Here is a 57,671-nt window from a genome sequence, read left to right as displayed (position 1 = left end):
CGCTTTGCATTACTGTCAAATGGAGAAATACGCACTAAACGATGCACCCCATTTTCACCTTTAAGCCAGCCGAAAGCGAAGTCGCCTTCGATTTCTAATGTTACGGTTTTTATCCCTGCAACATCACCTTCCTGAAAGTTTAATTCTTTAACCTTGAAGCCGCTTTTTTCGGCGTACATTAAGTACATGCGCATTAGCATACTTGCCCAGTCGCAACTTTCGGTACCGCCGGCACCAGCGGTAATTTGAAGTACGGCACTTAGGCTATCACCTTCATCAGAAAGCATGTTTTTAAACTCAGTATCTTCTAAAAGCACAGAAGCTTTATCGTACTGGTTTTGTACATCTTCTTCGGTAGATTCACCTTCTTTATAAAACTCATAAAGAACATCTAAATCTTCAATAAGTGTTTTTATGGTGTTGTAATCTTCAACCCATTTTTTTTTCACACGAAGCGATTTCATAATAGCTTCGGCAGCTTTTGGATCGTTCCAGAAATCGGGGTCAAAGGTTTTTTCTTCTTCGTTTTGTATTTCAATAAGTTTTCTATCTAAGTCAAAGATAGTGCCTTAGTTTATCAAGGCGGGTGTTAAGATCTTTAATTTGATCGGAAGTTATCATATGTCAATTTTATAGTATTCGCCAAGTATTGGCTTTTATTTTCAACAAAAATAAAATTTAAAGGAAGAGCAGAAAAGTATTGTTGAGATAATTTTATAGTTTTACTCGACAATTGAGCTTTTAATTTCTTTTTTAGATGAAAATAGATTTACGCAGTGATACCGTTACAAAACCAAGTACAGACATGCTTGAGGCCATGATGCAAGCACAAGTTGGGGATGATGTCTTCCGCGAGGATGAAACCATGAATATTCTTGAAAAACGAATTGCAGACATGTTCGGAAAAGAGCAAGCCTTGTTTTTTCCGAGTGGTACGATGGCCAATCAAACGGCTATAAAATTACATACCAATCCGGGAGAACAGGTGATTTGTGATAAGTATGCTCACATCTATAATTATGAATCGGGCGGAGCGTCTTTTAATAGTGGCGTGTCCTGTAAATTGATAGATGGCGATCGAGGTATGTTTACTGCAGATCAGGTTGTAGAAGCTATAAATCCGGATGCTTATTACTATGCGAAAACCAGTTTGGTAGAAGTTGAAAACACGACTAACAAGGGCGGTGGTGCGTGTTGGGATTACCAAGAATTATTAAAGATAAAGGAAGTTTGCAATACCCATAATTTCGGATTTCATTTAGACGGTGCGCGATTATGGCATGCGTTGGTTGCAAAAAATGAAACGCCCAAACAATATGGTGATGTATTCGATACGATTTCGGTGTGCTTAAGTAAAGGTTTGGGATGCCCTGTCGGATCGGTTTTAGTAGGAGATGCCGATATAATGAAGGAGGCCTTAAGAGTCCGTAAAATATTTGGTGGTAATATGCGTCAGGTGGGGTATCTGGCGGCTGCCGGGTTGCATGCTTTAGATAACAACATTAATCGTTTAGCAGAAGATCATAAAAAGGCTAAAGAGTTAGGAGAAGCGCTTGGTAAATTATCAGCGGTAAAATCTGTAGAGGCGATCGAAACAAACATTGTTATTTTTGAATTGCACGCAGATGTTGATGAGAATGCTTTCTTAAACAAATTAGAAGAAAATAACATTCATATTATTGGTATGGGTGGAGGTAAGCTACGCATGGTAACTCACCTCGATTATACCAATAGTATGCATGAAAAAGTTTTGGAGTGTCTCCAAACTTTTTAGGTTTACTTAAATAAATCCATACCGGGTATGTTTGGCATACCTTCTTTAGCAACGGCAGCTAATTCAGCTTCGTTTACTTTAGTCGCTTTTTCAATAGCCTTGTTTAAAGTTAGAATTAAATAGTCTTCAAGTTGCTCTTTATCTTCTAGAAGCTCATCGTTAATGTCAATAGACTTAATAGTTCGGTTTGCGGTTAATGTAATTTTTAATTTGTTGTCATTACTAGACTCATCAATTAAAACAGTGTCCAAACGTTTTTTTGTATCTTCAACTTTTTGCTGGGTTTCTTTAAGTTTTCCCATCATATTCATCATATCTCCAAACATAGTGTGTGATTTTTTGTGGCAAATTTAGGGATTCAAGTTAAAATCAGAATTAAATTTCTTGAAAAATGAAAAACATCAACATTATATTAATCATTAGCATTATTTTTGCGAACTCGTGTAAAAAAGAAGCGAAAATGACAGAAAGTAAAGTTTTAGCAACTCCACCAAAAGCTACCATAAAACCAAAGGAACTTACAATGCATGGCGATGTAAGGATAGATAATTACTATTGGTTAAATGAAAGAGAAAACCCGGAAGTGATTGATTATTTGAATGCAGAGAATGACTATACCAAGGCAGTCATGTCTCATACCGAAGGGTTTCAAAAAGAGTTATTTGAAGAGATGAAAGGCCGAATTAAGGAAGACGACACTACAGTTCCTTACAAATTAAATGGCTATTGGTACATTACACGTTACGAAAAAGGGAAGGATTACCCCGTTTATGCCAGAAAGAAGGAAACCTTAGATGCTCCTGAAGAAGTTTTGTTCGATTGTAACGCTATGGCGGAAGGGCATTCGTTTTTCAATTTAGGTAGTATTTCTATCAGCCCGGATAACACCATGGCAAGTTTTTCATTAGATACCGTTGGAAGACGCCAGTACACTATTCAAGTTAAGAATTTGGTAACTGGTGAAATTTACCCTGATAAAATCGAGAACACAACTAGTAGCAGTACCTGGGCAAGTGATAATAAAACTTTGTTTTACTGTATAAAAGATGAAGTAACCCTTCGTTCTAGTAAAATAATGAAGCATAAATTAGGATCAGAGGCTAAAGATGATGTTGAGGTGTTTCATGAAACCGATGATACCTTTAACACGTTTGTGTATAAAACGAAATCTAAGAAATACATTGTTATTGGATCTTCAAGCACGTTAACAACAGAATATCGTATTTTAAATGCCGATACTCCGGATGGAGAATTTAGAATGTTTCAGGAGCGTCAACGCGATTTAGAATACAGCATAGCACATTATAATGATCAGTTTTATATTATCGCAAATAATGATGGCGCTACCAATTTTCAACTTTTAAAAACGCATGAAGATGCTACAAGTATTGAAAACTGGCAAGAAGTTATTTCGCATCGTAAAGATGTTCTACTAGAAGATATTGAAATTTTCAAAGATTATTTAGTCGTTAACGAGCGTGAAAACGGATTGAATAATCTTAGAATTATGAGTTGGGACGGTAAGGAAGATTATTATTTACCGTTTGAAAGTGAGACTTACACGACATATATTGGCAACAATCCGGATTTTGATAGTGATGTGTTACGTTACGGTTATAATTCGCTAACATCACCAAGTTCTGTGGTGGATTATAATTTCAAAACCCAAACCAAAGAGATTAAGAAGGAACAAGAAGTTTTAGGAGGTAAATTCGATAAGAATAATTACGAATCCAAACGTGTTTGGGCAACAGCTCGTGATGGTGTAAAAGTGCCAATCTCCTTAGTCTATAAAAAAGGTACCAAGCTAGATGGCACAAGTCCGTTGTTACAATATGCTTATGGTTCTTATGGTCACACTATCGATCCGTCATTCTCATCGGTACGTTTAAGTTTATTAGATCGTGGGTTTATTTATGCGATTGCGCATATTCGCGGAGGCGAATATTTAGGACGCGACTGGTACGAAACAGGAAAACTCTTAACCAAGCTGAATACCTTCTATGATTTTATCGATTGTTCGAAATATTTAATAGAAGAAAATTATACGTCGGCAGACCATTTGTATGCCTACGGAGGTTCAGCCGGAGGTTTGTTGATGGGAGCAGTAATGAATATGAATCCCGAATTATATCATGGGATTATTGCAGCAGTACCTTTTGTAGATGTTGTAACAACCATGCTGGATGATTCTATTCCGTTAACCACAGGAGAATATGACGAATGGGGAAATCCAAATGAAGAGGAATACTATCACTATATGAAATCATATTCACCATACGATAATGTAGACGCTAAGGCTTACCCAAATACTTTAGTAACAACTGGACTTCATGATTCACAGGTGCAATATTGGGAGCCGGCAAAATGGGTGGCGAAGTTACGAGAATTAAAAACCGATTCGAATAAATTGTTATTACACACCGATATGGATTCTGGTCACGGAGGTGCTTCAGGACGCTTTGAAAGTCTAAAAGAAGTCGCGTTAGAATACGCCTTTTTATTAGATTTAGAAGCAAGTTATGGTCAGTAAAAAAAAAAAACTTATTTTTGTCAGGTTTTAGGTTGCAAATATTTTCAGTAATATTACCGTAGCTTATAAAAAGCATTTATGAAAAACAAAAAACAGGTTTTCGACAATGTATTAGATTTAGTGGGGAACACCCCGCTAATCAAGCTTAATAGAATGGTCTCAAATTTTAAAGGCAACTTCTACGCAAAAGTAGAGTCTTTTAACCCTGGGCATTCTTCTAAAGACAGAACAGCACTTTACATTATCGAGCAAGCAGAAAAGAAAGGTATTTTAAAACCAGGCGATACCATTATTGAAACAACATCAGGAAATACTGGTTTCAGTATAGCCATGGTAAGTATCATTAAAGGGTATGAGTGTATTTTAGCAGTAAGTTCTAAATCTTCACCAGATAAAATAGACATGTTAAAAACCATGGGAGCAAAAGTATTTGTTTGCCCGGCTCACGTTCCTGCAGATGATCCCAGATCTTACTACGAAGTTGCAAAGCGTATTCATGAGGAGACTCCTGGATCGATTTACATCAATCAGTATTTTAATGAATTAAATATTGATGCGCATTACGATTCAACAGGTCCAGAAATCTGGAATCAAACCGAAGGTAAAATCACGCATTTAGTAGCTTGTAGTGGTACCGGAGGAACAATTTCAGGGACGGCAAGATACTTGAAAGAGCAAAATCCAAACGTTAAGATAATTGGTGTTGATGCTTTTGGGTCTGTAATTAAAAAATACCACGAAACTAGAGAGTTTGATAAAAATGAAATTTATCCGTACCGTATAGAAGGTTTAGGTAAAAATTTAATTCCTGGTGCTACAGATTTCGATATTATCGATGATTTTGTAAAAGTAACCGACGAGGAAAGTGCTCATACCGCGAGAGAATTAGCAAGAACCGAAGGTTTATTTTCTGGATATACTTCAGGAGCGGCTATGCAAGCCATAAAGCAACTAGACGAAAGAGGAGAGTTTAAAGAAGGAGATCAGGTAGTTGTTATATTTCCAGATCATGGATCGCGATATATGAGTAAAGTATACAGTGACAAATGGATGCAGGATCAAGGTTTTTTTGATGCTCAAAATGAGGTTGCTGCAGAAAATATTCAGTACGTAAAATAAGTGCAAAAACAATATATATAAAGAGATGATAATTGTTTCAAAAACAAGAAATCATCTCTTTATTTTTTTTGTAAATAATTGAACCCTAAAAATTATGTACAAAGAATTTAAATATTTAATTTTGCAGCAGCTAACTAAGAACTATAAAGCTTTCTTTTAACAGGCTAAAACAAGGGAAAAGTCCCGTGTTTCCTAAATAAAAGCCACTTCAAGTTAATAGTTAAAGCTTAAATTTAATAGCAATAAGATTTATAATAAATGAAGGATTTATTTGAAAAAATTTATAAAGACAAAGGTCCGTTAGGAAAATGGGCATCTCAAGCTGAAGGCTATTTTGTATTCCCGAAATTAGAAGGTCAGATTTCTAACCGAATGAAGTTTCAAGGAAAAGAAGTGATTACCTGGAGTATAAACGATTACTTAGGTTTAGCTAATCACCCTGAAATTCGTAAAGTAGATGGAGAAGCTGGTGTAGAATATGGGTCGGCATATCCAATGGGGGCAAGAATGATGTCTGGTCATACAGACCTTCATGAGTTACTTCAAAAAGAGTTAGCAGAATTTGTAAATAAAGAAGCAGCATATTTATTAAACTTTGGTTACCAAGGGATGGTATCGACTATCGATGCATTGGTTTCTAAAGATGATATCATTGTTTACGATGTAGATGCGCATGCATGCATTATTGATGGTGTTCGTTTACACATGGGGAAACGTTTTACTTACAAGCACAATGATGTTGAAAGTTTAGAGAAAAACTTAGAGCGTGCTACTAAAATGGCAGAACAAACCGGAGGTGGAATTTTAGTGATTTCAGAAGGAGTATTTGGTATGCGTGGTGAGCAAGGTAAGTTAAAGGAAATTGCCGCTCTTAAAAAGAAATATAACTTCAGATTCTTAGTTGATGATGCGCACGGTTTCGGTACTTTAGGTAAAACCGGCGCTGGAGCAGGTGAAGAGCAAGGAGTTCAAGATGATATTGACGTGTACTTTGCAACGTTTGCTAAGTCTATGGCTGGTACTGGTGCGTTTATTGCAGCAGATCAGGAAATCATTGATTATTTAAAGTACAACTTACGTTCTCAAATGTTTGCTAAGTCATTACAAATGCAATTAGTTGTAGGGGCAAGAAAGCGTTTAGAAATGCTTAAAACTATGCCAGAGTTAAAAGACAAACTTTGGGAAAATGTAAATGCATTACAATCTGGTTTAAAAGAAAGAGGTTTCGATATCGGAACAACACAAAGTTGCGTAACACCAGTGTACTTAAAAGGAAGTATTCCTGAAGCGATGGCTTTAGTTAAGGATTTACGTGAGAACTATGGTATTTTCTGTTCTATAGTAGTGTATCCTGTAATTCCTAAAGGATTAATTTTATTACGATTAATACCTACAGCGACACATACATTAGAAGATGTTAGAGTTACTTTAGATGCTTTTGATGGTATTAGAGAGAGATTAGAAAACGGAACATATAAGCGTTTATCTGCAGGGGTAGTTGCAGCTATGGGTGAGTAGTCCGGTTATTAAATAATAAAAAAAAGCGCCGTTATTTTTAACGGCGCTTTTTTTATGCTTATAAATTTTTTCTGTAGGTTCGTCGCTTAGCATAAACCGTAGCATCGAAATGCTTCCATATTTGTTTTATAGCTATGTTATCGTCTAACTCTGGTGTTCTCACGCAGGTTTCAACGCCTTTTTCTTTAAATGTATCGTAGAATTCATTAAAAATTAAGGCATGAACGCCTTTGTTCTGATACTCTGGGTGAACACCAATCAAATAGAAAATAGCACTTTTACTATTCTTTTTGGCTCGTAAAATATGAGCGAACCCAAACGGGAATAATTTTCCTTTAGCTTTTTGTAAAGCCTCTGCAAATGAAGGAAGAACAACTGCAAACGCAACTAAATTATCATCTTTGTCTACTATAAATTTGATGTATTCAGGATTAACAAATCCGATAAATTTCTTTTTGAAATATTCTTTTTGAATATCGGTAACCGCAACAAACGACGATAGTTTAGCATAAGTGTCATTAAATAAATCAAACATGCGATCTACATAAGGCATAACTTCAGATGTTTTTGTGAAGTTCAAAGCTTTTAACTGGTAACGCCTCGTTACAATGTCGTTAAGTTTTACAAATACCTTAGGGTCAACATTACTAAATGAAAAACTACTTTCGGAATACGATTTTTCAATATTATAACCTAAAGCTTCATAATGTTTAATGTAGTATGAGTGGTTATACCAGGTTACCATAGTCGCTCTGGTTTCAAACCCGTCGTACATCACCCCAACTTTATCTAAATTTGAAAATCCAACAGGGCCCTCGGTGTAGTCTAAATTGTGTTTGCGACCAATTTCCTCTACTTTTTCTAATAGGGTTTTAGAGACCTCCAAATCGTCAATAAAATCAAACCAGCCAAAGCGCATTTTTTTTATGTTTTGTCCGTTAACTTCTAGCCAGTTTATCATAGCGGCTACACGACCAACAGCTTCATTGTTTTTGTAAGCCAGAAAAAGGGTAGCTTCGGCATCATGAAAAACTGGGTTTTCGTTAACATCGAAAGTCTTCATTTCTTCAGTTATAATAGGAGGTACCCAGTATTTGGAATCTTTGTATAGTTTGAAAGGAAACGTTACAAAGTTTTTTAAATCTTTTTTAGTTTTAACTTCTTTTAGTGTAATCATAAAGTGGTTTAAAACCGAAGTGTTAATTAAAGTCTACGGTTTCGCGTTTTTGTTTTGTTTTAATCAAGTCGGCATCACCCTTCTTGTTCTTGTTTCTTCGAGATCTGCGTTTGCCCTCATCTTCGGCTGATGTACCATTATCGATATCCTTATAAGGATCTTGATGAAAATCTAAACGGTACGACATGCCAAAATTAACCCCAAAAACAGACGGTGTATCTTTTGTATTTAGCGTTACGGCGGTATCCAACTGAAAGTTTTCACTCAATAAGTAAGCACCACCAAATCTAAATAGGTTATCGGCATAGAAATCACTTTTTATGCCTTGCGTCTCTGCAAAAATAACCCATTTTGGACTAAAGGAATGGGTTAAGGTTAAAATATATTGAAAGTCGGACTGGTCGGTTCCAATGCGGTCTTTAATAAAGTTCATGATAAATACAAAACCTCCGGCGAAATTATTTTGTGTTGCTATCATGACTTTAGGACTGAAGCCTTCGATACCTACATCGGTATACGGGTTCTTGTCGGTGTCATAATTAACGCCTGCATAGACCGAAACCGCAGGAATAAGAGAACTCCATTTAAAGCCATGGTTAGCTTTCCAACTGTATAAATTGGGTTTGTCGTCTGCATTTTTATATGGATCGTAAACCAAATATTTGGCACCAACGGTTAAGTATTTAAAGTTGGCGCGCTTGTCTTCAGAATCTATTGTCGACGTATATGTTTTGGTGTCACTTTGAAAGGTGCCTTCCAGATTTAACTCTAGTTGTTCCCATAACAAACCGTATCGTGCTGCAAAATCAACACCAAAACCTTCAACTTCGTAACTAGGTGCCGGTGTTCTTTTTTCGTTTATGAAATAAGGTCCAGCTTCAAATTGCACCACATTTGTTCCAACAGAAAAGGCACTTCTGGAGGCTCCTGGTCGGTTAGAATTTATAACATCGGTGTATTGAGCAAAGCCTTTGGCGGCGATTAAACTAAGTAAAATAAACAGAGTAGATTTGATTAGCTTCATAATAAAGTGTTTAATTTTCGCAGTATCAAAAGGATAAAACGAATGCTGTATTCATACCGCTTTAGGCATTCCAAATATAGAGATTTTATAGATTTTTTATCATTTTTGAACGTTTTTTAAGCATATAGAATTGTATTTTTGTTAAAAATAATTTTATGATACAGCAAGCATCGGTGAACGGATTGATACGAATGATTTTGATAATTATCCTTGTGTATTACGGGATAAAAATTATTTCCAGGCTATTAACACCGTTTCTTTTAAAATACGTTTCGAAAAAAGCTGAAGAACGATTTGGAGGGCAATTTGGTAATTTTCAACAACAAAGCCGTAAAGAACCATCTAAAAAGGAAGGTGAAGTTACCATAGATAAAATGCCTAATAGAAAATCTTCAAATAAAGAGGTTGGTGAATATGTGGATTACGAAGAAATTGACTAATTTTCGCACTCATTGATTTAAACCATTTTCATGCAATTTTCATTAAAAAAAGTACTTCCACATTTATTAGTTGTTATAGGGTTTGTTATTGTAGCATTAGCCTATTTTAACCCGGTATTAAAAGGAAAGAAAATTTTTCAAAGCGATATCATGCAGTATATAGGCATGAGTAAGCAACAAAATGATTTTAGGGAGGCCACGGGGAATGAAACGTACTGGACAGACAGTGCTTTTGCCGGGATGCCAACCTATCAGTTAGGGGCAAAATATCCTCATAATTATATTAAACAATTAGATTTAGCTTTACGTTTTATTCCGCGCCCTGCCGATTATTTATTTCTATATTTTTTAGGATTTTACATATTACTTCTTGTACTTAAAGTCGATTTTAAACTGGCCGCTTTGGGAGCTTTAGCGTTTGGCTTTTCCACCTATTTAATTATTATTCTTGGGGTTGGACATAACAGTAAGGCTCATGCTATTGCATATATGCCGTTGGTGTTAAGTGGTATTATTTTAACCTTTCAGCGAAAATATATAGGAGGTTTTTTACTAACCACTGTGGCTATGGGGTTGGAGTTAGTGTCAAATCATTTTCAAATGACGTATTACTTACTGTTTTTAGTCATTATTTTAGGAATCGCTTACTTGGTTGATGCTTATAAAAAGAAAACCTTACCAGACTTTTTTAAAGCCATTGCCGTACTAGTTGGCGCAGTTGTGTTATCAATAGCATTAAACGCTACAAATATTTTAGCAACACAGGAATATGTAAAGGAAAGTAAACGCGGAAAAAGTGAATTAACCATAAACCCTGATGGTTCACCTAAAGTAGCAACCACCGGATTAGACAAAGAATATATTACGCAGTTTAGCTATGGTATTGCCGAAACCTTCAATCTGTATATTCCCAGGTTTATGGGAGGAGGTAACGGGGAAGATGTCGGTAAAGATTCTGCAACCTATGATGCTTTTAGAAAACTTGGGGCAACAACAACTCAGGCAGCACAAGAAGCTAAACGTGCACCGATGTATTGGGGCGAGCAACCTATTGTTGAGGCGCCAGCTTATATTGGTGCTGTTGTATTGTTTTTATTTATTTTGGCTTTGTTTTTAGTCAAAGGCCGTTTAAAATGGTGGCTTGTTGGTGGAACGGTATTCTCATTATTGTTGTCTTATGGAAAGAATTTAGGGTTTCTAACGGATTTCTTTATCGATTATGTACCGTTATACAATAAGTTTAGAGCGGTTACTTCTATCCAGGTAATATTAGAACTATGTGTTCCGGTTTTGGCTGTTTTTGGATTGGTAAAGTTATTTAAAGATGAACATACTAAAGAAGAAAAGCTAAAGGCTTTAATGTATACGGCAGGAATTACTGTTGGTTTAGCCTTAATTTTCTTGGTATTCAAATCTACATTATTCGATTTTGTTGGTGTAAATGATGGTTTTTACCGTCAGAATTACGGACAAGATTTTGTTGATGCTTTAAAAGCTGATAGAAAAACCTTGTTTACTAATGACACCATTAGAACCTTAATTTTGGTATTGTTATCGGCTGGAGCCGTATATATGTTCTTAAAAGAAAAAATAAAGCAGCAATCTGTAATCATTGTTTTTTCGGCATTGATTTTATTTGATTTAGTTGGCGTAGACAGACGTTATGTAAACAATGATGATTTCGTATCTGCGAGAGAAGTTGATAAGCCGTTTACAGCTAATGCTATTGATAAGGAAATTTTAAAAAATGAAGGACATTTCAGGGTTTACGATTTAGTATCAGGTCCATCGAAGCCCTCGTATTTTCATAATTCCTTAACCGGATATAATGCCGCCGAGTTACGCCGATATAATGATGTGTTTGAGTTTTATGTTGCGAAAAACAACATGAATGTATTGAACTTATTGAATACAAAATACATTATTGCTCAAGATAAAGAGGGGCAGATGTTTCCGTATGTAAACGACGAAGCTAACGGTAATGCCTGGTTTATAGAAAGCTTTAAAACCGTTGATAATCCTAATGACGAAATTCTTGCTTTAGATAAACTGGATAATAAAAAACAAGCTGTTTTAAATACGGTTGATTTCGGAAATACATTTAAATCTGAAATTCCAAGCTACACAGTAGATTCTACTGCAACAATCACTTTAGTTCAACACCAACCGAATTATTTAAAATATCAGTCAGACAATAATCACGATGGTTTTGCAGTGTTTTCAGAGATCTATTATGGAAACGGATGGAAAACGTTTATTGATGGGGAAGAGGTGTCTCATATTCGCGTAGATTACACGTTACGTGGTATGGAAATTCCTAAAGGAAAACACTCGATTGAGTTTAAGTTCGACCCGGATGTGGTGAAAACCGGAAGTACTATTACTTTAGCAGGTTCATTACTTTTTGCCTTGCTATTGATTGGAGGATTGTTTTACGAGTTTAAAAAGAAACAGGAAATTAGTGCCTAAAAAAGTACTCATAATAAGCTATTACTGGCCTCCGGCGGGTGGTCCAGGAGTTCAACGTTGGTTAAAGTTTGTGAAATACTTACCTGAGTTTGATATTGAGCCTATAGTTTATGTTCCTGAAAATTCCAATTATCCACTTCTTGATGAAAGTTTATTAAACGAAGTTCCTAATAATGTAACCATCCTGAAACAACCAATTAAAGAACCTTATAAGTTAGCAGGATTGTTTTCGAAAAAGTCTTCGAAAGCCATTAGTAAAGGCATTATTCCTGAACAAAGAAAGCAAAGTTTTGTAGAAAAACTGATGCTGTTTGTACGCGGGAATTTTTTTATTCCTGATGCCAGAACGGGTTGGGTAAAACCTTCGGTTAAGTTTCTTTCGGAATATATTGCAAAAGAAGGTATCAAGACTATCATAACAACAGGTCCTCCTCACAGTATGCACCTAATTGGTTTGCAGTTAAAAGCTAAGTTGGGTGTAAAATGGTTGGCTGATTTTAGAGACCCATGGACAACAATCGGGTATCATAAACAACTAAAGTTAATGTCGTCTTCAGCTAAGAAGCATAAACATCTAGAGCGCGAAGTTTTAAATTCTGCCGATGACGTTATTGTAACGAGTTTTACAACGAAAACAGAGTTTGAAGCTATTACAAGTAAGCCTATTCATGTGATCACGAATGGTTATGATTACGAGGCGCAGCAAGAGTTTACCATGGATTCTAAGTTTTCTTTAGCGCATATAGGTTCGCTATTATCGAAACGTAATCCGGAAGTATTGTGGCGAGTGTTACGCGATTTACGAAATACGAGTGATAGCTTTGCTCGAGATTTTCAGCTGAATTTAATAGGAGCTGTAAGTGAAGATGTGCTGCGAAGCATGTACAAATACGGATTGGATAATTGTATCAAAAATATTGGTTATGTGTCGCACAGCAAGGCAGTAAAATATCAGAAGCAATCACAGTTATTACTATTAATTGAAATAGATTCAGAAGAGACAAAGTGTATTATTCCCGGAAAGCTTTTCGAGTATATGGTTTCCAATCGCCCTATTATTGCTTTAGGGCCTAAAGATGCCGATGTCGAGAAAATTATAAAAGAAACCAATACAGGCAACTACTTTTATTATAACAATTACAATTCATTAAAATCAGTTATTTTAGAGCATTATCAGGCTTTTAAAAATAACGAATTACAAGTGTATGCCATTGGGCTGCAAAAGTATAGTCGGAAGGCTTTAACCAAATCTTTATCTAAATTGATTTAAATGGGTATTGTTGCTTCACAATCTGTAAAAAACATTGTTTCCACCTACTTGGGTTTTTTTATAGGGGCTATTAATACCTTATTTCTGTATACTAAGTTTATGAGCGACGAATACTACGGTATGGTCGGTTATATGTTATCACTGGCTTATGTCATTATGCCTGTCATGGCTTTTGGGGTGCATAATACGATTGTAAAGTTTTATTCGTCTTTTAAGACAAGAGTATCTCTTAATAGCTTTTTAACTTTAATGCTTTTTTTACCTATAACAGTTATCATACCCTTAACTGTTTTAGGCATATTTAGTTATGATACCATTTCTGGTTTTTTATCTCAGGAGAATAGTATTATTAAAAATTACCTTTGGCATACGTTTATTATTGCTGTTGCATTAGCATATTTCGAAGTGTTTTTTGCATGGGCAAAAGTACAGATGCAAACCGTGTTCGGTAATTTTATGAAAGAAGTGTTTCACAGAGTAGGAGCCATGGTACTTTTATTTTTGCTACATTTTGAAGTGATAGATATTGAGCAGTTTATGCAAGGTATTGTTCTCGTTTACATTTTGCGTATGCTTGTTATGAAGATTTATGCATTTACTATTAAATGGCCTGTGTTAACCTTTAGGAAGGTGAATAATTTAAGTAATATTTTAAAGTATTCTTTTCTTATTATTATAGCAGGATCTATTGCAACTGTATTGTTGGATGTTGATAAGGTGATGTTAGGGCAATACATTCCTATTGAAGAGATTGCCTATTATAACGTAGCGATTTTTATAGCGGCAGTTATTGCTGTACCACAGCGCTCTATGCATCAAATTTTGTTGCCGCTTTCAGCGAAATACATTAATGAAAAAGATATCAAATCGCTCGACGATTTATCTAAGCGTAGCTCTTTAACCTTATTTGTAGTGAGCGGATTAATATTTTTACTGATAGTTTTAAATATAAAGCAGTTGTATCATATCATTCCAGAGGAGTTTAGCGATGCTTTGTTTGTTGTCATTATTATTAGTTTAGCTAAATTGTATGATGCCCTTTTAGGAAGCAATAATGCCATTTTATTTAATAGTGATTATTACAGAATGGTACTTGTTCTTGGTGTTATTCTGGTAGTTTTGATGGTGTTACTGAATGTTATTTTTATTCCGTTATTAGGGATTAATGGAGCTGCTTTAGCAACGTTTTTAGCCATGTTTTTATACAATACCATTAAATTATTATTTGTTTATAAGAAGTTCAGGATATTACCTTTTACAGCTAATACTTTAAAAACCGGATTGGTAATAGTATCGGGAGTGCTTTTATTTTATTTCTGGGATTTTAATTTTCACCCTATTGTAAATATTGGTTTAAAATCTACACTAATTGGAGTGGGGTATATATATGTAATTCATAAGTTTAAACTATCGGAGAACATTTCGTCGCTTCTGGATCGATTTATTAAACTGAAGTAATACAAAAAAGAAACCCCCTCGAAGTTGCTTTAGGGCGAACATATCGAAGGGATTTCTAAACTAACCAACCAAAAATTTTTAAGATCGTCTGTTATGAGAATTAGTCGATCTGTTATTATTTCTATTACTACTACCTCTCGTGTTTGAAGCCATCGGCTTATTTCTAGAACCTTTGTAAACGTTAGCATTTCGATTATGTGTTGTTTTCGATTTACTAACTGTTCTATTTACTACTTGAGACGGTTTTCTAGTATTTGTTTTACTTTTGTTATATATACGAGTATTATTCCTGTTTGGTTTTTCAGCTACTCGATTTTGCTTGAAATTTCTAGAAGTGTTATTTCTAACAGCCTGGTTACCTCTGGAAACATTATTATTGCGATTTCCTTCCGGACGATAAGTCCTATTAGAGCTTCTATTTACTGTTTTGTTACTATAATTTCTCTTATCTGCAATATAACGATTTGAGCCGGCATTTCTGTTAACATGTGTTACATTTTTAGGGCTTCTATTTACAGTTGCATAACTTCTGTTACGTTTAATAGTGTTTCCATGTCTGTTGGCAACAGCAGTTCTTGGTCTATAATTATTGTAGTACGGTCTATGGTATTTGTAACGTACAGGCTTATAATATTGTCTGTAAGGTCTGTTGTAGACTACACAGTAATTACGAGCCGGAACACTGTAATAACGGTGCCAAGGTCTGTAAACATAGCGTCTGTTATACACATTAATATACCCGGTACAGTGTGAAAACACATTGTATCTGTTATAATGTACATATAATCCTCCAACTCGAGTTACGTAACCATAATTGTTGTAATTAATATTTACGTGACCTACTTGGGAAACACGACCAAAGTAATCGTAATAAATAGGCGTGTTTTCAATTTGTATAATAGCTCCAAATTCGTCGTATTGCACGTAGGCATTATAATCGTAACCAGAGTTAAAACTGATATTAAAATTTGGAGAACCAACAGAAACATTTAATTGCGAATTGTTACCAAGTATATTGAAGTCGAATTGTCCATCTCTAAATACTGAAAACTCAATACCGTTTTCAACAAATATGAAAGAATTACCATAACCTCTGTTATACATAGTTGTTTCTACTTGTTCTGTATTGGTGGTTGTGGTTGCATGCATGGTAAACCCCGTAAGAGCTAAACCTGCTAATAAGAATATAAACTTTTTCATAATTGCTCGTTTTTTATGTTACGATTAAAGAAGTACAAACAGCGTGCCAAAAACGAAAAGAGTAGTTGTGGTTTAGGTTTAATGTGTTTGTTATTAAGTGTTTAAGATGCTTAAATAAATATTTTTGCTGTTATGAATTAATTTGTTTTTATGATTAATTATAAGGTAAAACTTTAGGGAAGTCAGAGAATACTCTTTATTTTTGACTAATGATTCACAATAAGGTTTTACTTCTTTTTTTTATTGGGCTTATGTGCTTTTGGAGTTCTGAATTTGCTGCACAACAAAAGCAAGATAGCACCCAAATTTATTATAAGGCTATAAAAGATTTTAAGGATATCAATCTGTCTACAAAAGCTTTCGATTATTTTCAGCGTAAAGTAGACAAAGCATTAGAAGATAATAAGTCTGAAGCTGCAGCTTATTATTTGGAATTGATTGCTTTTGGTCAATACAGAATGGGGTTTTATGATCAAAGTGAGCAGTATACCATTCAGGCTTTGAAAATATTAGATAGCGTTGAGCAGCAATCTAAAACAAAAGTGGCACGCGAGCGCTTGTATAATCAATTAGGAATAATCTACAGAAACCTTAGAGATTATAATAATTCCAACAACTATTTTAAAAAGGCTTTGACGCTCAATGAAAATCCCGATAATATTATTGCCACTGTAACAAATATCGCTAATAATTATGCAGATCAAGACGATTATAAAAAGGCGGTTGAGGTTCTGAATCCGTTATATAAAAAGGCTTTAGCAATACAAGATATTGGTATTAAAGTCGTTTTTATTGACAATTTGGGATACTATAAAACTAAAACAGGCGATGATAACGGTCTGGAACTTATGAAAATGGCATTAGCGATGAGAAGACAAAGCCAAATGTTAACAGGACTGTTCTCCAGCTACAGGCACATGTCGTTATTTTATTTAAATCAGGATAAAAGATTAAAAGCGAAACCATTTATAGATACTTTACAAATTATTGGAAAAAGAATAGGTACACCAAGTTATGAGTCAGAGGCTTTAAAACTGAAATTAAGTTTAGAGAATCATCCGGATTTAAATAACTATATAGATTTAAACGAACAAATAGAAAATGAGCGTTTGGCTAGAGAAAATAAGTTTGCAGCTATAAAATACAATGTTGCCCAAAAGGAGAGGCAGTTAATAGCAAAAGAGCAAGAATTAAAAATAACAGAACTCGAAAAGGAGAAAGAAAAGAATTTAAAATTATTCTATCTGGCACTAGGGTTTCTCATCTTATTTATTTCTGGATTTTTTATGATGATTCTTAAAATAAGATACAAAAAGGATAAAGTTAAGCAGGTATATTTAACGGAAGCTCGTATCTCTAAAAAAGTGCATGACGAGGTAGCGAATGATGTATATCAGGTCATGTCGAGACTTCAAACCACTCCGAAAGTTAATGATGATATTCTTGATGATTTAGAATCGATATACTTTAAAACGAGAGATATTTCTAAAGAAAACAGTACCATCGATCTTAATGAAAACTACCTAAGTATTTTAAAAGATTTGTTGTTAGGCTACAGAACAGCTTCGGTAAATATCATCACAAAAGGAATTAACCAAGTGCCATGGGAACAGATTGATGATATAAAAAAAATAACCCTGTATCGCGTATTGCAAGAACTGATGGTAAATATGAAAAAGCACAGTGGTGCTTCCAATGTGGTATTGAGCTTTAAATTTGAAAATAACAAAATTCAAATTGCTTATACCGATAATGGACAAGGATGTGAACTTTTAAAAGGCACCGGAATTCAGAATATGGAAAACCGTATAAAATCTATAAACGGAACGATTATTTTTGAATCTGAATCGGGTAGAGGATTCAAATCAAAAATATCAGTATAATTATGTTTAAAAAGGTTTTAATAGTCGACGATCATGATGTGGTAAGCGATGGGGTAATATCGGTACTCAATCAACATAATATAACAAATGTGGTGCAGGCACAATATTGTGATGAAGCCCATTTAAAAGTAAAACGCGCAGCTTTAGATGCAGAACCATTTGATTTATTAATAACCGACTTATCCTTTAAAAAAGACTACCAGAGCGCTACTTTAGAATCGGGTGAAGATTTGGCTGCTGTTCTTAAAGCTGAGTTTCCCGAATTGCAAATTATAGTATATTCTATGGAAGACCGCTTACAGAAGGTTAGAACTCTCATTACTACTCATGGTGTTAATGGGTATGTTTGTAAAAGCAGGAAGGGGGCTTCAGAATTGTCTCAAGCTATACAACACATAGCAAATCAGCAAGTATTTCTATCGCCTCAAGTTGAAAATGCTTTAAACCAAAAAAATGATTTAGAAATAGATGATTACGATATTGAATTAGTGAAACAATTATCACTTGGTTTCTCCCAAAATGAGATTAGTTTTGTTTTTAAAGCCAAGGGGATGTCTCCTAGTAGTTTAAGTTCTATAGAAAAACGCATTAACAAGCTTAAAGATGTATTTAAAGCCAATAATACCATTCACTTAGTGGCTATCCTTAAAGACTTGGGGCTTGTATAAAATTAATGGGTTACGGTTTTCCATAAAATAGAATGGGAGTAAAATTATAGATTTGTAAAGCTATTAATCCTTTACCATAGGGAGACATTGGGCACGACTTTTTATAAGCGTGCTTTTTGTTTTTTAGCTAATAACTAACCATAAAAAAAACACCTTAACATAAAAATGCTAAGGTGTTTTTTGTATCGGTTAAAAAGAACTACATACTGTGAAACTCAATCAAATTCGCTTCGTAGTATTGGTCTCCTAATTTGTTTAATAAGTTATTAATAGTATGGCTATCACCATCAATAGCTAAAGCAGAATAACCTACATTATTTAGTTTACCTAATCTTAAATCGATAATATTAATGTTTTTAGAAGCTAAAGCTGAAAGTAAAATTAGCAACACTCCTGGCGCATTGTGGTGTTTGGTAACAATAACCTTTTCGCTTAGAGCTAAGTTTAAGCGTACCCCGTCCATTTCTAATAAATAAACGCCTTCACGGTGGTAGTTAGGTAACTCCGCGTCTTCTTTATATGTTAAATTAGTAAAAGTTCCGGCATCGGTTCCATTAATGAAATCAATAGCACTTTTAATATTTTCGTTATCGCCATTTATAGAAAGGAAAGCCTCAGCTGTACCATCGTTATTAGATTTTAAACGTGCAGTTTCCACGTTAATACCTTCAGATGCTAAGGTGTTAAATAAAGATGAAATAACCCCTGGTTTATCTAAATGTTTAGAGAACAACCCATTTACTTTTTGTTTTGGTCTTTCAGGAATTTCGTTTGTTACGGTTATAGATTTGCCGGTTTTACGAATGCGAATAGCGTTGTATTCCCCCATGCTTGTCGAACCGTTGTAAAGGTCAACAAACTCTGAAAAAGAGCCTCCAAATGAGAAGTCAGGAATAATACGTCGTTGCTCAGTATCTAAGCGTTGGTTTAATAATTCAATCCCTTTATTTAAAACGGTATATTTTACTTTTAGTTCGTGGTCGTCGTAAATGGTACGGTTTTCAGGAATAAGCTTAGAGTAACTTACATAGCTTTCGTATCCGGCTTCCTGAATATATTCTAAACTTTCTTTAAAGTTAAGCCCGTAGTAACGCACGTGGTGTGTGTCGGTACCCACACAAACAGGGATTTGTAATTCCTTAGCACGTCTTAAAATGCTTTGAACCGGGTAAACGCCAACACCTTTAAACTTCCCAGCCATATTTACATCAAGTGCAAGATTACGATCTGCAATAAGTTCTAAAAGCGTTCTGAATTTATTTGCAAGTGGGTGTGCACTTGTCTCGAAGTTGATTAAAGCTTCCGGCATATCGACGTTTAATTTCGGTAAATCAATATGACCGATAATCTGAATCATGTCACCGAACGATTCAATCATTTGAATCATTTCATTAAAATAGCCATCCCAATATGCTTCTAAACTTCCGCGAAGTTTTAATAACTCCATAGCTTCTTCTTTAGAACCATCATAAGGTAAACCTTCAGGGGCAAAGTGTACCGAACCAATAACGTAATCGGCATCCTCGGCCTGGAAAATTTTAGAACGACTCCATTGTAAACCCAATTCAGGCCCCATCCATTCTAATTCCACCCCGTATTTAATATTGATTTGTCCTTCATATTTTTTACGAAGGTTAGCAATACGCTTTGGGTAGTTTAAATACGAACGGTTCCCGCGAATAAATTTTACATTGGTTTCGCGTTCGGCTGTATAGCGAAAACTTGTTAGTCGAGGGGAGTGAATAATGAAGGTAATGCTTGGGTGATTAGCCTCGATGGCTTTGTCGATAATATCTTCTAGTTTATCAATTCCGTGCTTCACATGGTCTTGTTCTGTACCAGCGTGAATTCCATGTGTTTCCCAAATAAACTCGTTAAGTTTTCTCATAAACCGAAATGCTTTAAAAATGCGTTTAAAGGAGCAAATTTAGTTATTGAAATCAAATAATAAGCTATAACTAATAGCTTTTCAATTTTTTTCAATAAGTATTCTTATTCTCTTTTAAAAATGGTCTAAAATAAAAGGCTTATTAAGAATTTAATAACTTATTAGTCTAATACAGGTCTTGTTAAACTTTCTAAAGTTTTGAGGTATTTAATGGAGGTCTTTAATTAGTAATTTATTGATTAAAATCAAGTTATCCCATTTTTTATATTAGGTTTTGTCTTTTTTTTCTTAGATTTAATATGAGAAAAAATGGATTGCTTATGGCATATAAATTACGCTTCAATTTAATTTTTAAAACTTTTAGGGCGCTTACTGTAATTATTATTACTATCATGTGTTCTTTTTCAAGTTTTGCTCAGTACACTTCTAAAGAGTTAAATCCATTTCATAAAGCCTATCACGATAGTTTACAAGCTAGAGAATATCCGTATACGTTTCCTATTTTAGCCAAACAAGCCTATAAAAAGGGGTTTGATGTGCCTTTTACTTATGGAGTAAGTACGGCTTACTATACCCAGGTTCAGGATGTAAATATTAAACGCACCTTAATAGGTTTAAACGATTTAGATCCTGTAGATTTAAGTGGTTTTATAAAGTTTGGAACGGTAGAAGCAAGAACAGAGGCTTATACGCTTAGGCCCGACATGTGGGTGTTACCATTTTTAAATGTTTACGGAATATTTGGTGTAGGTTCCACTAGTACAACTGTTCCTTTAGTAAGACCGGTTGATTTTTCTACCACACAGCATTTTAATGTTACCAGTGCCGGTTTTGGGTTTACGGTAGCAGGCGGCTTTGGTCCTTTGTTTTTTGTGGTTGATAATAACTTTAATTTTGGAAATGTAGAGGCATTGGTGGAGCCGGTGCCTGCTCATAATTTAGATATTCGGTTAGGACATAATTTCGTTAATCCGAAGCGTGCGGATCGCGGACTTGCTGTATGGTTTGGTGCTTTTCGCCAAAACATTAACGGAGATACCAATGGAAGTATAGCAATTAAAGACTTGTTTCCCAACGGAACTGATGGACTTCAGGAGGGCTTCATAGATCGATTACATGAATGGGCCGACGGACTGCCACCAGGTCAAAAACTTGTAGCCAATCAAATAATCAATAAAATAGACGATCATTTAAGTGGAGTAGATGTCGGGGATGCCCAAATCACATATACATTGGATAAGGAATTGGCGAAGCCTTGGAATTTGATTTTCGGAGCACAGTATCAGCATAATAAACATTGGCAAATTAGAACTGAGTTAGGAACTTTTGGAAAGCGGACCTCGTTTTTAATTATGGTGAATTATAGATTTGAAAGTTTATTCAAGAAGAAATGATAAAGAAATACACGACATCCTTTTTAGTAGCTTTCATATTTTTGATAAGTTATAATGCACAATCGCAAATCTTGTTGGGGTTGATTTTTGGCGATGATTTAAACTCTGAAAAGTTAATTTTTGGAATTCACATGAATTATTCCTGGAACGATATTTCAAACCTTCCTGAATCGGGGAGTTTAAATGCATTTAACCTAGGCTTAAACTTTAATTATAAGATAAGTGATAAGTTTAGAGCGCAAACCGAAATGCTTGCTAAATATACTCGTGGGGCAGGTGATATCCCTGTATATTCATTAGGAGATGACCATTTAGATGCTTTGTATGCGGAAGGAAAGGTGTCCAGAGAAATAAAATATTTAAGTATCCCTATGGCGATTCAGTATTTAACGGCGATAGGTGTTTATGCAGAAGCAGGGCCTCATGTATCGATGAGAATCAAAGCTAATGATGTTTTTGAAGCTGATACGCCTGAAGGGGGTTTAGAGTTGAAACGCAATATTAAGGATATCGTAAACCTTTGGGATTTTGGGTGGATAGTTGGTATAGGGTATTATATAGCACCTTTAAAAACAACTTCGGTAGGGGTGCGTTATTATGGCGGTTTTAGTGATGTAATAGATGGTTCAGGAAGACAAAACCATCAGCAATGGGCTGTTTATGCCAATATCCCATTAGGAAGAAAGGGAAAAGGCACCGAAGATTAGTTTTTGAGAAATAATTACAAAATAATAAAAATAAACACAAGATTATGAGAAGCAGTAGTCTGGAACGTTTTAATTTAAAAGGATTAGTTTTTTTAGTTTTTGTACTTGTAGGATATAGTGTTATGGCCCAAAATGATACACTGGTACTAAAAAACAATAACCGTATTGTAGGGGAAATAAAGAGCATGCAAAACGGTGTTTTGGCAGTTGAAACCGATTATAGTGATTCCGATTTTAAAATCACATGGATAGAAGTAGCCGAAGTTAGTGGAAATCAGGTGTTTTTAGTGACCTTGAAAAATGGAGAACGTTATAATACGTCCCTTAGTTCAGCATCAGCAAAAGGTAAGGTTAAGTTAACTAATGTCGGCAATGGAAGAGAGGTAAGTATTCAGGATATAGTCTTTATAAAATCGGTGAAATCCAGTTTTTTATCGCGGTTAGATGCTTCTGTTTCTGTTGGGTTTAATTTAACTAAGAGTAATAATTTAAGACAGTTGAATGTTAGGAGTTCAATGGGTTATACGGCTAATTACTGGCAACTTTTAGGTAATTATAATTCAGTTAGAAGTAAGCAAGATGGGAGTAATGAAATTCATAGAACCGATGCAAACATTAAGTTTACCTACTTTTTAAAGAATGATATGTTAGCTATTTTTAATTCTGAATTTTTGGCTAACGATGAGCAAAAGATTGACTATCGTTTTACCAATCGTGTAGGTTTCGGTAACTATTTTATTCATACCAATTATTTATATTTTGGAGCCGTTGCAGGTCTAGCATTAAATAATGAGCGATTCTCAGACGATGTGGGTACAAACCGAAACAGTTTGGAGGCGTTCGGTTCTTTAGAACTTAATTTATTTGATGTAAAAGATTTCGATTTATTGACCAATATAATAGCTTATCCGAGTATTACCGAGAAGAATCGTTTGAGGGTAGATTATACACTGGATTTAAAATATGATTTACCGTTAGATTTCTTTATAAAATTTGGGGTAACCTATAACTTCGATAATCAGCCAGTACAAGATGCTTCAAAAGACGATTATGTTTTGCAAGCAACTTTTGGTTGGGAACTGTAAAATAAATAGCAGGGTTATTTAAAAGCATACATGGCTGTAATGGTTGGTCCGTTGTACCCCCATTTTAAAAAACCGTTTAGCCTTTCTTTCTCAATATCTACTCTAAAATTAAGCCCGGTATAACCTAGGTTTAAATTAAGGTTAGGAATTACATTATAAGACAGAGAGGCATTATAACTTAGTATGCGACCTTTAATGTTATTTATTTTAAGAGAGAGGTAATTGAGGTTACTATAAATAGCCAGTTTTTTACTAATTAAAAATTTGTTCCAAAGTCCTAAATCCGGTAGAGGTGCTGTAAAATCCAGATTATCACTTATTTCTCCCGATCCTATATTGGTTTCAGCTCTTAGTCCAATATCACCAAATAACACATGGGTTCCTATTAAAGCGCCAATCTGGTATTTTGGTTTGTTTATAATGGCGTAACCATAAGAAAATCGTAAGATTTGAGTGTCGAAAAATGCTTCTAATTCGGCATCGGCATGATAAGTGTTTTCTCCAAAAACAATGTCTTTATCTATGGTATAGCGTGTGGAACGACTTAAGTAAAAATAATTAAGATCAAAGCGAGAACGCTTAGAAGCCTGCCAGGAAAAAGTGCTGAAAAAGGAGGTTGTATATTTAGAGAATCCCAAATTATCTTCAAGGTCTAAAAGTGTTCCTTTTCCAGTAGAATTGCTTCCCACTCGAACCTGAGTATTATTTAAAGGAAAGAAGGCTCCAAAATGCAATTCAAATTTATGAGTATACCAACTGGGCAGCTTATTTTTCTGAGTAACTGAAATATTAGAAATGGAGTCCTGTGCGTTTAAAAAGAAGAAACCGAAGAAAAAAATGGTGACTAATACGTATTGTTTTTTCATTATAAACTTGAATTATAGGTAACAGGATAGTGTTCAGTAACTAGGTAACATAAATGTACGAAATAGTTTAATTTCAAATAAAGAAATTAAAGATAATAATACAATCAAAAATAAGTTAGATATTTTATGGGATAAATAAAAAAAGCATAAAGCAAACATAAATAGGGGTTGATGGTTTGCTTTATGCTGTTCAAGAGTGACCTCGAAAATATGTATTATGCTATTAATTATATTTATTTAGGAATAACCAGAAACGGAACGGTGGGGTGGAACCCGATGCGTTTTATTACTGGTTCTTTAATAATGTCCTCAATAAAACTGTGTTTATAGTTTACCATGGTTAAGGCTTCTATGTTAAGCTCTTCAATAAAATCGTTAATCTCTGAAGCTTTATTGGCATAGTTAGGCATCCAGTGGAAGCTATGGTCGTAATCTGCTAAAAGTGTTTTTAAGTGTTCTAAATTCTCTTCCTGACTGGCTGTAAGCTTTTCTTCAACATTTATATGTACTACTCTAATTTTAGAGTTGAATAAATCGGCTAACTGTTTAATAGGCGCTAATTCGGTTTCACTATAAGCTCTAAGAAAACCTGTAGGGAACGCTACTTGTTTCGGAACTTTAAAATCGTAATCTTCAGGAATAACCAATACAGGACAATCATGAATATGATTTACCACTTGAACAGTGTTGCTACCAAAGAAAAACTCTTTAGCACCAGAGGCTCCTTTAGTCCCCATAATAATAAGATCGATGTTTTTTTCCTTCACAATTTTACGCATAGAAACAACAATATCTTCCGTGCCTTGCAAGTAGTGAAATTCATGATTCGCATTGTGGTCGCATGTTTCAACCAGCTTTTTTAAAGCCTCTAATTCCTTTTTACTGTTATCTTTCATGGTGTCTTTTAATTTGCTTGAAAGAACACCGTAAGACGCTGTTTGAATGGTTACTGTATTTAAAATATAAAATGTACTAGGCTCATCGGCATATAGCTTAAGAGCGTAAACAACTGCGTTCCAAGCATTGTCTGAAAAGTCTGTGGGTAATAGTATATTTTTCATGAGTAATTAGTTTTAAATATGTAGTAAAGTTAGAGAATGAAATTTTTTAAAATTATGACAAATGTCATTCATATTATTAAGATAATTCTAATTTCTCAAATTTTCAACATGAAAATTGTTAAATTCATTGAAATTCAGGCTTTTTATTGTTTTGGTGTTTTCGTGATTTTTTAGTTAAATCATTAAAAAATAAAAAAGGATTCTGAAGTCAGAATCCTTTTTTACTACTGTAATATTTTGAAATTTAGAGCTTAACTAATTTTGAAACTCCGGAATTTCCAGAATCATCAATGATTTTGACGAGATAAATATTTTTAGCTAAAAAGGAAATGTCAAAAGAAGTTCCTTGACTTAGATTACCTTGATATGCTTTAATAAGTTTACCTGTTATATCGAAGATTTCTAATTTTTGAATATTTTTATTTACCCTAAACGAGGTTGAGGTAGGGTTAGGAAATAATTTAAGATCAGAATAGTTTTCTTTATCCGAGGTTGATAGAGTACTGGCTTGGTTTCCGTAGATTTTAAATTCACCCGGGTTTAATTGAATACTGGATGTTGCTGCATTTATGATAGAACCATCCATTAGGTCATACCAGGTTCCGGCATATGGAAAATTGGGATTAATGGTTTGCGAGGTAATATCGAAATTAGCAATTACAATAACATTTTTTAAAGAAGAACCGCTGGTGTTTTCATCGCCGGTGTAGATACTAATTCTTGGGGTTAAATTCCCGGAACTTATAGTGTAGTTTCCTTCGAAAACAGGCTCGCTGATTTTTAAATAATTAATTCGAGCCCAGTCGTTATAAATTTGGCTTCGAGTTGCATCTCCTAACCAGTTGTTTGTCCATTGCGGTTGAGGTTTTGTGTCTAATTTACAATCGCCATCTGTGCCATCATCGGGAGTGTTTACAGAACCATTGTTACAGGTAAAAATGGAATTTTCCATACCCAAATCGCCAAAATGCCAAATCATTTTTGGCCCCGGAATAGTTAATGAAACAGCCCCCAAAGCCGACATTCTTGACAGAGCGGTTTCAATATTGGTTACATCATAATCAGCATTGCCATTTCCGTATTGAAGGTTTTTATACATTAAACGTTCTTCGTCGTGACTTTCCGCGTAACCTACTAATCTCGGGCTGGTGTACCCTCTGGAGGTATGGCCCATTTCAGTAATATCACCGCTATAACCCATGGTTAATTCATTATATTGATCTGTCATTTTTCCCCATAGCATGATGCCTTTTCCTTCATCAATTCTGTAGTTTGCCCATTCGGTTTCTTCATCTCGAGATGTTAGTCCGTCATTATTAGCGTCCCAATCGGTACCAAGATGTTCGAAAATGACATAATGATCGGGGTCTAAACTCCAGCTGTAGTCTGCATATTCTTTTAAAACAGCTACGCGGTCGGCATTATAATCGTTAGTGCACCCTTCGTTATTTTCACAGTTTTGGGTAAATCCTTTAGTTAAATCCCAGCGAATACCATCGATTTTAAATTCTTCAATCCAATGTTGCACCACACGTTTAGCATATATTTTTGTGAAACCATTTGAGTGATTAAAATCAGAACCAACATTGTAAGAGTGTTTAGGGGTTTGATTAAAATACGGGTTTTCAGAACTCGGGTCGCCCCAGCCATCACCATCGGCATCCTGCATCCATAAGCGAACCATAGGGTTTCTGCCAAAAGCATGGTTTAAGGCAAGATCTAAAATAACGGCAATACCATTTTGGTGACAGGTATCTATCAGTTCTTTAAACTTTTCTTCGGTACCATAAAATTTATCTAAAGCCATATGAAAGGAAGTGTTGTAGCCCCAACTTTCATTCCCTTCAAACTCCATAACAGGCATAAGTTCAATAGCATTAATATTTAAATTTTTAAAGTAATTGATGCGGTCGATAATGTCTTGAAAAGATCTGTTGGCATCAAAATCACGAATCAAAACTTCATAGATAACTAAATCCTCCTTTTTAGGTTTTGAAAAATTGGTTACCTGCCAATTATAATCGGTTTGTGCCGTTTGCAAAACCGTGACTTCACGCTCTTGTCCTTGTGGATATTCAGGTAAATTAGGATAGGAGTTCGCCGGAATATAAGGGTCATCAAAAGGGGATAAAACCAATGTTGAATAAGGGTCTGCTGTTTTTACTAAGGTTGGTGAATTTGTTAAGGGTGTTTTATCAACAGCCCAGTATTGATAGGTTTCAATTTCACCTGGTGTTAACCCAGTTAAGGTAACCCAGAATTTACTGTTCCGAGAAGGATCGCGTTTCATAGCGTAAGTAGCGTCAGGCTGCCAGTTATTAAAGCTTCCGGCGACGTATACAAAGTCTTTACCTGGAGCATAAAGTACTAAAGTCGCTTTTGTTGGATCTGCTTCATCGTAATTAATACCATCCTGGTAACTTTCGGGCATAAATGCTGTTACGGTTTCAGGATCTAAAATAACTGAAAATGTTTTTGTTTTTGTTTCTCCGGAAAATGTGACTTCCAAAGTATAACTTCTATTTTCGGTAATGTTTGTATCTGTATATGAGTATGAAGAAATACCATTTTGAGTATCGATAATTACATTGTTCGCTTTTAATACATAGTCGGCATTTCCACCGGTATTACTAGCTTCTATAGACAGGTTATCGCCGCTATTTAGTATAGATGTGGTTGTGTTTGGTGCAGTTAATGAGACAAGAAATGTACCAACATCGACAGTTTCGTCTTGCGATTGTTTTTGTCCTGTACCATCTTTAGCCTTTATAAGAAAGCCAATTTGCCCAATATTTGTTCGGTTATAAAATGTTGTTGGTATAAATGTAATAGTATATTCATCGGCAGTTGCATTGTAGGTTAATCGATTCGCTTCATTAGAGTTGTCCCAGCTTCCGTTGGTTGGACAGTCCTGCTGGTTTTCAATATTGGTATCAAAAGACCATGTCCATAAATACAAGGCGTTATCGGAAACATTCCAAGCAGATTCATCTATTGTAGATCCATCAAAAGTTAAAGTGATGGAATCATCTTCATTAAATGGATTAGGCGATATTGTGAAATTTACAGTTTGCTTTTGAGCTTGGGTAACGAAAAAGGCTAATAGTAGATGTAATGTTATGATTTTTTTCATTTTGTTAAACTTTAAATAAAAAAGGGTTGCATCATCAAACGGCAACGCAACCCTTTTAGTCCTTACATTATAAATATGAATTAGTCACCATATTTTATCGTTTTCCTAAATAGTATTTAGGACCTTCAGCATCGTTAAAATCGATACTGATTACGTAGTTTCCTGCCTCAACTGCAATGTTGTTATCAGGATCTTGATCAAGAATATTATCTCCATTGGCATCACCATAATCGCCGTTCCAAGCGTTATCTGGTCTGAATTTAAGTTCGCCATCAACTAAAGTGATGTTTTCAGCGAACCAAACACCCGGTTGAATTTCGTTTAAAGCAGCATCAGGTGTTTCTCCCCAGTTATTATATCTTGAACCAACAGCTCCCCAAACGGTAGCCTCGACAATAGAGTATGAGTTATCCTTTAAATCTAAAGTAACCAGATAATGACCTTCGGTTACAGCAATATTGTTATCGGCATCGGCATCTAAGATGCCATCAAGGTTAGCATCACCCAAATCACCGCCCCAGGTATTGTTCATTCTAAATTTAATTTCGCCATCTAAAAGTTGAACGCTCGCTTTAAAAGTATCGGTTGTGTAGTCGTAATACAATTTAGCATCAGGTGTTTCTCCCCAGTTATTGTATCCTGAACCCACTATACCCCACGAGAATTCTTCAATAGTGTAAGAGTTGTCATTGGTATTGATCGTTATTTTATAATCACCAGCAGTAACCGCAATATTATTATCGGCATCGCTATCTAAAATACCATCGGTATTGGCATCACCAAGGTCACCTTCCCAAGTGTTGTTTTCACGGAATTTAATCTCACCATCAACAAGGTTTACATAAGAAACAATAACGCCATCGGTTGCGGTCGTGTAGAATTTAGCATCGGCAAACGCTCCCCAATTGTTATATCCTGAACCAACAACACCCCATGTAGATACTTCGTAAGCGCCACCACCTTCAGTAGCTTCAGGTAAAATTACATTTAAGGTTTGAGTTTCGGTGTAAACAGGTAAACCTCCATTGGTGCCAGGTGAAGCCATTAATCTAAAGTATAAAGCACCGGTATTAGGGTTGTCTGTGCCAGGGTCATTATCAAGACCTGCTTCTTTGGCATAGGTTAACATATTCCCAATGGTAATTGATAATTCGTTAGCATCTGTTGTACCAACTACTGTGGCATCTGTAAAATCTCCGGAAATGGAATTTTGTAATTCGTATTCTACATTGGTAGGCACCCCGAAATAGGCATCTTCCCAAGTAAAGCGTTCTCCAATATTTTTAGATGTTGCAGAAGTTAATGTGTATTCTTCTAAGAATATATTTGAAAAGCTAATACCTTCTTCAGGCACATGAGCAATGAACACTAAATCGTCTTCTTGTTCGCAAGACGTAAAGCCAATGGCGGCTAAAATTAAAAGCGATAAAAGTTTTATATATTTCATAATAATTAGTTTAGTTTTTTAGTAACCTGGATTTTGAGTTAAGTTGGGATTTGCTTGGATTGCAGATGCAGGAATAGGATACACATTATATGTTGAAGGAATTGAAGTTCCGTTTTTTACTCCGCCTTTCCAAGGCCATATGTATGCATTTCCTGTAAACTTGCCAAAGCGAATTAAATCTGAACGTCTGTGTCCTTCAAGGTTTAATTCTCTGGCACGCTCATCCAGAATAAAATCTAATGTTAATTCTGAAGACGTAATGGTTGAAGCATTCGATCTTTCTCTAACATCATTTACGTACTGAAGCGCAGTTGTTGGGTTACCACCAGCATTTCTAAGCACACATTCTGCATATATAAGATAAGCATCAGCCAATCTGAATAAAGGAAAATCGGTACTTGAAAATTCGGTAATAGTTCCAGAACCATCAGTATTGATATTTCTAAATTTTATTGAAGGATAACCATCTTCCCATTCGCGGTAGTCGTCCATTTCGTAGTTATGCCCTTCTGTCCAGAATAATTCAGCTCTGTCATCGGTAGATGTTGCTAAATCTCCATATAAACCATACCAGGCTTTGGTCGCTCTATGACCTGTCCATCCGGCAGTAGAGCCAAAATCTCCGGGATCCATAGTATCTGTACTTAAATTTCCGTTTACTATATACGTAGTGTTACCGTAACTTCTACTGTTGTCGGCATCGGCAATTAATGGAAATATAATTTCATTTGAAGTGTCGTTATCAGCTGAAAACAATCTGATGAAATTAGGATCTAATTGATACCCCCCTTCGTCAATGACTTTCGAAATATAGGTTAAAGCATCATCGTATCTGGCAGTACCCGTGTATACTTCGGCATTTAAATACAATTTAGCCAATAACATTTGAGCTGCTGAATTTGTTGCTCTACCGTAATCGTTGGTAGTAGGTAAGGTACTTTCAATAGCTAAAAGTTCACTTTCTACATAAGCAAATAAATCTGCTCTCGATACTTCAGGAAGGAGTTCCGTACCACCAAAGTTTTCTTCAGTAGATAACACACCTTTACCAAATACATCGATTAGATAGTAATAAGCTAACGATCTTAAAAATCGAACTTCAGAAGTAATTTGTTCTTGATTATCAACACTAACGTTTTGTAAAACGGTTAACAGGTTGTTGCATTGCGGAATGGTAAAATAAATTCTGTTGAATAAGTATCTGAAGAATTTATTGTTTTCATCCCAATTAGAGGTCGTTGTAAGTTGGTCTAATCCGTCATCACCCCAACGGTTTTTCATCCCGTCTGCTGAGAAATCCTGTAGGTTTACAAGGTTTCTTAAAAACGGAGATTCTCCAGGATCGTCACCTTGAATATCCGATTTATCGGCAGCTTCAATACTCGATAAAGCAAACGATGCATAAAGTCGGGCTAAAATACCTTTAACAGCATCCGGGTCTTTGGTAAGCAGTTCATCTAAGGTAAGTTCTACTAATGGTTCAGTGTCCAGGTCGCTTGTACAACTTCCACTTGAAAGCGCCAGTGTAAAACTTAATAAAATGATATATATCTTATTTTTCATAACTAAATTTTTAAAAATCAATGTTTAGACCTAAAGTATAGACACGTGGCCTAGGGTAGAAATTATTATCTATAGCGTTGAAGTTTTCCGGATCCTGACCAGAATAATCAGTAATAACAAACGGATTGTTTACTGAGGCATACACTTTAAAAGATACATCTTTAATAGCTTCGCCAACCGTTAATCCTAAGGTGATATTTTCACATCTTAAAAAAGATGCATTTTCTAAATAATAATCAGAGAAAGGAACATTACCATTTCGATTCACGAAATTAGTGTCAGAAACGCCGTTGTAAAAGTCTACAACATTATTTAAACTTTCTGTGTTTGACGGAATAGCCGCTTCAATGTATCCAATGGCTAAATTACGAGTGTTGTACATTTGGCCATCTAACTGTCCTCTAAAGCTAGCACTTAAATCCCAGTTTTTATACTGTGTTGAAAACCCTAAACCGAATGTCCAGTTTGGTCGTAAAGCTTTGTAGTATCTGTCGTCGTTCGTGATTTGTCCATCGCCATTTAAATCGACAAAGGCACCAAGAATAGGACGGTGGTTTTCATCATAAACTTGTTTGAAAACCCAAGCAGAATATACTTCCTCTCCCACAGCATGTCTGGCTAATTTTACGCCAGTTCCGGTAGGAATTGTAGATTCGTCGGCCGAAATACTACTCACACCATTTAAGTTTGTAACTTCAGTTTTACTGTACGCAATATTTCCATTAAGGTCTAAACTAAAATCGTCATTTTCTACTGGCGTGATGCCTAAATTAAGTTCAAAACCTTCATTTTCTGTTTCGCCTATATTTTGTGGAAATAAGTTGGTGAATCCCTGTCCTGGCGCAACAGGAGCTAATACTAAAAGGTCTTTGGTTTTTCTTTTAAATACATCAAACGATCCTGAAAGGGCGCCTGAATTAAAGAAACTAAAATCTAAACCAGCATTGTAAGTGGTTGTTTTTTCCCAGGTTAAGTTCTCGTTATATGCTCTTGCAGAGTATAAAGATACGCCCGGTAAATATTGTGTAGTACTGTTACCTACGGTAAATAAAGGGGTAGAGGGGAAGTAACCTCCGGCTAGCCCTGTAATATCCTGCTGTCCAGTTTTACCGTATCCAAGTCTTAGTTTAAGTTCCTGAACAAAATCGGCATCTCTAAGGAAACTCTCTTCTTTTAATTTCCAGGCTAAGGCTGCTGCAGGGAAAATACCCCATACGTCGTTACCCCATACATCATCGGTAACAAAAAGAGAAGAAGCATCAGCTCTTACAGATAGCGTTACTAAGAATTTATCTAGAATATTAATGTTACTTCTTCCGAAGAACGATTGTAAGTTTAATACATTATAATATCTGAAATTCGGATTGCTTTCGTTTACCTGAAGTTCTCTTAACCCTGTTTCTGTATTGTATAGGTATTGTTCTTTATTACCATCATTTTTAAAGTTTTGGTAACCATAACCTCCCTGAACTTCAAAGCTGTTTATAAAAGAATCATCATAACTCTTGTTGTATACTAAATAGCCTTCAAGCGTGGTGTTCGTGATATGCTGATTTTCTTTAAAGTTTACTCCAGGATTGAAGATGTAACTGTTAGAAGCATTACTTAATCTGTATGTTGAAATTGCATTTTCAGAATAGTTTTCTTCAATAGTTGAGCGAGAGGCTTCAACACCAAGGTTTAAAACAGCACGTAATTCAGGAAGAAAATGCATTTTATAATCGAATTCTACATTTCCTAATATTTTTTGAGTTTCCTCAGGACGTGTACGTTGCATTAAAAGTGCTAACGGATTGGATTGCCCGATTAACATACCTGTTGGATTAGAGGTAGACGATGTGGTTGTAAAGTAGCCTCCAAAAGGAGAGTTTGTGTCATAGATTGGTTTTGTAGGGTCCATAACTACCGCACCAAATAGAGCGCCACCTTCATCTATAGCATTCTTATCTGCTGAAATACCTTTAAGGTTTAAATCTACTTTTAAATGATCTTGAAAAAACTTAGGCGTTAATTTTAACGAAGCCGTGATACGTTCGTAGTCACTTGTTTTCACAACACCTTCAGTATTATTGTAACCTACCGATGCACGGAAAGGAATTTTTTCAAATAAATTAGCACGTGCACTAAAATCGTAATTTGTTGATATCGCCGTTCTATAAATTGCATCTTGCCAGTCTGTATTGTAGATGCCACGTTGCATACCGTTTGAATCGGTAAAGGTTTGAATAACCTGCTCTCTGGTATCAACTGAGTTTATCGGAACGCCTAAGCGATCTGAAGTTCCTGCTTCAAAAATACCTTTGGCTTCATATTCGTTAATGAATTGTACAAATTCAGAGCCATCTAAAACATCAATTTTCTTACTTACAGAATTTGACGACATACTAGTCGAAAAATTGAATTGTGGTTCTCCTGAAGTTCCTTTTTTAGTGGTAATAATGATTACCCCATTTGAAGCTCGTGATCCGTAGATAGCCGTTGCAGAAGCATCCTTAAGGACACTAAAACTTTCAATATCATTAGGGTTGACTAATGTTAAGGGGTTTTTTACACCGGCAGGGTTGGTATTGTCGATAGCAATTCCGTCAATAACAATCAACGGGCTACTGTTGGCACTTAACGAGGCACCACTTCTAATACGAATATTAGGTTCTGCATCGGGCTGACCACCAGCAGTGGTAATTCTAACCCCTGGGGCTTTACCATTTAGCAGCTGATCGGCAGATACTATTGCTCCTTTATTAAACTCCTTTGAGGAAACAACATCGACAGATCCGGTCAAGTCTTCTTTCTTAACGCTACCGTATCCGATAACAACAACTTCGTCTAAGCTGGCAGCGTCCTCAACTAAAACCACATCGATTACCGATTGTCCGGTATATGTGATTTCCTGAGATTGATACCCAATGAATGTAAAGGTGATTACATCTCCTTGATTCACTTGAAGTTGGTATTCCCCGTCAAAATCTGAAGCGGTACCATTAGTAGTACCCTTAACGAGAATATTTACTCCAGGAAGTGGCAAAGATGTAGATTGTTCTGTTACTGTTCCTTTTATACTTGTTTGCGCCAAAATGGTTACGGGCACAAATAAGAGAAAAAACAGTATGCCATTAATAATTGTCTTCATACAGTTCTTTTGTTAATGTCTTTGTTTAGTTTATTATATCTTCACTTCTCACCATGAATTATTGCTAATGTAATAATTCGGTCCATTAGGAAATTGTCAAATTCGCAACGCAAACGTTTCCGTGTTAATAACTTTTACGAAATTTTTAACGCAAACGTTTCCGTATTGATATTTTTCTGATGCTTAGGTTATTTAGAAGAAACAAACTAAATTAGCATTACTAGGTTAGTCGTATTTATTAGTAATGCTTCATAAATTTAGCCATATTTAAAATAAAAAATGAAGAAAAAAGTTACATTAAAGCAAATTGCCAGAGAACTCGATGTTTCGGTGTCTACAGTTTCCAGAGCCTTGGCCGATAGTAAGGAAATTGGAGAGAATACCAGAAGACGTATTCAGGCATTTGCTAAATTTCTGAATTATAAACCTAATAATATTGCACTAAGTCTAAAAAACAAAAAGACAAAAACTATAGGGGTTTTAATTCCTGAAATTGTACATCACTTTTTCTCTACGGTTATTCGAGGTATCGAAATAGTAGCTAATGAACGTGGCTACAATGTTATTGTTGGACTCTCTAACGAATCATTTAGTAAAGAGGTTTTAAATATGGAAATGCTGGCTAACGGAAGTATTGATGGTTTCATATTATCCATTTCAAAAGAGACCTTACTTAAACAGGATTATCATCATTTTAATGAAACCATAAGCCAGGGTATCCCCATTGTTATGTTCGACCGTGTCGTTAATGAGGTGGAATGCGATAAAGTGATTGTTGATGATTTTAAAGGGTCAGTCAAGGCAGTTAAAAAACTAGTGGACAATGGATGTAAACATATTGGTTTAATCACTACGATGGATTACGTAAGTGTTGGTAGACTGCGTACACAAGGGTATTTACGTGCTTTAGAAGAAAGTCAGGTGTATGCAGAACCAAATTTAATTCTGAAATTAGATGATATGGTGTCGTTAGAAGAAAACCTTGATATTTTGGAAAGTGAAATAGAACATTTATTTAAAAGGAATCCGAAAATCGATGGTGTGTTTGCGGTGAATGAATTGTATGCTGTTACCGCAATGAAGGTGGCAAAAAAATTAGGATATGCTATTCCGGATGATTTACAAGTCATCGGATTTACCGATGGGGTTTTGTCGAAACACGCCTCGCCAAGTTTAACTATTGTAAGTCAGCACGGACAAAAAATAGGAGAGAAAGCGGCCGATTTATTAATTGATCGTTTAGAAATGGACGACGACGAGAGCGATGCAAATATTAACGAAAACACTAGAGAAGAGGCATTTGAAACCTATGTGATAGAGACCGAAATTATTGAAAGAGAATCGACTAAATAAATTTTTTTTAGGATTTTTAAAATTCTTTTCTATATCTTTGACGCAGAATCAAGACTTATATATTCACTTCTCACATGTAAGTTTTGATAAGTTTTATGCTTATCAATAGTATCAATTAAATACTATTTCGATGGAAAAGCGTAAGTTAGGTTTTCTTCAAATCTGGAACATGAGTTTCGGATTTATGGGAATTCAAATGGGTTTCGCCCTGCAAAATGCCAATGCAAGTAGAATACTTCAAATTTTTGGAGCCGATGTACATCAGCTATCATGGTTTTGGATTATAGCGCCTTTAATGGGCTTAATAGTTCAACCTATTGTTGGGTATTATAGCGACAATACCTGGGGTAGATTCGGAAGAAGGAAACCTTTCTTCTTGATTGGAGCTATCTTGGCATCTTTAGGTTTGGTATTAATGCCACAAGCCGATATTTTTACCGCCTTTTTACCCGCTATTTGGGTGGGCGCTGGATTCTTAATGGTTATGGATGCGTCTTTTAATATTGCCATGGAGCCGTTTCGTGCTTTAGTAGGTGATAATTTAAGAACAGACCAACGTACCTTAGGATTCAGTGTACAAACGGCTTTAATTGGGTTTGGTGCTGTTATCGGTTCCTGGTTGCCGTATACCTTAACCAATTGGTTTGGTGTATCCAATGCAACAGTTGCAGGAGAAGTTCCGTTAAACTTAATTTTATCCTTTATTATTGGAGCGATTATTTTAGTGCTTTCTATTCTGGTTACTGTGTTCACAACAAAGGAATATTCACCAGAAGAATTAGCACAGTTTCAAGATGATCAATCTACAAATTCAGAAGATGAAGACACTTCAGAAAAAGCAGGCTTAAAAACCATTTTCGAAGATTTCAAAAACATGCCAACCACCATGCGTCAGTTAAGCTGGGTTCAGTTTTTCTCATGGTTTGGGTTATTTGGCATGTGGGTATTTGCTGTTCCGGCTATTGCACAGCATATCTATGGTTTACCAGTAAACGATAGTAGCAGTGTGAATTATCAAGATGCTGGCGACTGGGTAGGTATCCTTTTCGGCGTTTATAATCTAATTTCAGCCTTATATGCTTTTGCCTTGCCATTTATTGCAAAAAAAATAGGAAGAAAACGCACACACGCTTTATCTCTAATTATTGGAGGTATCGGTTTGCTTTCAGTTTATATCATGCCCGATCAAAACTGGCTTATTCTTTCTATGATAGGCGTTGGTATTGCCTGGGCCAGCATTCTTGCTATGCCTTACGCGATTTTGGCGGGATCTATTTCGCCAAAAAAGATGGGCGTATACATGGGAATCTTCAATTTTTTCATCGTTATTCCGCAAATTATCAATGCATTAATTGGTGGGCCAATGGTTAAGTATGTCTATGGAGATCAAGCTATTATGGCTTTAGTAATTAGTGGGATTAGTTTTTTAATTGCTGCTGCGCTAGTATTTAAAGTTAAAGACGTCGACGACGTTATTCAATCTTAAAAAATCATCGTAATGAACGGGTTTATTTTTGACCTCGATGGGGTCATTGTAGATACTGCAAAGTATCATTACCAGGCTTGGAAGCAATTAGCTAACAACATTGGAATAGAGTTTTCGTTGGAGCAAAACGAACAACTTAAAGGGGTGAGTAGAGTAGAGTCTTTAAAAAAGATTCTTCATTGGGGGCAAAAAACATTATCCGATGATGAGTTTATAACCTTAATGGCTGAAAAAAATAATCACTATTTGAGCTTTATTGAAACTATGGATGAAAATGAAGTCTTACCAGATGTTTCAAAGGTTTTAAATTATATATCCGCAAAAAATCAAAAAATAGCCTTGGGCTCGGCCAGTAAAAATGCCGTAGGTATTCTTGATAAAGTCCATCTCACTCATTTTTTCGATGCTATTGTAGACGGCAATCAGGTAACACATGCCAAGCCTGACCCGGAGGTGTTTTTAAAAGCGGCTCAAAAAATGAAGGTGGAGCCTAAAAAATGCATTGTTTTCGAAGATGCCGTCGCTGGAATTCAGGCAGCCAATGCTGCAAGTATGATAAGTGTTGGCATTGGCGATGCCCATGTTTTACATGAAGCAGATTATGTGTTTAAAGACTTTACAAAGATGTCTTTAGAATTTATAGACCAATTAATTAACCAAAAAAAATAAGCTGTTTTACTTGAATGTCATTCAATAACAGTGTCAAATAACAATGAATCAAGATTATATAAAACCAGATCAATGGTCGATTATTGAAGAAGGCTTTGATGCGAGTCGCGTAAAGTCTTCAGAGAGCCTGTTCAGTATCGGTAATGGAGCTATGGGGCAACGGGCCAATTTTGAAGAACAGTATTCAGGACCAACATTTCAAGGCAGTTATATAGCCGGGGTATATTATCCGGATAAAACACGTGTAGGCTGGTGGAAAAATGGCTATCCCGAATATTTTGCAAAAGTGTTAAACGCACCCAATTGGATTGGTATCAATGTTAAGGTGAATGGCGAAGCTTTAGATTTATTCAATTGTAAAAGTGTTGAAGATTTTCGCAGAGAGCTTAATATGAAAGAAGGTTGGTTAAGCCGAAGCTTTAAGGCAACACTTCAAAACGATGTTCAGGTTGCTGTTAAAACCAAACGCTTTTTAAGTCTGGATTTAGACGAACTTGGCGCTATTCGATACGAAATTACACCGTTAAATACAGATGTTTCAATTACATTCTCTCCGTATTTAGACGCCGGAATCACCAACGAAGACACCAATTGGGATGATAAATTCTGGGATGTGTCCAGAGTATCGCAGGAACATACACAGGCATTTATTGAAGCGAAAACAATGAAAACCAATTTCCATACCTGTACGTTTATGGAATCTCAGGTGTTTGTAAATGATGTTTTTGTTGTAGTAAATCCTGAAATAGAAACGACTTCAAATACAATTGTTTTCAGTTATTCAAAAGACATCAAAGCTGGAGAAACTTATAAAATTGAAAAATTTGGGGGTTATACTGTAGATCGTAATCATGAGAAATCTCAATTGGTTTCAGCTTCAAAGGAAGTCTTAAGTAAGGCAAGAGATTTAGGATTTCTAGGCTTATTAGAAAAGCAGATGCATGCGTGGGGAAATATTTGGGATATGGCCGATATTACTATCGATGGAGATGTTAGAGCACAGCAAGGTATCCGATTTAATATATTTCAGCTAAATCAAACCTATTTAGGGAAAGATTCAAGATTAAACATTGGTCCTAAAGGGTTTACAGGTGAGAAGTACGGTGGAAGCACCTATTGGGATACCGAGGCCTACTGCATTCCGTTTTATATGGCGACTAAAAACCAAAGTGTAGCGCGTAGTCTTCTAGAATACCGCTACAACCATTTAGAACGTGCGATTGAAAACGCCGGAAAACTTGGTTTTACAAATGGTGCAGCCTTATACCCGATGGTAACCATGAACGGTGAAGAATGTCATAATGAGTGGGAGATCACTTTTGAAGAAATCCACCGTAACGGCGCCATAGCTTTTGCTATTTATAATTACTACCGTTATACGAACGATTACAGCTATATTCCTGAAAAAGGATTGGAAGTTTTAATCGGAATAGCTCGCTTTTGGCAGCAACGGGCCAGTTTTTCAACCGATAAAAACAAATATGTTATTTTAGGGGTGACAGGTCCAAATGAATACGAAAATAACGTAAATAACAACTGGTACACGAACTATTTAGCACAATGGTGTATTCTTTATGCGATTGAAAATATAAATAAAGTGGAGTCGGAGTATCACTCAGATTATAGCCGAATCATGAACAAAACGAAGTTGTCTGCTCCTGAAATTGAAGAGTGGCAGCAAGTTGCAGATAATATGTATTTTCCGTATTCTGAAAAACATCAGGTATTCTTGCAACAAGACGGGTTTTTAGATAAGGACTTAGTAACAGTAGCTGATTTAGACCAATCGCAACGTCCAATCAACCAGAAATGGAGCTGGGATCGCATTTTGCGTTCGCCATACATTAAACAAGCCGATGTGTTGCAAGGGTTTTACTTTTTCGAAGATCAGTTTACTCAGGAAAATTTAGAGCGTCATTTTGATTTCTATGAACCATTTACCGTTCACGAAAGTTCATTATCGCCTTGTGTTCATAGCATTCAGGCGGCTAAATTAGACCGTATGGAGCAGGCGTATACGTTTTATTTACGTACATCACGTTTAGATTTAGACGATTATAATAAGGAGGTTCACGAAGGTTTGCACATTACCTCTATGGCTGGTACTTGGATGAGTATTGTTGAAGGATTTGGAGGTATGCGGATTGTAGAAAATATGTTGTCGTTTACTCCAAAAATCCCGAAACAATGGCAGGGGTATTCCTTTAAAATCAATTTCCGAAATCAAATTTTAAAGGTTTATGTTACGCAACAGGAAACCACTTTTGAACTAGAAGGTAATACTGAATTGCAAATTTTAGTAAATGGTAAATTACATGTAATTGCGTCTAAAAAAATAGAGAATGTTTCAGAATAATTTGAATACATATCGTTTGTTAAAGCCATTTTTTGTTTTGTGTGTCCTAATGTTAAATATGGCCTGTAAGCATCAAAAAGAGGAAAAAGAAATAGTATCTTATACCGATGTTAAAATTTCAGAACACAACGACGTGGAACGCATAGAACCTTTAAATTGGTGGGTAGGTTTTAAGAGTCAGGATTTGCAATTACTTGTGAAGAGTGCTGGTATTTCAAATGCTCGACCGGAAATTACTTATCAAGGAGTAACTATTGAAGCAGTTCATAAAGGAGATAGTCCGAATTATTTGTTTATCAATTTGCAAATTGATGAGCAGACCAAGCCTGGAAAATTCAATATCGATTTTAAGTTTGAAAATGGTGAAGAAAAGCATCAAACTTATGAGTTGAAATCAAGAGTAAAGCCTTCTGAAGATTATGTAGGTTTTAACAGTTCAGACGCCATTTATTTAATCACGCCAGACCGATTTGCAAACGGAGATCCTTCAAAAGATATTAATGAAAAACTTCTGGAGAAAACCATTGATAGAACGAATGATTATGCCAGACATGGCGGGGACATTAAAGGCATTGCCAATCATTTGGATTATATTGAAGATTTAGGGTTTACCGCCATTTGGCCTTGTCCGTTACTTACTAACGATATGCCCGAAAGCTCTTATCATGGCTATGCAATGACCAATTTTTACGAAATTGACCCACGCTTTGGTACTTTGGAAGACTATCTGGAATTATCTGAACAAGCACGACAAAAAGGCATCAAACTCATTATGGATCAGGTGGCTAATCATTGCGGTTCCGAGCACTGGTGGATGAAAGATTTGCCGTTTGTAGATTGGATAAGCCAACAGAAAAAATTTGAAGATAAATCGCATTTAACCAATTCCAATCACAGGCGTACCAGTAATCAGGACCCTTATGCATCTGCTAAAGATAAGCAAGACATGAGCGATGGTTGGTTTGTGTCGTCTATGCCAGACTTGAATCAGAAGAATCCATTTATGGCGAAGTACATTATTCAAAATAGTATTTGGTGGATAGAAACGGCAGGATTAGGTGGTATTCGTCAGGACACCTATCCGTATTCGGATAAAGGATTTATGAGTCGTTGGGCGGGAGCTATTATGAATGAATATCCTAATTTTTCCATTGTAGGTGAAGAGTGGAGTATAAACCCATTAATTATTGGCTACTGGCAGGAAGGTGCGAATAATCGTGATGGTTACGATTCCAATTTAAAATCTCCGATGGATTTTGCGATGCAAAGTCAGATAGTTAATGGGTTAAATGAAGAAGAAGGCTGGGATACGGGACTTATTAAAATCTATGAGGGTTTGGCTAACGATTTTTATTATGCTTCGCCAAAAGACATTCTAATTTTTGCCGATAATCACGATATGAGTCGTATTAGTACTCAGGTTCATGACAATGCTGAAAAGGTAAAAATGGCTTTGACGTATATGTTTCTCATGCCAAGAATACCACAGTTTTATTACGGTACCGAGATTTTGATGAATGACACTGAAAAGCCCGGCGATCACGGATTAATTCGAACGGATTTTCCAGGTGGTTGGCAAGGTGATTCCATAAATGCATTTACGGGAGAGGGTTTAACAACAGCTCAAATAAATATGCAGCAGTTTGTTAAAAAACTGGTGAATTATCGAAAACACAGTAAAGCTATTCATGAAGGTAAGACGATTCATTTTGCTCCGGAAAATGGTGTTTATCTATTGTTTCGAGTGTTGGAAGATGAGGTTGTTGCTATTATTCTAAATAAATCTAACGAGACAAGTTTATCTACATCAAGGTTTTCTGAGCTCGGTTTAAAAGGGAAAAAGATTAAAAACATAATTAGTGAAGACATAGGTGTGTGGGATGATTCAGTTGAAATGAATCCTGAAGGAGTCACTATATATTCAACAAAATTTAAAAACTAAATATAAGATATAATGAAAAAACTAATGTTACTAATACCTGTTATACTGTTTTTTATTTCCTGTAAAAATGGGAAAAAAGAGGTTGTGCAGGAGATTGAAATACTTCAGGAATCACAAGTGGTTAAACCTATTAACAATAGTGTTTTAGAGTCTGCCGTGATTTATGAAGCTAATATTCGTCAGTATTCTAAGGCAGGTTCGTTTGAAGCGTTCACTAAAGATATTCCTCAGTTAAAACAATTAGGTGTAAAAATTATTTGGTTGATGCCGGTTTTTTCAATTTCAGAAACCAACAGAAAAGCCACAGGTGGTGATTTTGCTTATAAAATTGAAGATGAAGCCGAACGTGCTAAAATGTTAGGTAGTTATTACGCGGTTTCAGATTATACTAAAATAAATCCGGAATTTGGAACTATTGAAGATTTCAGAAATCTGGTTAAAACAGCTCACGATAACGATATTTATGTGATTTTAGATTGGGTGCCAAATCATACCGGATGGGATCACGAATGGATAAAAAATCATCCAGATTATTACACACAAAACGATAACGGGGAGATTATAGATCCTATAAATCCAGATACCGGAGAATCTTGGGGGTGGGGTGATGTAGCCGATTTAAACTATGACAATCCAGATATGCGTAAAGAAATGATAGCCGATATGAGTTACTGGATTACTGAAGAAAATGTTGATGGTTTCCGTTGTGATGTAGCAAGTAATGTACCGACCGATTTCTGGGCACAGGCCATTCCTGAACTTCGAGCGAAAAAGGATATTTTTATGTTGGCTGAAGCATCACAACCTGAGCTATTAAAAGCCAATTTGTTTGATATGGCTTATGGCTGGGAGTTTCATCATATTTTGAATGAAGTGGCCCAGGGAAAAATGAAAGTAAGTGATATAAAAACTTATATAGACAAAAGTAAAACCGAATACGAATCGGATGATATTTTAATGAATTTTGTAACCAATCACGATGAAAATTCATGGAATGGTACCGTAAAAGAGCGCTTAGGCGAAGCAGGTGATTTAATGACGGCCTTAACTTATGTGATGCCCGGGATGCCGTTAATTTATTCAGGACAGGAATATGGTTTAGATTATCGATTAAAGTTTTTTGAAAAAGATTCTATCCCGAAAACAAAAGGTGAAACCTGGAATGTATTAGAGGAATTAGGTAAGCTTAAAAATACCAATAAGGCCTTAAATGGAGGTAAAGTTTCTGCAGGACTTAATATTATAAATGTTGAAAATAAAGATGTTTTGGTTTTGGAACGACATAAAGAACAAGATAAATTGGTTTTCATTGGTAACTTTTCAAAAGCAAAACAAGAAGTAAATTTACCTTTTTCAGGGCAGTTTACCGATTTTATAACCAATACAAAAACTGATTTAAAACAAGGAGAGATTTTAAAATTGAGTCCTTGGGAATTTAAAATTCTAATCAGTAAATAAACGAACCAACTAACTAAATGAAATAAGCATGAAAAGGCAGAATATCTATATACTGCTGTTTGCTCTATTAACTTATTTTGGAGTAGCAGCACAGCAATTATCATCACCAGATGGAGATGTTATCATGGAGTTTTCCTTAAATTCAGAAGGAAACCCGGTTTATCAAATAGCTTTTAAAAATCAGGAAGCAATGAAATCGAGTAAACTCGGATTTACACTTAAGGAATCTGAAAATCTTGATGGCGACTTTACACTTGTAGATAGTGAAACATCAACTTTTAATGAGACCTGGAAACCGGTTTGGGGAGAAGAAAGTGAGATTAAAAACCATTATAATGAACTTCTTGTTCGATTGAAACAAGAGTCTACAGAGCGTTTTATGAATATTCGTTTCCGAGTATTTGATGAAGGTGTGGCGTTTCGTTATGAATTCCCCGAACAACCCAACTTAGGGCATTTTATCATTGAAGACGAAAAAACACAGTTTGCTATGACAGGTGACCATACGGCATTCTGGATTCCGGGTGATTATGACACTCAGGAATATGATTATACCGAATCTCGCTTATCTGAAATTCGAGGGTTAATGGAAGAATCGATTACAGAAAATTTATCTCAAAACCCATTTTCTTCAACAGGCGTTCAGACCTCATTAATGATGAAAACCGATGACGGTTTATATATTAATATTCACGAAGCCGCATTGATTGATTTTTCAGTATTACATTTGGAATTGGACGATAAAAACATGGTGTTTAATGCCTGGTTAACCCCCGATGTACAAGGTACAAAGTCCTATATGATAACTCCTGCAAATACCCCTTGGCGTACTGTAATGGTTAGTGACGATGCAAGGGATATTTTAGCGTCAAGAATGACTTATAATTTAAACGAACCTTGTGCTCTTGAAGACACCTCATGGATTAAACCCGTGAAGTATGTTGGCGTTTGGTGGGAAATGATTACAGGAAAGAGCTCTTGGGCATATACCAACGATTTTAAAGCGGTTAAATTAGGAGTTACCGATTATGGTAAAGCCAAACCAAATGGTACACATGCGGCTAATAACAAGCGAGTAAAAGAACTCATTGATTTTGCAGCGTTGCATGGTTTTGACGGTGTTTTAGTTGAAGGTTGGAATGTAGGCTGGGAAGATTGGTATGGGCATTCTAAAGATTATGTGTTCGATTTTGTAACACCTTATCCCGATTTTAATGTTGATGAAATTCACGCCTATGCGAAAACTAAAGGGGTTGAAATGATTATGCATCACGAAACATCGTCATCGGTTAGAAATTATGAAAGACATCTAGATGAGGCCTATCAGTTTATGAAAGATCATGGTTATAACGCCGTGAAGAGTGGTTATGTGGGAGATATTTTGCCAAGAGGTGAAAATCATTACAGCCAGTGGATGATTAATCATTATCAGTATGCTATTGAAAAAGCGGCAGATTATAAAATTATGGTGAATGCCCATGAAGCTGTAAGGCCTACAGGAATAGCGAGAACCTATCCTAATTTAATAGGAAATGAGTCGGCGCGTGGTACCGAGTATCAGGCATTTGGAGGTTCTAAACCTAATCATGTTACGGTATTGCCATTCACACGTTTAATTGGTGGCCCAATGGATTATACACCGGGTATTTTTGAAATGGACATCAGTAAATTGAACCCAAATAATAATTCAAATGTTAATAGCACTATAGCTAATCAGTTGGCGCTTTACGTTACAATGTATAGTCCGTTACAAATGGCTGCTGATTTACCAGAAAACTACAATAAGTTTTTAGATGCATTTCAGTTTATAAAAGATGTCGCGGTAGATTGGGATAAAAGTGTGTATTTAGAAGCAGAACCAGGAAGTTATATTACCATAGCAAGGAAAGCTAAAGGCACAAATAATTGGTTTGTGGGGAATGTTAATGGAAAACAAATCCGCCAATCTAAAATTTCATTAAACTTTTTAGATAAAGGGAAAAAATATATGGCAACTATTTATGCGGATGCAAAAGATGCCAATTATAAAACTAACCCGCAGGCTTACACGATTAAAAAAATGAAAGTAACAAGTAAGTCTAAACTATCATTAAACAGTGTTGAAGGTGGTGGGTATGCCATAAGTATAATAGAAGAATAAAATAAAAAGTATCTAAATAAAAAAGCCTCTTGGATGTATTCAAGAGGCTTTTTTTCGGCTTTTACATTTAGATTTTAAGATTAATATGTCATGTTTTTTTGTGAAATATTCTCAGGAATCTAATTTGTCACTGGGTAATGAATTAAATTCAAAACTCAAATAGCGTATGATTTGCATAGGTGAGTTATTTGTAATTACTTGATAATATCCTTACATTTAGCCTTTAATGATTTTGGTTGTTTATCTAACTTAAGTATTCACTTAATCTTCTAGAATCGTTTTATTGTCTTTTTGTGACTATCATCATAGCAAAAGCACATATATTTTTTTAAATCTAAAACATAAGAGTCTTGAAAAAATCTCAAAATAAAATACTTGATTTTCATTATCCTGTATTTATTCCCGCAGCTTTAATAATTTTAATTTTTGTCTCTGTTGCTATAATATTAGGCGAACCCTTAAGTGATTTTTTTCTGGAAATTAGAAACTTGATTTACGATAAAATTGGATGGTTTTTTGTGTTTACGGTAAACACCTTATTGGTAGTTGCAATCTTATTAGCCTTTAGTAAGTTTGGGAAAATAAAGTTGGGCGGAAGAAGTGCGTCACCAGACTTTAGCAATTTTGCCTGGTATTCGATGTTGTTTTCGGCAGGAATGGGAATAGGACTTATATTTTATGGTGTTGCAGAACCAATTCAGCATTTTGCTGTTCCGCCAATCCCTGTTAATGGAGAAGTTGATGCTGCTAAACAGGCTTTTAAATTTACGTTTTTACATTATGGTTTACACCCTTGGGCGGTCTATGGTATGATTGCTTTGGCGTTTGCCTTTTTCACTTTTAACAGAAAACTACCACTCACAGTAAGATCTCTATTTGCTCCACTTTTAGGTAAAAGAATTAATGGGATTTTTGGACATGTGGTAGATACTTTAGCAGTAATCGCATGTTTGTTTGGTTTAGCTACAACCCTTGGTTTTGGTGCTCAACAGGTGGGATCGGGTTTACATTTTTTATTTGGTATAGAAAACAGTGTTAGAAACCAAATCATTTTTATTTCAATTACAACCTTACTGGCAACAGCATCTATAGTTTCTGGATTAGATAAAGGCGTAAAAATGCTAAGCGAGCTTAACATTAAAATAGCTGTAGTATTTATGTTATTAATGTTGATTATTGGGCCAACAGTTTTCCTTTTAGATTCGTTTCTTGAGAACATTGGTTTGTATGTTCAAAACATAATAGAATTGGGAACTTATACGGAGGTTTATGCCGAAACAAAATGGCAAAATAACTGGACTATTTTTTATTGGGCCTGGTGGATTGCCTGGAGTCCTTTTGTTGGAATTTTTATAGCAAGAATATCAAAAGGTAGAACCATAAGAGAGTTTTTAACAGGGGTAGTAATTTTGCCAACAGTATTTTCGTTTTTATGGTTTACGGTGTTTGGTTCTTCAGCAATTCATTTAGAGTTAAATCATTTAGCAGATATTTCAGGAGCGGTAAGTAAAGATATTTCTACAGCTCTATTTGAAATGTTAAAGAACTATCCGTTTAGTTCTATTTTAAGTGTTATCGCTATACTTTTAATTATCAGCTTTTTTGTGACTTCAAGTGATAGTGGTTCTTTGGTTGTTGATTTTATTACTACCGGAGGAAAACTTGATGCTCCGGTAGGTACGCGTATATTTTGGGCTTTAATAGAAGGACTTTTGGCTATCTCATTACTAATAGGAGGCGGTTTAAGCACTTTACAAACCACCGTTATGTTAGCGGCTTTTCCCTTTGCTATTATTTTACTGGTTATGACATTTTCTTTATTGAAGGGGTTACGCAGGGAACGTTTAAGGAATTTACGGTACAAGGTAAAGCGTAATGCAAGAGTGCAAACTACGCAAATTGAAAGATTTATTGAGGATCAGGAAGATGAATAGTATTATCGTTTTTGTAATTCGCTTTACCTAAGATTATATATTATCTATCTTCAAAGAAGTCATAGTTAGTGATCCAGCCACAGGCTTATCGTTAAACAAGGTGACTTTTTCGTTGTCTTCTTTTAGAGCCAAGGTATAAAGTAACGGTAAGTAATGTTCAGGCGTAGGAATAGCCAAATCGAAAGCTTTGCCTTGAGATCTGAAATTGATAAGGCTATTATGGTCATTATTTAAAATGAAGCTTTTCATTTTTTCGTTAGCCTCGGTTGCCCAGTCATAAGCATATTCTTCGTTAAGTTTATTCCAGGCCACCATACGAAGATTATGTACCATATTACCACTGCCGATTATCAATACACCCTTGTGCCGTAGTTTATTTAGCTGTTGTGCTAGTTCATAATGATATTTTGGCGATTGTGTATAATCTATACTCATTTGAATTACTGGAATATCGGCATTAGGGTAAAGGTGTTTAATAACACTCCAGGCCCCATGATCGAGCCCCCATTTTTCATCTAAACCAACTTCGGTTTTTGTAATTATGTTTTTAGTTTCTTGAGCTAATTTAGGACTGCCGGGAGCAGGATATTGTACATCAAACAAGGCTTGTGGAAAACCACCAAAGTCGTGAATAGTTGGTGGATTCTGCATAGCTGTTACAAAGGTACCACGTGTTTCCCAGTGAGCCGAAATACACAAAATAGCATTTGGTCGAGTAAGTTCCTGACCTAATGTTCTAAAATTTTGAACGAACTCATTCTCCTCGATAGCATTCATAGGGCTACCATGACCAAGGAATAATACAGGCATTTTACCTGTATTACTCATAGTTGAGGTCATTTTTTCTAAATCTTTTAAATTCATACTTGAACCTATTAGGGGCAATACTGCCAATGATTTTAAAAATTTTTTTCTATCCATTTCATAAAAATCATTAAAGGAACCTGTTTTGTAAACAGTACTTCAGCAGTGATTTTTACTTCATCTGCTACCAAAACGCCTCCAGTTTCTATAGCCGCATTCCAGTTTAATTCCCAATCTTTACGATTAATTTTTCCTGTAATCTCTAGAGCGAGCTTTTCATTACCCCAAGGGCTTTGTTAGTTCCTCCATTTTCAACATCTAAAACCACCTATTTACTTATTCCTTCTATGGTTAGAGCATCAGTTAATTTATATTCATCATCGTCAACTTTAGTTAACGACTTACTTTCAAAAGTAATAGATTCGTGATTCTCAACATCAAAAAAATAAGCACTTTTTAAGTGTGTATTTTTGTTATCTAACAAGGGTATTAATGTTATTAGCTTTAGCATTTAAATTAAAAATAGCGTCACTAAATTTGATTTTGAGGTTCTTATGTCTATAGTAGTACCATTAAAAGTTCTGTTTATATGATTGAAACCTAAATGAACTATGGTAAAATATAGATGAGAATGTGGAGGGGTATTGGTCCATATTTGTTTTAACGCTAGAATTTTGTTTATAAAACCTCACTTATAGATTTGGCTAAAGGCGTTGTAGGTCTTCCTAATAATGTGGAAAGCTGATGATTGTCGTCAAATAAATCGCCGTTAGATGCCGATACGTCCCAACTCGCTAAACCTTTTGCAAGGCCTTCGGGTAGCCCTACTTGTAGCAAAATACTAGCATAAGCTTCTTCTGGAAGATTGTTATAAGGAATGTTTTTTCCGGTTTGATTAGAAATTTCGGCAGCTAGTTCGGTTAGTGTGTAACTTTCATCTCCAGCAAGTTCAAAAACTTTTCCTTTATGTTCTTCATTTGTAATAACAATAGCTAAAGCTTCTGCAAAATCTAGTCGTGCAGCAGAAGATATTTTTCCGTCACCAGTACAACCAATAAAAGCGCCATTTTCTATGGCACTTGGTACAGAAGCCGTATAGTTTTCGGTATACCAACCGTTGCGCAATATGGTGTGATTTACACCAGAGGTTTTAAGTTCTTGTTCTGTAGTTAAATGTTCGCCTGCTAAATTTAAAGTAGAGCTATCTGCTCTAAGTAGACTGGTATAAGCAATCCAGTTAACATTCGATTTTTTAGCAGCGTCAATAACGTTTTTATGTTGTCTTGCTCTTTGTCCTATTTCGTTAGCAGAAATAAATACTAATCTGTCAATTCCGATAAGTGCTTTTTCTAAACTTTCAGAATTGTTATAGTCGAATTCACGCGCTTCAATTTCTAACGATTTGGCTTTTTCTTTAGAGCGTACTAAAGCTACCAGATTATCACTAAACCCTCTTTTTTTCAATTGTTCTACTACCAGTGTTCCAAGTTGACCGGTAGCTCCTGTTATTCCTATTTTCATAATACTTGTTTATTTAGATTTCTATTGTATATTTGATTTATAAAAGTTTTTAACTTACTTTTAGTTAGTCAAAGGTAATATGTAAATATTTAAAAAGCAATAGGTTACATTGTCGTGTTATACTAACCTTAGAGTTAGTTTTAATAATAATCAAGGATTTATGGATCAAGAAATTTTAAAAAAATATAGTAATGTAGAGGAATGTCCGGTTAGAAATGTTTTAGACCGCATTGGTAATAAATGGACCTTATTAGTGTTGTTGGTGTTAGAGGAAGAAAAGGTGTTACGTTTTAATGAATTGCATAACTACATTGTAACCATATCTCAAAAAATGCTGAGCGTTACATTAAAAAGTCTTGAAGCAGACGGCCTAGTGAAACGTACCATTTATCCGCAAGTTCCACCAAAAGTGGAGTATGAATTAACTGAGCGTGCGCAATCTCTTTTACCTCATATCCATAGTTTAGTAGATTGGTCTAAAGATCATATTAACGATATAAAAGCATCAAGGAAAAACTATGAGTTGGTTACTAAAAAGTAACTCGCTAAACCTGAGTTTATTCCGTTATTTAGTTTAATTTTTTGGAAATTTGCCGTGGGTAAAATCCGTTATAAATTGAATTTAAATCATATGATATCTAAACATACAGCTTATTCTATTTTAGAATTAGCACTAATTTCTAAAGGTCAATCAGTAAAACAAACTTACAAAAATGCTGTTGCTTTAGCTCAAAAGGCTGAAGGGGAAGGGTATAAGCGTATTTGGTTTGCAGAGCATCATAACATGATGGCTGTAGGAAGTAATGCGCCTACGGTTTTAATTGGGCATATTGCTGAAAAAACATCAACAATTCGTGTAGGATCAGGTGGTGTAATGTTGCCAAATCATTCTCCGTTAGTTGTTGCTGAGCAATTTGGAACCTTAGGAAACCTGTATCCAAACCGAATTGATTTAGGTTTAGGAAGGGCACCCGGAACCGACAGAGATACTGCATTGGCGATAAAATCTGATTTTTTGCAAGCATCGCATTCTTTTCCAAATGATGTGGAACAAATACAGCTATTATTTTCCAAACAAAATGATACTGCTAAAGTGCGGGCTGTTGTGGCCGAAGGGGTAGAGGTGCCTATTTACATTTTAGGATCAAGTGCTGATAGTGCGCATTTGGCCTCGAAAAAAGGGTTGCCATATGCTTTTGCAAGTCATTTTGCAACAGCACATTTAGAGAACGCATTGGCAATTTACAGAAATGAATTTAAGCCTTCGGTAGATTTAGAATCTCCTTATGTTATCGCTGGGGTAAATGTTATTATAGCCGAGACTGATGCTGAAGCCGAGCGTTTGTTTACATCATCTTTAAGAATGATTATAGGTATGTTTACAGGCAAACGAGATTATATAAATCCACCAACGGAGATGACTTCAGATTTAAAGGAGATTATTCAGCATCCTCAAATTCAGAATATGATTAAATACAGTTTCGTTGGAAGCAAGGAAACTGTTAAGGGAAAAGTTAGTTCATTTTTGAATAAAACGCAGGCCGACGAATTGATAATTTCAACTAATGTTTATGATATTAATGACCGGTTATATTCCGTTCAAAAATTTGCGGAGGTAATGCGAGAGATTAATGGGGAATTTTCCAATCTGTTTGAGTTTTAGTTTAAGTGTTTTTATTCGTGCTCCAAGAGAGATTGTTTGGTAGTTATGAAAATATCGAGTACATAAAATATTTAAATAACTATTTCATTTACCGGCTTACTTACAAAAGCTTGAAATTGTTCATTGTTTCGAAGCTTGTCAAAATGCTTTTCGTTAAGAATTTCTTCGTTAAGTGTGTCTGATAATGAAATTGCCTTTTGAATATCTTTTATAGCTTCAGCTTGTCTATCTAACTGCGCATATGCGCAAGCGCGTTGCCAGTAAGCAAGAGAATATTCATCATCATGCTCAATAGCAATATTTGAAAGATTTAAAGCCCAGCGCACTTCTCCAATTTCTAATAAAGCATCTGCCTTATAGGTCATAGCTTCAATATCATTAGGATTAATCTCTAAAATTTCATCATAAATTGAAATTTTATCTTCTTCACTTTTTTCTAATCCTGCACGCATCCATAAAGAATGTATAGAATTGGTATTAGAAATTTCCTGTTGGTTATTGATAATTATTTTAGAACGCTCGACCATTTTATTTTCAATCTGTTGCAACCTCTTTTCATAATCACCTGTTAGTGTTTGTATCTTTTTAGCTGTATCAATTTTAATACTCTTTTTTATATCGTTTAACGAACGCCATCCTAAAAGCACAAGTAATGACGCTGCCGCAGTTATGATATAAAAGATATTATTTACCGTACTTGTAGTATATTGAATGGCTCTATCTGATGAATCTAATCTGGCTTCTGCTATTTGCTTAGCTAGTTCTCCCTTTAAACGTTGATTATCCTGCCTTAAACTTTTAATCTCGTCAAGAATGTAACGCTCAATTAAAGGTTTATATAAAGGTGTCTCAATGGTGTTGCTCAAGGTATCTTGAGTGTTAGCAAAAGAAACAAATGATAAACTGCATATAGATAGGACTAACAAGGCTCTAAGCATGACTTAATACGCTATTTTATAGATTTTTATATTTTTTGCAAACTTCAAATAATTTATCGAATTGACAAGTTATATCTTCGTTAAATTTTAAATAACTATCACCTGTTTTACATCATATCGGTCTTATTGCTTTTGAAGGTTTGTTTTATTACATCAAACTAATCTGAAAAAAGGTGTATTTGAATCAAGGGAATCAACATCCATAGAGAAAAGTTTAAATAGGCCAGCTGTGAGGTAATTGCCAATAAGAATACAGCAGAGGTCCTGTTTTTAATGATTATTATATTTAGTAACATTTAAAGATTACCCGCTATTTCTTAATAACTTTGCAGGCTCAAATTTAAAGCTCAAGATGGAAATTGCTAATTATACACTAAAGGAATATTTTGATCAAAAAAAGTCGCCTTGCCTTTCTTTTAATGTTTACAGCTTAAAGGATCTCGCTGTAAAAAAAGATGAAAAATTGCACAGAAGTGATTATTTTCAAGTCATTTTATTGCAGGAGGGCGAAATAAGTCAACATATCGAACATGAAAATTTTCAATTATTAAGCAATCAGATTTCAGTAGTGTTTCCTCATCAAATCAATGCTTTTGAGTCAGATGAAAATGTAAACGGTATTGTGGTTCAGTTTGATGAAGTGTTGTTCTGTTCCGACTTATTAAAAAACGAGTTAATTTCATACAGCAACGATTTAATAAATAAATTAAATCATGTGGTTTTAGAGGGCGATACCTTTTCGAAAATAAATCATTATGCTGTTCAAATTCTTGATTTGTTTAAAAACCTGTCTCCTATAAAGAAGGAACAAATTCGATTTTATATAAAAATCATGCTCCTTGAAATTATTGAGGCTGCACATCAAAATTATAAAGGTTTTCAAGCCCCAGATCAATTAGATTATTTTGCACGATTTAAAACTTTAATCGAAGCAAATTACAAATCAAAGCGCACAGTAACGTATTATAAAGACGAGCTTCAAATTACCTCTAAGAAGTTAAATGAAATTTGTAAGAGTAAAACAGGAAACACAGCGTTAACCATTATTCACGAGCGTATTCTTACCGAAATAAAACGATTACTTATATTCTCTGGTAAAAATCATAAAGAAATTGCATACGAGTTAGGTTTCGATTCGCCTTCGGCTTTAAATAAGTTTGTTTATGCTAAACTTAAAGAAACGCCAAGCGAACTTAAAGAATCGTTGTCTCAAATTTATAAGTATTAGTACAGTTTTTATAATCAAAAGCCTTCTTGCCTAATTTAATTTTGCCTATTCAAAAAAATATACAAGATGAGTAAATTATTTATAGCAAGTGAAGTTTTCCATGGTGTTGGTACTTTGGAAGAGTTAAAAAATATTAAAGGACAGAAAGCAGTTCTTGTAACCGGAGGAAGTTCAATGAAAAAAAGCGGCGCTTTAGACAAAGCTGTTGCCTATTTAAATGAAGCAGGCATTGAAACTAAAGTTTTTGAAGGCGTTGAAGAAGATCCGTCATCTGCAACATGTTTAAAAGGAGCTGAGGTAATGCAAGCGTTCCAACCAGATTGGATTGTTGGTGTTGGAGGGTGTTCGGCTATCGATGCAGCAAAAATGATGTGGGTGTTTTATGAATATCCAGATGCAGATTTCGATGCTATGACCAAACCGTTTTCGGTTCCAACTCTAAGAACTAAAGCTAAATTCGTAGCTATTCCTTCTACAAGTGGAACAGGAACTGAAACTACAGGTTTAGCTGTAATTACAGATCGTGAAAAAGGTGTTAAATACCCAATCGTTTCTTATGAATTAACTCCAGATATTGCTATTGTTGACGGTGAAATTTGTTCAACAATGCCAGCTCACGTAACATCAAACACTGGTTTAGATGCCTTAACACACTGTGTTGAAGCTTACGTTTCAAATATTGATGATAACTATGCTGATGCCTTATCAAAAGGAGGTTTAGAGATTGTATTTAATAACCTAAAAGAAGCTGTAAACAATCCTGACAACTTAAAAGCACGTCAAAACATGCATGATGCGTCATTTATGGGAGGTTTAGCTTTTAACAATGCATGGTTAGGTATTGTACACTCATTATCTCACCAAGTTGGAGCACTGTATGGTATTCCTCACGGCGCTTCAAATGCTATTTTCTTACCAAACGTTATTCGTTTTAATGCAAAAGTATCTGAGCGTTTCCCAGATTTAGCAAAATTAATTGGTAAAGAAACAGCTGAGGATTTAGCAGTGGCTGTAGAAACTTTAAGAGCAGACGTAAACAACCAAGCGACAATTAAAGAATTCGGAATCTCTAAGGAGGATTGGGAAAAGAATTTAGATTATATAGCAAACAATGCCTTCTTAGATCCTTGTACAAGTTTTAATCCAAGAAAACCAACCGTAGAGGAATTAAAAGATATTTATAACGCATGTTATAACGGAGAGGTAGTTAATTTCTAAATAGAAATAAGGTTAATAGTTAGAAAAAAAATCCAGTTCAATTGAACTGGATTTTTTTGTTAAGTGACTTTTAGATGTAGTAATAACTATGACGTGTATTTTCAAAAATTAACATCAATTTATAACGTAACATGTCTTAGTTTTCTAAAATAAAGAGTTACTTTACAATCGTGTTTAAGGAGATAAGACATAGTAGAATTGTAGTTGCATTTTGGGGGTGTATGGCTTTATATTTATTGAATATAAGCGTAGATCCAGCCGATATTCAACCAGATTATATTCCTGAAGATTTATCTTTTAATGATCAGGAAAGTATAATTGAAATTGTTGTAGAAAAAGTGTTTGGTTTCGAGGATGCTTTTGAAGAATACGACGATCCGGATACTGAAGAACACAATCATGCTAAACCCTTAAAGATTGATTTAGGTATGGTTTTTTCAGAAGATAAATCATATGAATTGTTTTATATAACGGCTACACATCAAATTTTTTACCGTTATAAGTCGGGATTGACTATGGGCGTCTTCGATATAGATACGCCGCCACCTAAAATTTAATTTGTTTTTAATAGATATTAAACCATGCCTTGAATAAGGTGTGAACATCTTACTAATTCTTAAAAGCAAATTTAATCATGAATTTAAATATAAAATGTATGCTAATGGTAACATTGGCATTATCAACTAGTGCCTTTGCACAACATAAAACAACACTATTAAGTACAGATTTAGAAAACGCTGAAGCATCTTCAGACTTACCTGTAAAAGTAGAACACGCCGAACCTTTATTTATCGATTTAATACGTGACCTTGGAGCTCGAAAAGGCGAACGGGAATGGAACTTAGGTTTGGGAATGACAGATAATTTAAGTTTCGACACCTATGAGGCTCTTGTTGAATACGAATGGGCCCCAATAAACCGATTAGGATTGGAAGTCGAGTTTCCTTTTACGTTTTATGCACCAGGCAGCGGGTCGCAAAATAGCGCTATACCTTCAAATCGTTTAAATAGTATAAAAATAGCGACGCAATGGTCCTTTCTTGTGAATGAAAAAATGGCCACATCAATGGCTATCGGCTACATTAATGAATTTGAGTTATCAGATTTTAAAAGCTTTGGTTCACCTTTAATAACTGGGAATGTTTATAATCCTTTTTTGGTTGTAGCAAAGCGTTGGGGGAGCCAGTTGCATTCGTTAATTTACACTGGACCTATGATTGCTCAGCATTTTGAGACCAATAAATTTCATACCACCTATGATATAAATACAAGTTTTCACTACATGATTGCTGGTACGCGTAATTTTATAGGTGTAGAGTTTAACAAAACATTTGATAATAATGATTTTGATATGACGATTCGTCCACAAATGCGTGTTGGAGTCATAGATAATTTGTTAATTGGCATTATTGCGGGAATTCCTGTAAACAGAGAAAATGAACGTTTGAGTTCTTTTTTAAGACTAATCTGGGAACCCCAACATAAAGGGTAATTAAGTTGTCTGACTAAAAGAAGTTGCTGAAATGGCAACTTCTTTTAGATTATAGAATTAAATTTCCTGTTTTTGAATTTCGAAATGAAAAATAGACATACCAACGTTGCTTTAAATTACCACTGGCTGTGTAGATTTTGGGCTTGGAAAATTGTTTTTGCACAGATAAATCGTATTCGTTTCCGTATTCACTTTCGTATTCACCTTGCAATATATCAGAAATATTAGACATAAAAAAAACGGTTTGGTGACACTAAACCGTTGATTTTACTAGCATTTTGCTTTGTAGCGAGAGCGGGGCACGATCCCGCGACCTCCGGGTTATGAATTCAAAAATCGTGTTCATCAAAACACGTTTATTGGGGTTCACAGAGCCCAATTTCTTATAATCGTGTTCACAAACGTGTTCAGGTTTGTGTTAATAATTTTTAAATTTTAATTTGATGCAATTTAGTTATTTGAAATTTAGTTCACAAAAGCAAAATTGATTAAGAAAATATTCTAGAATATAAACAGACTATTTATTGGTTTCAAATTAGGGTCTAAAACCCTGCAATTTCATTGCAGCACTTTAGTGATATAAAAATTATATCTTTATGATATGTCAGAATATCAGCGAAGAGGATCTCATACAGTTAGTCATTTGAGTTGTCATATAGTTT

At 35.2% G+C, this 57,671-nt stretch carries 45 protein-coding genes (1 of these 45 running past the window's edge); 27 read left to right on the top strand and 18 right to left on the bottom strand.

Going from position 1 to position 57,671, the window contains the following annotated elements; genetic code table 11:
- Nucleotides 1-621, bottom strand: a protein-coding gene (prfB, locus tag ICJ85_RS15220) for a peptide chain release factor 2 (RefSeq protein ID WP_188224662.1) whose coding sequence is annotated in 2 segments (ribosomal slippage) — nt 1-557 and nt 559-621 — 1,110 coding nt in all (it extends 490 nt beyond the left edge of the window). Because the reading frame shifts where the segments join, the coding sequence is not laid out codon by codon here.
- Nucleotides 622-757: 136 nt separating this feature from the next.
- Here prfB and ICJ85_RS15215 point away from each other — a divergent pair.
- Complete coding sequence (locus ICJ85_RS15215) at nt 758-1,774, top strand: threonine aldolase family protein (protein WP_188224661.1); 1,017 nt, start codon at nt 758-760, stop codon at nt 1,772-1,774.
- A gap of 2 nt (nt 1,775-1,776) precedes the next feature.
- On the opposite strand, the gene ICJ85_RS15210 is transcribed toward ICJ85_RS15215, so the two are convergent.
- Complete coding sequence (locus tag ICJ85_RS15210) at nt 1,777-2,100, bottom strand: YbaB/EbfC family nucleoid-associated protein (protein ID WP_188224660.1); 324 nt, start codon at nt 2,098-2,100, stop codon at nt 1,777-1,779.
- A 65-nt stretch (nt 2,101-2,165) separates the two neighbouring features.
- Between ICJ85_RS15210 and ICJ85_RS15205 the strand changes: the two genes are divergently transcribed.
- The 3 genes from ICJ85_RS15205 (at nt 2,166) to ICJ85_RS15195 (ending at nt 6,944) form a co-directional block, all read left to right on the top strand.
- Nucleotides 2,166-4,307 carry a S9 family peptidase gene (locus tag ICJ85_RS15205; protein WP_188224659.1) on the top strand — a complete coding sequence of 714 codons (2,142 nt, stop codon included), beginning with the start codon at nt 2,166-2,168 and terminating at the stop codon, nt 4,305-4,307.
- A 78-nt stretch (nt 4,308-4,385) separates the two neighbouring features.
- A complete protein-coding gene (locus tag ICJ85_RS15200) occupies nt 4,386-5,426 on the top strand; it encodes a PLP-dependent cysteine synthase family protein (protein WP_188224658.1) in 1,041 nt (346 codons plus the stop codon).
- 258 nt (nt 5,427-5,684) lie between these two features.
- Nucleotides 5,685-6,944 (top strand): aminotransferase class I/II-fold pyridoxal phosphate-dependent enzyme, encoded by a 1,260-nt coding sequence (locus tag ICJ85_RS15195; RefSeq protein ID WP_188224657.1) that lies wholly within the window; start codon nt 5,685-5,687, stop codon nt 6,942-6,944.
- A 58-nt stretch (nt 6,945-7,002) separates the two neighbouring features.
- On the opposite strand, the gene ICJ85_RS15190 is transcribed toward ICJ85_RS15195, so the two are convergent.
- Together ICJ85_RS15190 and ICJ85_RS15185 are read right to left on the bottom strand one after the other, a co-directional pair.
- Entirely contained in the window at nt 7,003-8,121 is a 1,119-nt protein-coding gene (locus tag ICJ85_RS15190) for a GNAT family N-acetyltransferase (RefSeq protein ID WP_188224656.1), read from the bottom strand.
- A gap of 22 nt (nt 8,122-8,143) precedes the next feature.
- Entirely contained in the window at nt 8,144-9,145 is a 1,002-nt protein-coding gene (locus tag ICJ85_RS15185) for a transporter (RefSeq protein ID WP_188224655.1), read from the bottom strand.
- Between the two features lie 155 nt (nt 9,146-9,300).
- On the opposite strand from ICJ85_RS15185, the gene ICJ85_RS15180 reads away from it, so the two are divergent.
- From ICJ85_RS15180 to ICJ85_RS15165, 4 genes are read left to right on the top strand one after another with little or no spacing between them, the layout of a single operon-like run.
- Nucleotides 9,301-9,585 (top strand): DUF4834 family protein, encoded by a 285-nt coding sequence (locus ICJ85_RS15180; protein WP_188224654.1) that lies wholly within the window; start codon nt 9,301-9,303, stop codon nt 9,583-9,585.
- A gap of 30 nt (nt 9,586-9,615) precedes the next feature.
- Nucleotides 9,616-12,054 carry a YfhO family protein gene (locus ICJ85_RS15175; RefSeq protein WP_188224653.1) on the top strand — a complete coding sequence of 813 codons (2,439 nt, stop codon included), beginning with the start codon at nt 9,616-9,618 and terminating at the stop codon, nt 12,052-12,054.
- Nucleotides 12,047-13,324, top strand: coding sequence for a glycosyltransferase family 4 protein (locus ICJ85_RS15170; protein WP_188224652.1), 1,278 nt, complete (start codon nt 12,047-12,049; stop codon nt 13,322-13,324). Before ICJ85_RS15175 ends, ICJ85_RS15170 begins: the two co-directional genes overlap by 8 nt.
- Nucleotides 13,325-14,782: a lipopolysaccharide biosynthesis protein gene (locus ICJ85_RS15165; RefSeq protein ID WP_188224651.1), complete on the top strand. Its 1,458-nt coding sequence runs from the start codon at nt 13,325-13,327 to the stop codon at nt 14,780-14,782.
- Nucleotides 14,783-14,860: 78 nt separating this feature from the next.
- Here the strand turns inward: ICJ85_RS15165 and ICJ85_RS15160 are convergent, their stop codons facing one another.
- Nucleotides 14,861-15,982: a hypothetical protein gene (locus ICJ85_RS15160; RefSeq protein WP_188224650.1), complete on the bottom strand. Its 1,122-nt coding sequence runs from the start codon at nt 15,980-15,982 to the stop codon at nt 14,861-14,863.
- Between the two features lie 209 nt (nt 15,983-16,191).
- Here ICJ85_RS15160 and ICJ85_RS15155 point away from each other — a divergent pair, with 209 nt between their 5' ends.
- Nucleotides 16,192-17,865: a tetratricopeptide repeat-containing sensor histidine kinase gene (locus ICJ85_RS15155; RefSeq protein WP_188224649.1), complete on the top strand. Its 1,674-nt coding sequence runs from the start codon at nt 16,192-16,194 to the stop codon at nt 17,863-17,865.
- 2 nt (nt 17,866-17,867) lie between these two features.
- Nucleotides 17,868-18,533 (top strand): response regulator transcription factor, encoded by a 666-nt coding sequence (locus ICJ85_RS15150; RefSeq protein ID WP_188224648.1) that lies wholly within the window; start codon nt 17,868-17,870, stop codon nt 18,531-18,533.
- A 199-nt stretch (nt 18,534-18,732) separates the two neighbouring features.
- On the opposite strand, the gene ICJ85_RS15145 is transcribed toward ICJ85_RS15150, so the two are convergent.
- Nucleotides 18,733-20,421 carry a histidinol-phosphatase HisJ family protein gene (locus ICJ85_RS15145; protein WP_188224647.1) on the bottom strand — a complete coding sequence of 563 codons (1,689 nt, stop codon included), beginning with the start codon at nt 20,419-20,421 and terminating at the stop codon, nt 18,733-18,735.
- A 320-nt stretch (nt 20,422-20,741) separates the two neighbouring features.
- On the opposite strand from ICJ85_RS15145, the gene ICJ85_RS15140 reads away from it, so the two are divergent.
- Genes ICJ85_RS15140 through ICJ85_RS15130 form a run of 3 tightly spaced genes read left to right on the top strand, consistent with a single transcriptional unit; the run spans nt 20,742 to nt 23,607 of the window.
- Nucleotides 20,742-21,815 carry a hypothetical protein gene (locus ICJ85_RS15140; protein WP_206688054.1) on the top strand — a complete coding sequence of 358 codons (1,074 nt, stop codon included), beginning with the start codon at nt 20,742-20,744 and terminating at the stop codon, nt 21,813-21,815.
- On the top strand, nt 21,812-22,522 hold the full coding sequence (locus tag ICJ85_RS15135) for an outer membrane beta-barrel protein (RefSeq protein WP_188224646.1): 711 nt from the start codon (nt 21,812-21,814) through the stop codon (nt 22,520-22,522). The genes ICJ85_RS15140 and ICJ85_RS15135 overlap by 4 nt, the downstream gene beginning before the upstream one ends.
- Nucleotides 22,523-22,566: 44 nt before the next feature.
- Nucleotides 22,567-23,607 (top strand): DUF481 domain-containing protein, encoded by a 1,041-nt coding sequence (locus tag ICJ85_RS15130; protein WP_188224645.1) that lies wholly within the window; start codon nt 22,567-22,569, stop codon nt 23,605-23,607.
- Between the two features lie 14 nt (nt 23,608-23,621).
- On the opposite strand, the gene ICJ85_RS15125 is transcribed toward ICJ85_RS15130, so the two are convergent.
- From ICJ85_RS15125 to ICJ85_RS15100, 6 genes are all read right to left on the bottom strand, one after another.
- A complete protein-coding gene (locus ICJ85_RS15125; RefSeq protein WP_188224644.1) occupies nt 23,622-24,473 on the bottom strand; it encodes a hypothetical protein in 852 nt (283 codons plus the stop codon).
- Nucleotides 24,474-24,706: 233 nt separating this feature from the next.
- Complete coding sequence (locus ICJ85_RS15120; RefSeq protein ID WP_188224643.1) at nt 24,707-25,534, bottom strand: universal stress protein; 828 nt, start codon at nt 25,532-25,534, stop codon at nt 24,707-24,709.
- A 244-nt stretch (nt 25,535-25,778) separates the two neighbouring features.
- Entirely contained in the window at nt 25,779-28,667 is a 2,889-nt protein-coding gene (locus ICJ85_RS15115) for an alpha-amylase family glycosyl hydrolase (protein ID WP_188224642.1), read from the bottom strand.
- Between the two features lie 94 nt (nt 28,668-28,761).
- Nucleotides 28,762-30,114: a SusE domain-containing protein gene (locus ICJ85_RS15110; RefSeq protein ID WP_188224641.1), complete on the bottom strand. Its 1,353-nt coding sequence runs from the start codon at nt 30,112-30,114 to the stop codon at nt 28,762-28,764.
- An 18-nt stretch (nt 30,115-30,132) separates the two neighbouring features.
- A complete protein-coding gene (locus ICJ85_RS15105; RefSeq protein WP_188224640.1) occupies nt 30,133-31,677 on the bottom strand; it encodes a RagB/SusD family nutrient uptake outer membrane protein in 1,545 nt (514 codons plus the stop codon).
- A gap of 10 nt (nt 31,678-31,687) precedes the next feature.
- Nucleotides 31,688-34,807, bottom strand: a complete 3,120-nt coding sequence (locus tag ICJ85_RS15100; RefSeq protein WP_188224639.1) for a SusC/RagA family TonB-linked outer membrane protein — start codon at nt 34,805-34,807, stop codon at nt 31,688-31,690.
- Between the two features lie 279 nt (nt 34,808-35,086).
- On the opposite strand from ICJ85_RS15100, the gene ICJ85_RS15095 reads away from it, so the two are divergent.
- The 8 genes from ICJ85_RS15095 (at nt 35,087) to ICJ85_RS15060 (ending at nt 48,145) form a co-directional block, all read left to right on the top strand.
- On the top strand, nt 35,087-36,160 hold the full coding sequence (locus ICJ85_RS15095) for a LacI family DNA-binding transcriptional regulator (protein WP_188224638.1): 1,074 nt from the start codon (nt 35,087-35,089) through the stop codon (nt 36,158-36,160).
- A gap of 130 nt (nt 36,161-36,290) precedes the next feature.
- Nucleotides 36,291-37,646 (top strand): MFS transporter, encoded by a 1,356-nt coding sequence (locus tag ICJ85_RS15090; RefSeq protein ID WP_188224637.1) that lies wholly within the window; start codon nt 36,291-36,293, stop codon nt 37,644-37,646.
- A 12-nt stretch (nt 37,647-37,658) separates the two neighbouring features.
- Entirely contained in the window at nt 37,659-38,315 is a 657-nt protein-coding gene (gene pgmB, locus ICJ85_RS15085) for a beta-phosphoglucomutase (RefSeq protein WP_188224636.1), read from the top strand.
- Nucleotides 38,316-38,358: 43 nt separating this feature from the next.
- Entirely contained in the window at nt 38,359-40,671 is a 2,313-nt protein-coding gene (locus ICJ85_RS15080; protein ID WP_188224635.1) for a glycoside hydrolase family 65 protein, read from the top strand.
- Between the two features lie 58 nt (nt 40,672-40,729).
- The gene (locus ICJ85_RS15075; RefSeq protein ID WP_241739563.1) at nt 40,730-42,613 is read left to right on the top strand and encodes a glycoside hydrolase family 13 protein; all 1,884 of its coding nucleotides are present in this window, start codon (nt 40,730-40,732) and stop codon (nt 42,611-42,613) included.
- A 12-nt stretch (nt 42,614-42,625) separates the two neighbouring features.
- Entirely contained in the window at nt 42,626-44,071 is a 1,446-nt protein-coding gene (locus ICJ85_RS15070; protein WP_188224633.1) for an alpha-amylase family glycosyl hydrolase, read from the top strand.
- A 28-nt stretch (nt 44,072-44,099) separates the two neighbouring features.
- A complete protein-coding gene (locus tag ICJ85_RS15065; protein ID WP_188224632.1) occupies nt 44,100-46,211 on the top strand; it encodes a glycoside hydrolase family 97 protein in 2,112 nt (703 codons plus the stop codon).
- Nucleotides 46,212-46,561: 350 nt separating this feature from the next.
- Nucleotides 46,562-48,145, top strand: a complete 1,584-nt coding sequence (locus ICJ85_RS15060; protein ID WP_188224631.1) for a BCCT family transporter — start codon at nt 46,562-46,564, stop codon at nt 48,143-48,145.
- Between the two features lie 33 nt (nt 48,146-48,178).
- Here ICJ85_RS15060 and ygiD read toward each other — a convergent pair whose 3' ends face one another.
- The 4 genes from ygiD to ICJ85_RS15045 all read right to left on the bottom strand — a co-directional run bounded on the left by ygiD (nt 48,179) and on the right by ICJ85_RS15045 (nt 50,470).
- Nucleotides 48,179-49,009 carry a 4,5-DOPA-extradiol-dioxygenase gene (gene ygiD, locus ICJ85_RS15055; RefSeq protein WP_241739562.1) on the bottom strand — a complete coding sequence of 277 codons (831 nt, stop codon included), beginning with the start codon at nt 49,007-49,009 and terminating at the stop codon, nt 48,179-48,181.
- A 35-nt stretch (nt 49,010-49,044) separates the two neighbouring features.
- Nucleotides 49,045-49,197 carry a hypothetical protein gene (locus tag ICJ85_RS16740; protein ID WP_394354425.1) on the bottom strand — a complete coding sequence of 51 codons (153 nt, stop codon included), beginning with the start codon at nt 49,195-49,197 and terminating at the stop codon, nt 49,045-49,047.
- Nucleotides 49,198-49,277: 80 nt separating this feature from the next.
- Nucleotides 49,278-49,460, bottom strand: coding sequence for a YceI family protein (locus tag ICJ85_RS15050; protein WP_188224629.1), 183 nt, complete (start codon nt 49,458-49,460; stop codon nt 49,278-49,280).
- A gap of 167 nt (nt 49,461-49,627) precedes the next feature.
- A complete protein-coding gene (locus tag ICJ85_RS15045) occupies nt 49,628-50,470 on the bottom strand; it encodes an SDR family oxidoreductase (protein WP_188224628.1) in 843 nt (280 codons plus the stop codon).
- Nucleotides 50,471-50,630: 160 nt separating this feature from the next.
- Between ICJ85_RS15045 and ICJ85_RS15040 the strand changes: the two genes are divergently transcribed.
- Together ICJ85_RS15040 and ICJ85_RS15035 are read left to right on the top strand one after the other, a co-directional pair.
- Nucleotides 50,631-51,011, top strand: a complete 381-nt coding sequence (locus tag ICJ85_RS15040) for a winged helix-turn-helix transcriptional regulator (protein WP_188224627.1) — start codon at nt 50,631-50,633, stop codon at nt 51,009-51,011.
- Between the two features lie 90 nt (nt 51,012-51,101).
- The gene (locus ICJ85_RS15035) at nt 51,102-52,133 is read left to right on the top strand and encodes an LLM class flavin-dependent oxidoreductase (protein WP_188224626.1); all 1,032 of its coding nucleotides are present in this window, start codon (nt 51,102-51,104) and stop codon (nt 52,131-52,133) included.
- A gap of 71 nt (nt 52,134-52,204) precedes the next feature.
- Here ICJ85_RS15035 and ICJ85_RS15030 read toward each other — a convergent pair whose 3' ends face one another.
- The gene (locus ICJ85_RS15030; RefSeq protein ID WP_206688053.1) at nt 52,205-52,999 is read right to left on the bottom strand and encodes a tetratricopeptide repeat protein; all 795 of its coding nucleotides are present in this window, start codon (nt 52,997-52,999) and stop codon (nt 52,205-52,207) included.
- Nucleotides 53,000-53,423: 424 nt separating this feature from the next.
- Between ICJ85_RS15030 and ICJ85_RS15025 the strand changes: the two genes are divergently transcribed.
- The 4 genes from ICJ85_RS15025 (at nt 53,424) to ICJ85_RS15010 (ending at nt 57,009) form a co-directional block, all read left to right on the top strand.
- Nucleotides 53,424-54,299, top strand: coding sequence for an AraC family transcriptional regulator (locus ICJ85_RS15025; protein WP_188224624.1), 876 nt, complete (start codon nt 53,424-53,426; stop codon nt 54,297-54,299).
- 66 nt (nt 54,300-54,365) lie between these two features.
- A complete protein-coding gene (locus ICJ85_RS15020; RefSeq protein WP_188224623.1) occupies nt 54,366-55,517 on the top strand; it encodes an iron-containing alcohol dehydrogenase in 1,152 nt (383 codons plus the stop codon).
- Nucleotides 55,518-55,687: 170 nt separating this feature from the next.
- Nucleotides 55,688-56,074 carry a hypothetical protein gene (locus tag ICJ85_RS15015; protein WP_188224622.1) on the top strand — a complete coding sequence of 129 codons (387 nt, stop codon included), beginning with the start codon at nt 55,688-55,690 and terminating at the stop codon, nt 56,072-56,074.
- A gap of 77 nt (nt 56,075-56,151) precedes the next feature.
- Nucleotides 56,152-57,009, top strand: a complete 858-nt coding sequence (locus ICJ85_RS15010) for an HAEPLYID family protein (protein WP_188224621.1) — start codon at nt 56,152-56,154, stop codon at nt 57,007-57,009.
- Nucleotides 57,010-57,058: 49 nt separating this feature from the next.
- Here the strand turns inward: ICJ85_RS15010 and ICJ85_RS15005 are convergent, their stop codons facing one another.
- A complete protein-coding gene (locus tag ICJ85_RS15005; protein ID WP_188224620.1) occupies nt 57,059-57,241 on the bottom strand; it encodes a hypothetical protein in 183 nt (60 codons plus the stop codon).
- Between the last annotated feature and the right edge of the window lie 430 nt (nt 57,242-57,671).

Origin of the sequence: Aestuariibaculum marinum, from assembly GCF_014596975.1 — a bacterium.
GTDB lineage: Bacteria > Bacteroidota > Bacteroidia > Flavobacteriales > Flavobacteriaceae > Aestuariibaculum > Aestuariibaculum marinum.
This window is presented reverse-complemented; position numbering and strand designations above follow the sequence as displayed.

What these genes read in the sequence shown, in the direction of transcription:
- ICJ85_RS15110 (WP_188224641.1), bottom strand. Translation starts at nt 30,114, where the DNA reads ATGAAATATATAAAACTTTTATCGCTTTTAATTTTAGCCGCCATTGGC.
- ICJ85_RS15130 (WP_188224645.1), top strand. Translation starts at nt 22,567, where the DNA reads ATGAGAAGCAGTAGTCTGGAACGTTTTAATTTAAAAGGATTAGTTTTT.
- ICJ85_RS15105 (WP_188224640.1), bottom strand. Translation starts at nt 31,677, where the DNA reads ATGAAAAATAAGATATATATCATTTTATTAAGTTTTACACTGGCGCTT.
- ICJ85_RS15160 (WP_188224650.1), bottom strand. Translation starts at nt 15,982, where the DNA reads ATGAAAAAGTTTATATTCTTATTAGCAGGTTTAGCTCTTACGGGGTTT.
- ICJ85_RS15155 (WP_188224649.1), top strand. Translation starts at nt 16,192, where the DNA reads ATGATTCACAATAAGGTTTTACTTCTTTTTTTTATTGGGCTTATGTGC.
- ICJ85_RS15070 (WP_188224633.1), top strand. Translation starts at nt 42,626, where the DNA reads ATGAAAAAACTAATGTTACTAATACCTGTTATACTGTTTTTTATTTCC.
- ICJ85_RS15205 (WP_188224659.1), top strand. Translation starts at nt 2,166, where the DNA reads ATGAAAAACATCAACATTATATTAATCATTAGCATTATTTTTGCGAAC.
- ICJ85_RS15035 (WP_188224626.1), top strand. Translation starts at nt 51,102, where the DNA reads ATGATATCTAAACATACAGCTTATTCTATTTTAGAATTAGCACTAATT.
- ICJ85_RS15185 (WP_188224655.1), bottom strand. Translation starts at nt 9,145, where the DNA reads ATGAAGCTAATCAAATCTACTCTGTTTATTTTACTTAGTTTAATCGCC.
- ygiD (WP_241739562.1), bottom strand. Translation starts at nt 49,009, where the DNA reads ATGAATTTAAAAGATTTAGAAAAAATGACCTCAACTATGAGTAATACA.
- ICJ85_RS15150 (WP_188224648.1), top strand. Translation starts at nt 17,868, where the DNA reads ATGTTTAAAAAGGTTTTAATAGTCGACGATCATGATGTGGTAAGCGAT.
- ICJ85_RS15180 (WP_188224654.1), top strand. Translation starts at nt 9,301, where the DNA reads ATGATACAGCAAGCATCGGTGAACGGATTGATACGAATGATTTTGATA.
- ICJ85_RS15145 (WP_188224647.1), bottom strand. Translation starts at nt 20,421, where the DNA reads ATGAGAAAACTTAACGAGTTTATTTGGGAAACACATGGAATTCACGCT.
- ICJ85_RS15075 (WP_241739563.1), top strand. Translation starts at nt 40,730, where the DNA reads ATGGCCTGTAAGCATCAAAAAGAGGAAAAAGAAATAGTATCTTATACC.
- ICJ85_RS15080 (WP_188224635.1), top strand. Translation starts at nt 38,359, where the DNA reads ATGAATCAAGATTATATAAAACCAGATCAATGGTCGATTATTGAAGAA.
- ICJ85_RS15025 (WP_188224624.1), top strand. Translation starts at nt 53,424, where the DNA reads ATGGAAATTGCTAATTATACACTAAAGGAATATTTTGATCAAAAAAAG.
- ICJ85_RS15065 (WP_188224632.1), top strand. Translation starts at nt 44,100, where the DNA reads ATGAAAAGGCAGAATATCTATATACTGCTGTTTGCTCTATTAACTTAT.
- ICJ85_RS15120 (WP_188224643.1), bottom strand. Translation starts at nt 25,534, where the DNA reads ATGAAAAATATACTATTACCCACAGACTTTTCAGACAATGCTTGGAAC.
- ICJ85_RS15140 (WP_206688054.1), top strand. Translation starts at nt 20,742, where the DNA reads ATGGCATATAAATTACGCTTCAATTTAATTTTTAAAACTTTTAGGGCG.
- ICJ85_RS15125 (WP_188224644.1), bottom strand. Translation starts at nt 24,473, where the DNA reads ATGAAAAAACAATACGTATTAGTCACCATTTTTTTCTTCGGTTTCTTC.
- ICJ85_RS15040 (WP_188224627.1), top strand. Translation starts at nt 50,631, where the DNA reads ATGGATCAAGAAATTTTAAAAAAATATAGTAATGTAGAGGAATGTCCG.
- ICJ85_RS15135 (WP_188224646.1), top strand. Translation starts at nt 21,812, where the DNA reads ATGATAAAGAAATACACGACATCCTTTTTAGTAGCTTTCATATTTTTG.
- ICJ85_RS15175 (WP_188224653.1), top strand. Translation starts at nt 9,616, where the DNA reads ATGCAATTTTCATTAAAAAAAGTACTTCCACATTTATTAGTTGTTATA.
- ICJ85_RS15100 (WP_188224639.1), bottom strand. Translation starts at nt 34,807, where the DNA reads ATGAAGACAATTATTAATGGCATACTGTTTTTTCTCTTATTTGTGCCC.
- ICJ85_RS15045 (WP_188224628.1), bottom strand. Translation starts at nt 50,470, where the DNA reads ATGAAAATAGGAATAACAGGAGCTACCGGTCAACTTGGAACACTGGTA.
- ICJ85_RS15195 (WP_188224657.1), top strand. Translation starts at nt 5,685, where the DNA reads ATGAAGGATTTATTTGAAAAAATTTATAAAGACAAAGGTCCGTTAGGA.
- ICJ85_RS15050 (WP_188224629.1), bottom strand. Translation starts at nt 49,460, where the DNA reads ATGCTAAAGCTAATAACATTAATACCCTTGTTAGATAACAAAAATACA.
- ICJ85_RS15095 (WP_188224638.1), top strand. Translation starts at nt 35,087, where the DNA reads ATGAAGAAAAAAGTTACATTAAAGCAAATTGCCAGAGAACTCGATGTT.
- ICJ85_RS15215 (WP_188224661.1), top strand. Translation starts at nt 758, where the DNA reads ATGAAAATAGATTTACGCAGTGATACCGTTACAAAACCAAGTACAGAC.
- ICJ85_RS15010 (WP_188224621.1), top strand. Translation starts at nt 56,152, where the DNA reads ATGAATTTAAATATAAAATGTATGCTAATGGTAACATTGGCATTATCA.
- ICJ85_RS15165 (WP_188224651.1), top strand. Translation starts at nt 13,325, where the DNA reads ATGGGTATTGTTGCTTCACAATCTGTAAAAAACATTGTTTCCACCTAC.
- ICJ85_RS15090 (WP_188224637.1), top strand. Translation starts at nt 36,291, where the DNA reads ATGGAAAAGCGTAAGTTAGGTTTTCTTCAAATCTGGAACATGAGTTTC.
- ICJ85_RS15200 (WP_188224658.1), top strand. Translation starts at nt 4,386, where the DNA reads ATGAAAAACAAAAAACAGGTTTTCGACAATGTATTAGATTTAGTGGGG.
- ICJ85_RS15020 (WP_188224623.1), top strand. Translation starts at nt 54,366, where the DNA reads ATGAGTAAATTATTTATAGCAAGTGAAGTTTTCCATGGTGTTGGTACT.
- ICJ85_RS15210 (WP_188224660.1), bottom strand. Translation starts at nt 2,100, where the DNA reads ATGTTTGGAGATATGATGAATATGATGGGAAAACTTAAAGAAACCCAG.
- pgmB (WP_188224636.1), top strand. Translation starts at nt 37,659, where the DNA reads ATGAACGGGTTTATTTTTGACCTCGATGGGGTCATTGTAGATACTGCA.
- ICJ85_RS15005 (WP_188224620.1), bottom strand. Translation starts at nt 57,241, where the DNA reads ATGTCTAATATTTCTGATATATTGCAAGGTGAATACGAAAGTGAATAC.
- ICJ85_RS15190 (WP_188224656.1), bottom strand. Translation starts at nt 8,121, where the DNA reads ATGATTACACTAAAAGAAGTTAAAACTAAAAAAGATTTAAAAAACTTT.
- ICJ85_RS15115 (WP_188224642.1), bottom strand. Translation starts at nt 28,667, where the DNA reads ATGAAAAAAATCATAACATTACATCTACTATTAGCCTTTTTCGTTACC.